Origin of the sequence: Vibrio sp. PID17_43 (assembly GCF_002608565.1) — a bacterium.
GTDB lineage: Bacteria > Pseudomonadota > Gammaproteobacteria > Enterobacterales > Vibrionaceae > Vibrio.
Window position 1 is genome coordinate 1 of sequence record NZ_LIXM01000010.1, and the last position, 57,329, is coordinate 57,329.

Sequence of the window (57,329 nt, forward strand, 5' to 3'; positions counted from 1 at the left end):
TCTTGCCCATTAAACGAGAAGATCGGATATATCCGAGAGCAATAAAAGCAAAGGCAAAGAAATACCCCAATAAAAAGAAAGCCAGTCAGCTTAACTGACTGGCATTAGGCTATCATCGCCTCTTTCTTGGGAGTGTTATTTGTGTTTTCTTGGCAGCCACCAAGCTAACACTAAGCTCAATGCGACCCAAATATACAGTGGCCAAGTGCCAAACATGCGGTAAGGCGTCTGTCCGTCTGTCGGCGTAAGCTCTGCACGCAGAACCGCAGTTTCAAACTGAGGGATCTGCTCAATGATTTTACCTTTGTGATCTGCCACAGCGGTTAAGCCGTTGTTGGTTGAACGAATCAGAGGTTTGCCTAACTCTAATGCGCGCATACGAGCGATTTCCATGTGTTGCAGTGGACCAATTGAGTGTCCAAACCAAGCATCGTTTGAGAGCGTTAGTATGAAGTCCGTTTCGTCAGTGATGTTCTGACGCACTTGTTCATTAAAGATGATTTCATAGCACAATGCAGGAGCCATGTGCATGCCATTCGCGACAATGTTGGGTTGGACGAACGCGCCACGGCTGAACGATGACATTGGCAGGTTGAAGAATGGTGCAAGAGGGCGCAATATCTCTTCAAACGGTACGAATTCACCAAATGGCAATAGGTGATGCTTGTGATAGCGCTCGTTCATATCAAAGCTGTAATCGCCATATGGTGTCACGCCAAGGGATAGAATGCTGTTGTAGAACTGACCGTCTTCACCTTGATTAACCACTCCGGTGATGATGCCGCTCTGGTTGATCTTCGCAGCACTGTCGATGTTTCTTAAAAATGACGGCACTTCGATTTCAAACGCTGGAATTGCCGCTTCTGGCCAGACAATAATATCCGCATCCCAATTTTCACGTGTCAGGTCCGCATATTTCATGATGGTAGGCCAACGCTGGCTTGGTAGCCATTTTAGTTTTTGGTCGACGTTGCCTTGAATAAGCGCCACTTTAGTGGTGTCTTTTACGCGAGGAGTCACCCAGTCGTATTGGCGAATACCAAAGCCAGCACTCAACAACACGGCAGGGATAATGATCATCAGCCATTGCTTGTGCAGCCAAGCGTAAGCTAATGCTCCAGCACAGATAAGAATAAACAGGGTTAAAAGCTCAACACCACCAATAGGCGCAAAGCTTGCCATCGGCGCATCAATTTGGCTGTAGCCAAGCCATAGCCAAGGGAAGCCTGTCATTACCCAGCCACGCAACCAGTCGGTGATCAGCCATAAAGCTGGGGCCGCTAGCAGCGCTTTAGTAAGCGTAAATTGAGGGAAAAGTTTGTTGTTTAGCCAAGCAAACAAGCCTGAATAAATTGCCAAGTAAGCAATCAACAAGCTCATTAAGAATAGGTTCGCAGTCAGCGGCATACCGCCAAAGCCAGCAATACTGACGTAAACCCAGCTAACACCCGTAGAGAATTGACCTAGACCCCAAGCGTAACCGATCCATAGCGCACGCTTGGGCGATTGGTTTGCAAGAAGAATAAGCAAGATAGCTGGACTAAGTATGGCAATCGGCCATAGTTGATAAGGGGCAAAAGCTAGGGTAGTTAAGGCGCCAACAAAAGCGGCCACGAAGGGCCGCTTGAGGCGATGAAAGAGTACATTCATCATTATATTTTTCTGATATTCCCGTTGTTAGGGTATCGCGTTACTCTTGAGTGGTTTCAACCAGTTTTTCTTCGTCTGGAATCGTCACTTGAAGTTGAATGACACGACGGTTGTCGGCTGCAGTCACTTTGAAGTTGTAACCTTCAAGTTCAACAACTTCGCCTCGAGAAGGTAGGTGACCAAAGGCCGTCATTACCATGCCGCCAACGGTATCTACTTCTTCATCGCTGAAGTCAGTACCGAACGTCTCATTAAACTCTTCAATGGTTGTCAGAGCTCGGACAGCAAACGTGTGTTTGCTTAGCTTGCGGATATCGGTTTCTTCATCGTCATCGAACTCATCTTCAATGTCCCCAACGATTTCTTCAAGGATATCTTCGATAGTTACGAGGCCTGAAACGCCACCGAATTCATCGACAACAATCGCCATGTGATAACGTTCTTCACGGAATTCTTTTAGCAGGCGGTCGACACGTTTACTTTCCGGTACAACGACTGCAGGTCGAATCACTTCTTCGATATCAAATGGGTTACTGCCTGAGCCCAAGTATTTGAGTAAGTCCTTCGCTAGTAGGATGCCTTCCACATGGTCTTTATCTTCGCTGATCACAGGGTAGCGAGAATGTTGAGCATCGGTAATTAGCGCGATCAATGTATCCAGATCGTCTGTGCGCTCAACCGTAACCATTTGCGAACGCGGGATCATAATGTCACGCACGCGCATTTCGGAGATTTCCATAACACCTTCAAGCATATCGCGGGTGTCGTGGTCAATCAGGTCGTTGATTTCTGAGTCGCGGATAACATCCACAAGCTCTTGGCGGTCTTTTGGTTCGCCTTGAAATAGTTGACCTAGACGTTCAAAGAAGGACTTTCTACTCGGACCTTCTGCCTTTTCTTTCTTACCTTCGTTAGAAGAGGGAGAATTATCTTCGTTCATTGTTTCTCAATTAAGTAACGCTATCAGATGTGTGATAGCTCACGTAGAAAGGCGAGTACGAGGTATTGCCCTGGGTAGGTTGCCTTTCCCTTTCGAGTAACCTGTGGTTACTCTTTTTCAGCAATGTATGGATCTTCGTAACCCATGCCTTGCATGATTTCTGTTTCGAGGGACTCCATCTCTTCAGCTTCGTCATCCTCGATATGGTCATAACCTAGCAGATGCAAGCTGCCATGTACAACCATATGCGCCCAATGTGCTAGCAGAGGCTTATTCTGCTCAATAGCCTCTTTTTCAACAACTTGACGACAGATAATTAAATCGCCTAGTAGATCCATTTCCATACCAGGTGGTACTTCAAATGGGAACGACAGCACGTTGGTTGGTTTGTCTTTACCACGATATTCATGGTTTAGCTCGTGACTTTCTTTTTCATCAACAATGCGAATGGTCAATTCTGCTTGAGGTTGAAAAAGAGGAATGGTCTTGTCTAACCACAATTGAAAATCTTGCTCTGAAGGTAAGCCTTCTTCATTTTCGACTGCCAGTTGTAAATCAAGTTCAATTGTCATGTTTATTCCTTGCTCGCCGTGACTTGTGCACTTAGCTCTGCCTTTGCTGCTTCTAGCAATTTTGCATCACGTTCTTCACGACGGCGTTTTTCGAATTCTTTACGTTCTTTCTGGTCTTGCGCTTCCCACTTCTCATAGGCATTAACGATGCGAGCAACCACAGGGTGACGCACAACATCGTCTGCTTGGAAGAAGTTAAAGCTGATGTCATCGACTTCACTGAGTACTTCAATCGCATGACGAAGTCCGGATTTGGCGCCACGAGGCAAGTCGATCTGGGTTACGTCACCGGTGATCACTGCACGTGAATTGAAGCCGATACGCGTAAGAAACATCTTCATCTGCTCGACGGTGGTGTTCTGACTTTCATCTAAAATGATGAAGGCGTCGTTGAGCGTACGACCACGCATATAAGCCAGAGGCGCGACTTCAATGACGTTGCGCTCAATCAGCTTTTCAACACGCTCGAAGCCTAGCATTTCGAACAAAGCATCGTAAAGAGGACGCAGATATGGGTCGACTTTCTGACTTAAATCACCGGGTAGGAAACCCAATTTTTCACCTGCTTCGACCGCAGGACGAGTCAATAGAATTCGGCGGACCTCTTGGCGTTCCAGTGCATCAACGGCTGCAGCGACGGCTAAGTACGTTTTACCAGTACCCGCAGGACCAATGCCGAAAGTGATATCGTGCGTCACCATGTTTACCAGGTACTGAGCCTGATTTGGAGTACGCGGCTTGATCACGCCTTTTTTGGTTTTTACGAAGACTTCTTTACCGTGCTCGATGTTCGATTCAGTATTTTGCTCCAGGACACCGGATTCTTTGATCGCTAGGTGGATCTGTTCTGGTTCGATATCTGGCGTTTCGCCACGAACAGGTGCAGTATCAACGTAAAGTGTTTTTAGAATATCTAGCGCAGCGGCGGCAGTATGAGGTTTACCGACGATGGTGAAAAGGTCGCTACGGTGATTAATTTCAACGCCTAAACGACGTTCTAAGTGCTTGATGTTGTCGTCGAATGGACCGCACAGGCTTGCTAAACGGCGGTTATCTGAAGGTTCTAGGTTAATTTCTAGAGTTACGATTTTATTGCTCAAAGTTACCTCTCATTGTAGCCAATCACTAGAGAGCTGATAACGACCAGCTCTCCTTGGCGTTATACGAGCTTATGGCGTAAAAGTCGCTACACCTAGCTCATCTTCGCGACGGGTTTTCGCCATCATTTGCATTGGAGAAATCACGCTACGAAGGTCCATGTCTTTTTCTGTACGTACAAGCTCACCACGCAGTGAGTTGGCAAATACGTCAGTAATCTTAACGTCAACGAACTGACCGATTAGATCCGCGCTACCTTCAAAGTTTACTACACGGTTATTTTCTGTACGAGCGCGTAGCTCCATTAGGTTCTTCTTAGAAGGACCTTCAACCAAAACGCGCTGCTCAGTGCCTAGCATTAGGCGAGAGTAGCGCATTGCCTGTGTATTAATGGTTTGTTGCAGTTCGTATAGACGCTCTTTCTTCACTTCTTCTGAGAGGTCACAAGGGTAATCTGCCGCTGGTGTGCCTGGACGAGGAGAGAAGATAAAGCTAAAACTCATGTCAAAGTCTACGTCTTTGATTAGCTTCATGGTGTCTTGGAAATCTTTGTCTGTTTCACCAGGGAAAGCAACGATAAAGTCAGAACTGATTTGGATATCAGGACGCGCTTTACGCAGTTTACGAATGATTGACTTGTACTCGATTGCCGTGTGAGGACGCTTCATCATGGTCAGGATGCGGTCACTACCACTTTGTACTGGTAGGTGCAGGAAGCTCACAAGCTCCGGCGTGTCTTCGTATACCGCGATAATGTCGTCAGTAAATTCAAGTGGATGACTCGTTGTAAAGCGAATACGGTCGATACCATCTATAGACGCTACTAGGCGAAGCAGCTCGGCGAATGAACAGATCTCACCGTCGTGCATTGGGCCGCGGTAAGCATTGACGTTTTGACCAAGTAGGTTAACTTCACGAACGCCTTGCTCCGCTAATTGAGCGATCTCGTATAGTACGTCATCCATAGGACGACTCACTTCTTCACCACGAGTGTACGGTACAACACAGTAAGTGCAGTACTTAGAACAGCCTTCCATGATAGAAACGAATGCCGTGGCACCTTCTGCACGAGGCTCAGGCAGACGGTCAAACTTTTCGATCTCTGGGAATGAAATATCCATGACTGGTGCTTCATCTGATTGAGACTGTTTGATCATCTCAGGTAAACGGTGAAGCGTTTGTGGGCCAAAGATTACGTCAACGAATGGAGCACGTTGACGAATGTGGTCACCTTCTTGAGTTGCTACACAGCCACCTACGCCGATCACTACGCCAGGTTTTTTATCTTTTAGGGTTTTCCAACGACCAAGCTGGTGGAAAACTTTTTCTTGCGCTTTTTCACGGATTGAACAGGTGTTAAGTAGAAGTACGTCTGCTTCCTCTGGCTCTTCAGTCAGCTCATAGCCGTTTGCAGCATTAAGCAGGTCGGCCATTTTTGATGAATCGTATTCATTCATCTGGCAGCCCCAGGTTTTAATTAGCAGTTTCTTACTCATCTCACTTTCGCTCGTTCAGTTGTACTTAAATCGGAGAGCTATTGCTCAAATTATAGCCGCCATCTCGGCGGTAAGCGGCGTATTGTACTGCTTTAAAAAGCACCTGACTAGTGATCTGATGAATTCTCTGCAAACCCTGATGAAATCTAGTTTTTTGACCTACACGGAGCAAGGTTTTGTGTTAAAGAATTTTGTAAAAAAAGCGGTGGAACGTACAATTAAAAAACGCCAATTAATCAATGTGATGAAGAGCAAGAAATGAACAAGTATGACATCGTCGTAATCGGTGGCGGCATGGTAGGGGCAGCGGTTGCTGTCGGGTTTGCCAAGCAGGGGAGAAGTGTTATGGTCGTGGAGGGCGCTGAACCGAAAGGATTTGAGGCTTGTCAAGCTCTGGATATCCGCGTGTCTGCGATTTCCCATCAGTCGGTAAAGCTACTTGATTCATTAGGCGCATGGTCCGCGATTGAGAGCATGAGAGTTTGCCCTTATCGTCGTTTGGAAACTTGGGAGCACCCAGAGTGTCGTACTCGTTTCCACTCTGATGAGCTGCTATTAGAGCAGTTAGGTTACATCGTTGAAAACCGTCTGATCCAACTTGGGCTTTGGCAAGCTTTCGCCCAATATGATAACTTAGCGGTAATGTGCCCTGAGCGATTGAAAAGCATAGAATTTTCTGATGTGAACCGTGTGACGCTAGAAAGCGGTGAGCAGTTTGAAGCGAATTGGGTGATCGGGGCTGACGGTGCGAATTCTAAAGTTCGTCAATTGGCGGGCATTGGTGTGACCGCATGGGATTACCGTCAACACTGTATGCTGATCAATGTGAAGACCGCATTACCACAGCAAGACATCACTTGGCAGCAATTCACACCGTCAGGTCCGCGTTCATTCTTGCCTCTATGCTCTCTAATTGAAGATGGTCACGAAGTTGGCCAAGGTTCGCTGGTGTGGTATGACTCTCCAAAGCGTATCAGGCAATTGTGTTCAATGACGAAATCTCAACTCAGAGAAGAGATCCTACGTCATTTCCCATCAGAACTCGGTGATATCGAGGTTTTGCAGTTTGGCTCATTCCCACTGACTCGTCGTCATGCTCAAAGCTATTCAAGTAAGAATTGCGTACTAGTCGGTGATTCTGCTCATACGATTAATCCACTAGCTGGACAAGGCGTGAATCTCGGCTTTAAAGATGTTGGTGTACTGCTTGCGGTTACGGATCAGCAGGAGCAACTCAACGATGTGTTGTTAGCCAAGTATGAACGCGCTCGTCGTCCAGATAACTTATTAATGCAAACGGGTATGGATGTATTTTACAAAGGCTTTAGCAATGATCTAGGCCCGTTGAAGTTTGCTCGTAACGCAGCTTTAAAGCTGGCTGAAAACTCAGGACCGTTCAAAGTACAAGTGTTGAAGTACGCGTTGGGGATATAAGCAACTTGAAAACGGCAGATAGAAAAAATAACAGAGACAAAAAAGCGAGCCATGAGCTCGCTTTTTAATTCTGGATATCAAAGAACGCCCGAGTCCAGAATCGAAAAAATAAAAAAAAAACCAGCAAATTAATGCTGGCTTTCTTAATCATGGTGCGGTCGGAGAGACTTGAACTCTCACACCTTGCGGCGCCAGAACCTAAATCTGGTGCGTCTACCAATTCCGCCACGACCGCATCGTATTTTTTTAGTTATCAAGGCAATTGGTATAACCTTAACAACGTTTTGTAATGGCAGGGCTACCTGGATTCGAACCAGGGAATGGCGGCATCAAAAGCCGCTGCCTTACCGCTTGGCGATAGCCCTACAGGTCTTAGTCTTTCAACTAAGTGCTCTCCAATTAAGGAAAGTAATGGTGCGGTCGGAGAGACTTGAACTCTCACACCTTACGGCGCCAGAACCTAAATCTGGTGCGTCTACCAATTCCGCCACGACCGCATTTTTAATTTACGGAATTAATAGTATAAACTATTTCTTCGAATAAATGGTGGCTACGACGGGATTCGAACCTGTGACCCCATCATTATGAGTGATGTGCTCTAACCAGCTGAGCTACGTAGCCAAATTTTAACTCTTCATTAAGATGGTGCGGTCGGAGAGACTTGAACTCTCACACCTTGCGGCGCCAGAACCTAAATCTGGTGCGTCTACCAATTCCGCCACGACCGCATCTTAATGTGTATTGCTGAGAGAATTGGTAAAACCTCAACAACATCCCTTTTTAGGGAGAATAATGGCAGGTCTACCTGGATTCGAACCAGGGAATGGCGGCATCAAAAGCCGCTGCCTTACCGCTTGGCGATAGACCTACAATGCTCTAATAAAAGAGACTTTAATAATGGTGCGGTCGGAGAGACTTGAACTCTCACACCTTACGGCGCCAGAACCTAAATCTGGTGCGTCTACCAATTCCGCCACGACCGCATAATTACTGAGTAGACTCAATAATCAAAATAGTGGCAGGTCTACCTGGATTCGAACCAGGGAATGGCGGCATCAAAAGCCGCTGCCTTACCGCTTGGCGATAGACCTACAGGCGATAGTCAAAAGACATATCAATTTAGAAAAGTATGGTGCGGTCGGAGAGACTTGAACTCTCACACCTTGCGGCGCCAGAACCTAAATCTGGTGCGTCTACCAATTCCGCCACGACCGCGACTTTTCTTTCAACGTTTAGATCAATTGGTGAGATCTAAATGTAGTTGTAAATGGTGGCTACGACGGGATTCGAACCTGTGACCCCATCATTATGAGTGATGTGCTCTAACCAGCTGAGCTACGTAGCCAAATTTTTACTCTTCATTAAGATGGTGCGGTCGGAGAGACTTGAACTCTCACACCTTACGGCGCCAGAACCTAAATCTGGTGCGTCTACCAATTCCGCCACGACCGCATCTTAATATTTATTGTTGAGAGAATTGGTAAAACCTCAACAACATCCCTATTTAGGGAGAATAATGGCAGGTCTACCTGGATTCGAACCAGGGAATGGCGGCATCAAAAGCCGCTGCCTTACCGCTTGGCGATAGACCTGCAGGCAGTAGTATTGCTACTACTTAAAATATGGTGCGGAAGGAGAGACTTGAACTCTCACACCTTGCGGCGCCAGAACCTAAATCTGGTGCGTCTACCAATTTCGCCACTTCCGCATAATTACTGAGCATGCTCAATAATCAAAATAATGGCAGGTCTACCTGGATTCGAACCAGGGAATGGCGGCATCAAAAGCCGCTGCCTTACCGCTTGGCGATAGACCTGCAGGCAATAAATATATGGTGCGGTCGGAGAGACTTGAACTCTCACACCTTGCGGCGCCAGAACCTAAATCTGGTGCGTCTACCAATTCCGCCACGACCGCATATACTTACTTAAACTGTTTCAAGATGGTGCGGTCGGAGAGACTTGAACTCTCACACCTTACGGCGCCAGAACCTAAATCTGGTGCGTCTACCAATTCCGCCACGACCGCATCTTGAATTTTTACAATCATTAGTTAACTGGTAAAAACTAATGATCTTGTATTCTTATAAAAAGAATGGTGGCTACGACGGGATTCGAACCTGTGACCCCATCATTATGAGTGATGTGCTCTAACCAGCTGAGCTACGTAGCCATCTTTTTGAGCGAGACAATATAAACCTTCGCGCCCTAAGTGACAACCCTTTATTTAAGGAATCTCACTTTGAATAGTGGCAGGTCTACCTGGATTCGAACCAGGGAATGGCGGCATCAAAAGCCGCTGCCTTACCGCTTGGCGATAGACCTGCAGGCAGTAGTATTGCTACTACTTAAAACATGGTGCGGTCGGAGAGACTTGAACTCTCACACCTTACGGCGCCAGAACCTAAATCTGGTGCGTCTACCAATTCCGCCACGACCGCATCTATTCCTAACAATTCTTATGAAAGAATTGTTAGGAATGGTGGCTACGACGGGATTCGAACCTGTGACCCCATCATTATGAGTGATGTGCTCTAACCAGCTGAGCTACGTAGCCATAACCATGTATTGTTGTTCTCGTCGCCTTGTTGCCTTGTCGTCGGGAACGGCGCGCATTATGCGAAGTTGAGTGAGTTCCGTCAATAGTTTTTTTTAATAAATCTCGTAAAATCCATCGTTCGCTTTCTTTTTAAACAAAGAGGCGTGTTTATGATCTAAAACTGGAAATAAATTGGCTTGCAGTGCAGAAGTTAATTATTGGTCTATTATGACAGACATAAAAAAAGCCAGCGCGTTGGCTGACTTTTTATTTAAATGAATTGTTTGAAATTCATTCGTTTAATTATACGTTGAAACGGAAGTGTACAACGTCACCATCTTTTACGATGTACTCTTTACCTTCTAGACGCCATTTACCAGCGTCTTTCGCGCCGCTTTCACCGTTGAACTGGATGAAGTCCTCGTAACCTACTACTTCAGCACGGATGAAGCCTTTTTCAAAGTCCGTGTGGATTTTACCAGCAGCTTTTGGCGCAGTTGCACCAACAGGGATAGTCCAAGCACGAACTTCTTTTACGCCAGCAGTGAAGTAAGTGTGAAGGTTTAGCAGCTCGTAGCCCGCACGAATAACACGGTTTAGGCCTGGCTCTTCGATACCTAGGTCTGCTAGGAATTCTTCACGCTCGTCATCTTCTAGTTCCGCCATTTCTGACTCGATTGCAGCACATACAGGAACAACAACGTTGTTTTCTTTTTCTGCGTACTCACGTACAGCGTCTAGGTATGCATTGTCTTCAAAACCATCTTCGTTCACGTTAGCGATGTACATCGTTGGTTTTAGGGTTAGGAAGTTTAGGTAACCTACTGCTGCTAGTTCTTCTTTAGAAAGCTCAACAGTACGCGCCATGCCACCTTCTGTTAGCACAGGTAGTAGCTTTTCTAGAACGGTTAGTTCAAATTTTGCGTCTTTATCGCCGCCTTTTGCTTTTTTAGCGTTACGCTGGATCGCACGCTCACAAGCATCAAGGTCAGCCATTGCTAGCTCAAGGTTGATAACTTCAATATCTTCGATTGGTGATACTTTACCCGCTACGTGAACGATGTTGTCGTTTTCGAAACAACGTACAACGTGGCCGATTGCGTCAGTTTCACGGATGTTCGCTAGGAATTTGTTACCTAGACCTTCACCGCGAGATGCACCTGCAACTAGACCAGCAATGTCTACGAATTCCATTGTAGTAGGCAAAACTCTCTGTGGGTTAACGATCTTCGCTAGTGCATCTAGACGTAGATCTGGCACAGGAACCACACCAGTGTTTGGTTCAATGGTACAGAACGGGAAGTTTGCCGCTTCGATACCCGCTTTAGTTAGTGCGTTAAACAGAGTTGATTTACCAACGTTAGGTAGACCAACGATGCCACATTTAAAACCCATGATAGTAACCTTATTCAGCTTTGAACGTGTGGAGGCGATTTTGTGCTTTTGATAGACCATCCTTAATTAGGATATCTAGACAGCGTACTGATTCATCAGCTGCGGCGTCTAGTAGCTCTTGCTCTTTCGCTGGAGCCTTGCCTAGTACAAAACCTGCCACTTTATCTTTGTGTCCCGGATGGCCGATGCCGATACGAAGACGATAAAAATCTTTGTTATTGCCCAGTTTACTTATCGTGTCACGCAGGCCGTTATGACCACCGTGACCGCCACCTTTTTTAAACTTAGCGACACCTGGCGGTAAGTCTAGCTCGTCATGAGCAACCATGATCTCTTCTGGCTTAATTTGATAAAACTTCGCTAGTGCAGCGACAGCTTTGCCAGATAGGTTCATGAAGGTGGTTGGGATAAGCAAACGGAGATCCTGGCCGTTGACCATTATACGTCCGGTTAGGCCAAAGAACTTTGGTTCGTTCTTCAGGGTAACGTTGTGAACGCGTGCTAATTCTTCTACGACCCAAGCCCCCGCATTGTGGCGAGTTTTGGCGTATTCTGGTCCCGGATTAGCAAGACCAACGAGAAGTTTGATTGGTTGACTCAAGGTTAGGATCTCTCTGGAATCTCAAAAAGCGCAGTATGATAGCACAGAAAACTCACAGTGGGCGACCAAGCGCAATTCTCTCTTTTCATACAAATAAAAAAAACACCCCAAGGAGGGGTGTTTTTGAAATCAGTGTAACTGAAATGTTCGGATTAGTTGAACATTGCAGAGATTGACTCTTCGTTGCTAATACGACGAATCGCTTCAGCGAGCATGCGCGATAGGCTTAGTGTGGTTACTTTGCCTGTTGCAGCCATCTCTTTAGATAGAGAGATAGAGTCAGTGACGATAACTTGGTCAAGAACAGAGTTCTTAATGTTATCTGCAGCGTTACCAGAGAAAACAGCGTGAGTTGCGTAAGCGAACACGCGCTTAGCACCGCGCTCTTTTAGCGCTTCAGCGGCTTTACATAGTGTGCCACCTGTATCGATCATGTCGTCAACGATCACGCAGTCACGACCTTCAACGTCACCGATTAGGTTCATTACTTCAGAAACGTTTGCACGTGGACGACGTTTATCAACGATAGCGATATCGATATCACCTAGCGCTTTAGCTGTCGCACGAGCACGAACAACGCCACCTAGGTCAGGAGAAACCACTACTGGGTTTTCTAGACCACGAGATTGCATGTCTTCTAGAAGTACTGGTGTACCGAAGATGTTATCCACTGGTACATCGAAGAAGCCTTGGATTTGCTCTGCATGTAGGTCGATAGTAAGAACGCGGTCAACACCAACGTTAGATAGGAAATCAGCAACAACTTTTGCAGTGATTGGTACACGCGCAGAACGTACACGACGATCTTGACGAGCGTAACCGAAGTAAGGAATAACTGCAGTGATACGGCCTGCTGAAGCACGGCGCATTGCATCAATCATAACAACCAGTTCCATTAGGTTGTCGTTAGTTGGGGCACAAGTGGATTGAATGATGAAAACATCGCTACCACGAACATTCTCGTTGATTTGAACTGCAACTTCGCCATCAGAAAAGCGAGAAACAGATGCATCACCTAGAGAGATGTAAAGACGATCAGCAATACGTTGGGCTAGTTCAGGTGTTGCATTACCAGCAAATAGCTTCATATCAGGCACGGTGGAAACCTCGGGTTTGCGTCCAGTTTTAAATAGGTCGGTGTTGGGCTGATTGGTATTCAGCCAAAGTCTCTTTTAGTGGCGAAATATTGCGCCCTTGAGCGACAAATGCCGAGACATTATCAGAGAGTTGTGCAAGGAGAGTTTCTGCTTCAGATTTGCTCGAAAATTCAGCAAAAACGCAAGAACCTGTCCCCGTTAATCTTGACGGCGCGTATTGTAGCAGCCAAGAAAGTTGCTTATCAACCTCTGGGTAGAGCAATCGTACAATTTTTTCGCAATCGTTTACGCTTGGCGTGTTTAAAAGCGTATCTAAATCGCGCTTTGGCGTGTTTCGGATCAAATTTGGATGACCGAATATGTCCGCAGTTGCAATGGAAACGTTCGGTCTTACCACCAAATACCATTTCTCGTCAGGATGAGCAGGAGAAAGTTTCTCTCCTACACCTTCGGCAAAAGCAGAAAAACCACGAACAAAGACCGGCACATCAGCACCAAGTACCAAACCGATTTCCGCTAATTCGTCATCACTTAGGTTGGTTTGCCATAGGAAGTTTAGTGCAACTAGTGTGGTGGCTGCGTTTGAGGAACCACCACCAATACCACCACCCATAGGTAAGATCTTATGCAGATCAATCTGGGCACCGTATGAGCAGTTCGCATAGCGTTGTAGCGCCGTCGCTGCTTTCCAAATCAGATTGTCTTTTAATGGGACGTCTTTGAGCTCTGGGGAAATGGTAATCTCACCAGAGTTGTTGGCTTGAATGGTGAGCTCATCGCCGTGATCGACGAACTGGAATAGAGTTTGTAACTCGTGGTAGCCGTTTTCAGTGCGACCATTAATATATAGAAAGAGATTCAATTTCGCTGGTGATGGCCAGCGGGTTGAAAGATCGATCATTGGGTGATGTTCCATTTTGTGATCACTAAATTAATTTTTACGTCAGCGGTACTTAGCTTCAGTCTGTTCGGCAAAGGCAGCGTTTGCTCATGCCATTCCACGTCACCGTAGCGCTGGTAGGCTATGTTCCAATCGTTTACACCGATCTGTTTATCCAGTGCTTGCAATGTATTGGTTGGTGAAAGTTGGAAAGAGTCGGCATCTGTCGGTAAACCGAGTAGCCAATCCGGCATGTGGTCAACAGGCATCATCAAGCCCGTTAATCGGTAAATCAATTGGTTGGCATCACGGGCAGTAAGGACTTGGTCGTCGTAGGTTTCGACGGTTGCGCCTTGCGGGGTAATCGTGAGCTTTAGTGCCGTCTGGCCGAGTAACGTAGTTAAGCGTAGCTGACTCAGTGCGGCGGAGTGTTTCCAGAAGAAGTTTAAACTCTGCCTTTGATTTGGGCCAATGTAACCGAGTTTGCCCGTCGCTTGAAAATCATTGATGGTTTCAAGTCGCTGCTCGTGCGCTTGCCACTCGACGCTAGTGACGCTTTCAGGTACGGAGGTACAACCTGCAAGTACGATGCTCGATAAGAGCAAGATGAGAAAGGAGCGTAAGGTCATGTTTGATGGCTTATTAATCAGTTTCATCGGTAATCGTTCACAACTATAGCATTGAAAAGACGGAGTTAGGAAAACAAATCCGGCTTACCCTTTCAATAAATGCGTGCTTACAGTAAAATTCTGAACCTATTTTATAACCGATCTCAGAGATACCACGTTAGATGTCCTTGCTTGCTATTGGAATCAATCACAATACAGCGTCTGTTGACTTGCGAGAGAAAGTGGCATTTGGACCCGATAAACTGGGCCTAGCACTTGAGCAACTCAGGGACCATGAAGCTGTTAACAGCAGTGTGATTCTTTCAACCTGTAACCGTACCGAGGTGTACTGCGATGTTAAGCAGGAAACACGAGACGAGCTTATCGGCTGGTTAGCTCAGTTCCACCAAGTTAACCAAGAAGATTTGATGCCGAGCCTATATGTACATGAAGAGCAGGCTGCGATTACGCACTTGATGCGCGTTTCTTGTGGTCTGGATTCTCTGGTACTCGGTGAGCCTCAGATTTTGGGGCAGGTTAAACAAGCGTTTTTAGTTTCTCGCGAGTATCAGTCGGTTGACGCCTCGATGGATAAGCTTTTCCAAAAAACCTTTTCTGTCGCGAAGCGTGTTCGTACTGAAACGGATATCGGTGGTAACGCTGTGTCGGTGGCGTATGCCGCTTGCACATTGGCGAAGCATATCTTTGAATCCTTGTCTGAATCAACGGTACTGATGGTTGGCGCAGGTGAAACTATCGAGCTAGTAGCGAAACACTTAGCTGCTAACGGTTGCACCAAAATGATTGTTGCTAACCGAACTAAAGAGCGAGCGCGAGGGCTCGCTGAGCAGTTCGGTGCAGAAGTGATCAGTTTGAATGAAATACCTGATCACCTGCCGAGAGCGGATATTGTGATTAGTTCTACCGCTAGTCCACTGCCAATTATTGGTAAGGGGATGGTGGAAACCGCGCTGAAAAAACGTCGTCACCAGCCTATCTTGTTGGTGGATATTGCCGTTCCGCGTGACGTGGAGGCTCAAGTCGGTGAACTGAGTGATGCTTATTTGTATACTGTGGATGATTTGCAATCAATCATCGACAATAATATTGAGCAGCGCAAGGTGGAAGCGGTTCAAGCGGAAGCGATCGTCAACGAAGAAAGTGGCGTATTTATGACATGGCTACGTTCACTGCAAGCGGTGGACAGTATTCGAGACTATCGTCAGTCGGCGAATGAAATCCGGGAAGAGTTATTAAGCAAAAGTCTGCAATCTTTGGCAACGGGCGCTGACCCTGAGAAAGTATTGCGTGAACTTAGCAACAAACTCACCAACAAATTAATTCATGCCCCAACTCGCGCATTGCAAAGTGCGGCAGAGCAGGGCGAACAAGCAAAATTAACGGTTATCCGCCAAACACTTGGTCTGGATAATCTGTAACTCACGCTTTTTATTAAGAAAACGACACTATGAAAGCCTCTATTCTAACAAAGCTAGAATCACTAGTAGAACGTTACGAAGAAGTACAACACCTATTGGGTGATCCTGGCGTGATCGGCGATCAGGACAAATTCCGTGCATTATCAAAAGAGTATTCTCAACTCGAAGAAGTGACTAAGTGCTTCCAAGCTTATCAGCAAGCTCAAGAAGATCTTGACGCAGCAGAAGAGATGGCAAAAGAAGATGACGCAGAAATGCGTGAAATGGCTCAGGAAGAGATTAAAGAAGCAAAAGAAGCTATCGAGCGCTTAAACGATGAGCTGCAAATTTTGCTTCTGCCGAAAGATCCAAATGATGAGCGCAACTGTTTCCTAGAAATCCGTGCTGGTGCAGGTGGTGATGAAGCGGGCATCTTCGCGGGTAACCTTTTCCGCATGTATTCTAAATTCGCTGAGAAAAAAGGCTGGCGCATCGAAGTGATGAGCTGCAACGAGTCTGAACAAGGCGGTTATAAAGAGATGATCGCAAAAGTCAGTGGCGATGGTGCATATGGTGTGCTGAAGTTCGAGTCTGGCGGTCATCGTGTTCAACGCGTACCTGAAACCGAATCTCAAGGTCGTGTACACACGTCTGCGTGTACGGTTGCTGTGATGCCAGAAATTCCAGAAGCTGATCTACCAGAGATCAAGGCTGCGGATCTAAAAATCGATACATTCCGAGCATCAGGCGCGGGTGGTCAGCATGTTAACACCACGGATTCTGCAATCCGTATTACTCACTTACCAACGGGTACGGTTGTTGAGTGTCAGGACGAACGTTCACAACATAAGAACAAAGCGAAAGCGATGGCAGTGCTTGCTGCGCGTATCGTTCAAGCAGAAGAAGCCCGCCGTGCAGCGGAAGTTTCTGATACACGTCGCAACCTACTTGGTTCTGGTGACCGTAGTGACCGTATCCGAACTTATAACTACCCTCAAGGGCGTGTTTCTGATCACCGTATTAATCTAACGGTTTACCGTTTGAACGAGGTGATGGAAGGTGATTTAGCAAGCTTGATCGAGCCTGTAATTCAAGAGCACCAAGCGGATCAACTGGCTGCGTTGGCAGAGAATCACTAATTCATGAGCCCAGTTCAATCCATTGAGCAAGCGCTGAAAAGTGCGACGGCAATTTTGAGAGAAGGCGGCGATGAGTCGCCTTCTCTCGATGCAGCAGTCCTTCTTTGTCATGCACTCAACAAACCAAGAAGTTACTTACTCACTTGGCCAGAAAAATTGTTGGAAGCGGATCAGCAAGCGCATTTTGATGCATTGCTTGAACGTCGCATCTCGGGGGAGCCTGTCGCGTATATCATTGGCGAGCGTGAGTTTTGGTCATTGCCGCTTAGGGTTTCACCTTCAACGTTGATCCCAAGACCGGACACCGAGCGCTTGGTTGAGGTGGCGTTGGATAAAACCTATGAGCAAACGGGTCCCATCCTAGATTTAGGCACTGGTACCGGTGCGATTGCATTGGCGTTGGCCTCCGAGTTACCGAAACGCCAAGTGATGGGGGTTGATCTAAAGCAAGAGGCGAAAGAACTGGCAGAGTTTAATGCCGAACAATTAAATATTAAAAATGTGACCTTTGACCAAGGTAGCTGGTTCGAGCCTATTGCCTGCGGTACAAAGTTTGCTTTAATTGTCTCCAATCCGCCGTATATCGACGAAAAAGATCCGCACTTATCTCAAGGTGATGTGCGTTTTGAGCCGAAATCGGCGCTCGTCGCGGATGAAAATGGCTTGGCGGATATTCGTCATATCTCTGATCTTGCTCGTCAATATCTGGAAGACGGCGGATGGCTCGCGTTTGAACATGGTTATGACCAAGGCGAAGCCGTTCGAGAGATCATGACGAACTTTGGTTATAAGCAAGTAGTCACGGAAAAAGACTACGGCGAGAATGACCGAGTGACGCTTGGTTGCTACACCGCACAATCATAACGAGCAAGTCAGCAGTAACTTATAAAAGAGAAAGAAAATGTACGTAGCTCTAAAACACATTCACTTAGTAACGATCGCATTGAGCGCGACGCTACTATCGCTCCGATTTGCGTTGCTGATGATGGACTCGCCAAAACGCAATAATCGCTTCCTGAAAGTTTTCCCACACATTGTTGATACCGCGCTGTTGTTGTCTGGTATTGGCTTGATCATGGTGACTGGTTTTGTTCCATTTACGGATTCCGCACCTTGGCTAACCAACAAAATTACTTGTGTGCTCGCGTACATTGCTCTTGGCTTCTTCGCGCTTAAAATGGCGAAAAACAAGTTGCTGCGAATTTTTGCCTTCTTTGGCGCGTTAGGCTGGTTAGTGATGGCTGCCAATATTGCAGTATCTAAAAATCCAAACTTATTTGGGTAATCTTCATGCTTGAGTTTTTTGACGAAGATTTTGATAACATGGCGTTGGTGGAAGGCGCGTTAGAGTTAAATTATTCCATCAGCCCTGACACCAATGTGCATTGGGCGAAACAAGAGTTAGAGCGCCTTTACCAAGAGGCGGAAGCAACATTGGTTCATGAGACTGATGAAGAGCAACGTTTCGATTCGTTCCTGCGTCTATTCTTTCATGAGTGGGGCTTTAAAGGCGACGAGCAAGAGTACTTTATTTCTGACAACAGCTTTATTGATAAAGTGCTAGAACGTAAAAAAGGCATTCCTGTCAGCCTTGGTGCTATCTTACTTTACTTGGGTAACCGTCTTGGCTTCCCAATGAAGGGGGTAACGTTCCCGACCCAATTTCTGATCAAAGTGGATTGGATGCACAAAACACCGGACTATATTAACCCGTTCAACGGTGAGTATGTCGGTGAGAAAATTCTTCAAGCTTGGTTAATTGGTCAAGAAGGCCCATTTGCGACACTTAAGCCTGAACATTTTGAAGAAGCAGACAACCCAACAGTGATTGGTCGATGGTTAGCACTCATAAAAAGCGCCATGCTGCGTGAAGAAAAATATACACTCGCGCTGCGTTGCACCAATCTTGCTTTAACGTTTGTACCTGATGACCCGTATGAAATTCGTGACCGTGGATTTATCTTCCAGCAGCTAGAATGTCATCAGGTGGCGGTGTCTGATTTTGAGTACTTTATTGACCAATGCCCGGACGATCCGGCATCAGAGCTACTAAAATCACAAGTTAACGTGATGAGCGAAAAGCACGTTACGCTTCACTAATTTTGTCGATACGCCAAATTGAGGCGTGTCGAAAACAGACATAAGAGAATCAAAATGGAACAGAAAATCGTTAATATTGGCGACATTCAGGTTGCGAACGACATGCCATTCACCCTATTTGCAGGAATGAACGTTCTTGAGTCTCGTGATCTTGCAATGCAGATCTGTGAGCACTACGTAAAAGTGACCGACAAGCTAGGCATTCCATACGTATTTAAAGCATCGTTCGATAAGGCAAACCGCAGTTCTGTTCATTCTTACCGTGGCCCAGGCCTTGAAGAAGGCATGAAAATCTTCCAAGAACTGAAAGATACATTCGGTGTGAAGATCATCACTGATGTTCATACAGAAGCGCAAGCTCAACCTGTGGCCGATGTGGTTGATGTCATTCAGCTTCCTGCATTCCTTGCGCGTCAAACTGATCTTGTTGAAGCAATGGCAAAAACAGGTGCAGTGATCAACGTGAAGAAACCTCAATTCATGAGCCCAGGTCAAGTTGGTAACATCGTTGAGAAATTCGCAGAATGCGGCAACGAAAACATCATCCTTTGTGAGCGTGGTTCTTGCCATGGTTACGACAACCTAGTGGTGGATATGCTTGGCTTTGGTGTGATGAAAAACGCATCAAAAGGTAGCCCAATCATCTTTGACGTAACGCACTCATTGCAAATGCGTGATCCATCAGGCGCAGCATCTGGCGGCCGTCGTGAGCAAACAGTAGAGCTTGCAAAAGCAGGTCTAGCAACAGGTATTGCGGGTCTATTTATCGAAGCGCACCCGAACCCAGATCAAGCACGTTGTGATGGTCCTTCTGCCCTACCTCTAGACAAACTAGAGCCATTCCTAGCACAAATGAAATCGCTTGATGATTTGATTAAAAGCTTTACGAATATCGACATCAAATAATCATTCTTATTTGAATGTTTCAATAAAGTGGTCAGCATTATGCTGGCCATTTTTGTTTTTACAACAGCACTCTGGTCTACTATAGCTTCTTGTTTTGTAACTATTATCTATAATCTTTCGAAACAACTGTTGCAAACTTCACCACCTAAAGCACTTATTAGTGATCTGCGTATCACAATAATGACATAACAATGCTATTAGCATAGCGTTCTTTTAAACTGCACCCGTTTATAGCGCCTCACTAGCTGGAATTTGATTCCTTTAGTTTCTATACAGCGCAATCTAGTGGACCTCAGAAGAGAATAAGGTAAAACAATGAAGCAACGTCTGATTGTAAAAACCGCTTTAAGCGCCGCGATTTTAGCGACTCTTGCTGGATGTGCAACGCAACCCGCGCACGAATGGAATGAAGATACAACATATAAATTGACGGTATTGCACACCAATGATCACCACGGTCGTTTTTGGCAAAATAAGTACGGTGAATATGGTATGGCCGCACGTAAAACGCTGATTGATGAACTCCGCACTGAGATTCAAGCGGAAGGTGGTAGTGTATTACTTCTATCGGGTGGGGATATCAATACTGGTGTACCTGAGTCCGACTTGCAAGATGCGGAGCCTGACTTTAAAGGTATGAGTAAAATTGGTTATGACGCGATGGCGCTGGGTAATCATGAATTCGACAACCCACTAGAAGTGCTGTTCAAGCAGCAAGAGTGGGCAAACTTCCCGATGTTGTCAGCCAACATTTACGACAAAGAAACAGGCGAGCGCTTGTTCCAACCTTACGCGATGTTCAACAAGCAAGGCATCAAGATTGCCGTTATCGGTCTCACCACTGAGGACACCGCGAAACTGGGTAACCCAGAGTACATTGGTCAGGTAGACTTCCGCGATCCGAAAGAAGAAGCGAAAAAACTGATTGATGAGCTGAAAGAGACGGAAAAGCCAGACCTTATTTTTGCAGTAACGCACATGGGCCACTACGAAAACGGTAATCGCGGTGTGAATGCGCCGGGTGACGTTGCACTAGCGCGTTATTTGAATGAGGGTGATTTGGACATGATAGTGGGTGGTCACTCACAAGAGCCGGTTTGTATAGAAGGTCCAAACGTTATCAAGAAGAACTTCACACCAGGTGATGAGTGTAAACCAGATCAACAAAACGGTACTTACATCGTACAAGCGCACGAGTGGGGTAAGTTTGTTGGTCGTGCGGATTATGAGTTCCGTAACGGTGAACTATCCATGGTGAGCTATGATTTGATCCCGGTGAACCTGAAGAAGAAGATTAAGCTTGATGGTAAGTCTCAACGTGTATTTATCGAAGACGAAATTAAGCAAGATCAAGCATTATTAGAATTCTTGCGCCCATATCAAGAGCAAGGTCAAGACAAGCTTAACGTAAAGATTGCCGAATCTAATGGTAAATTGGAAGGTGATCGTAATGTGGTTCGTTTCCAACAAACTAACCTAGGTCGTCTCATTGCTACCGCACATATGGAACGAGCAAAAGCGGATTTCGCAGTCATGAATTCTGGTGGTGTTCGCAATTCGATAGAAGCGGGTGATATTACTTACAAAGACGTACTTATCGTTCAACCATTTGGTAATATGGTGTCCTACGTAGACATGTCGGGTAAGGAAGTATTGGACTACTTAAATGTCGTTGCGACAAAGCCGATTGATTCCGGTGCTTATGCTCAGTTTGCAGGCATTTCGATGACAGTGGAGAACGGTAAGGTTTCGGATGTCTTTATCGGTGAAAAACAACTTCGTTTAGATACTCAATACCGCTTTACTGTACCAAGCTACAATGCATCAGGCGGTGATGGTTACCCAAAAGTGGACACGCACTCAGGCTATGTAAACACGGGTTTTACGGATGCTGAAGTATTGAAAGAGTACCTTGAGTCACATAGCCCAATTGACGTAAATGCCTATGCACCGTCAGGTGAGATGATATACAAATAACCTGAGTGAGATGGCGTAAAAAGCGATTGACTCAAACTCACTGATATCATTAACTTAAAGCGCTGTTCCCAATCATGGGATCAGCGTTTTTTTGTTTTATAGGAGAATCTTGATGACTCCGGCCATTAATCTTGCGAAAAAGAAAAAAGTTCCACACATCATTCACCAGTACGAGCACGATCCTAGAGCGGATAGCTATGGATTAGAAGCGGCAGAAGTTCTGGGGCAAGACCCAAAGAAAGTATTTAAAACGCTGCTGTTCTGTTTGAACGGCGAACCGAAAAACCTTGCGGTTGCGATTATTCCTGTTGATCAAAAGCTGAATCTAAAACTGGCAGCGAAAGCCGCGAAGGGTAAGAAAGCGGATATGGCTGATCCAGAGATTGCACAAAAGGCCACAGGTTATGTTGTAGGTGGGATTAGCCCGTTGGGACAGAAGAAGGCATTGCCGACGTTTCTGCATGAGAGTGCGATGGCGCAAGACACTATTTGTGTCAGTGCGGGAAAGCGCGGCCTAGAAATAGAGTTGGCGCCAAAAGATTTACTGGGTCTAACGCGAGGTCAGTTTGCCCCTTTGTGTTTGTGAGTAGAGGACAAATAAGAAGGACGCTCATAAGCGTCCTTTTTTGATCTCGTCATCTAGTGAAGCGTTACTTCTTCAGACTCAATGTACCACCGGTATGTTTTGCTGGTTTGCTCGGCTTAGCGGTATTTGGGTTCATGTAATGCTGCTTAGGCTTTGATTGCGGTTTGTTTGATGAATGCGGCTTGTTCGCAGCATCTGGTTTATTCCGGTGCGATTTATCATACTCGCTTTGCGAATTACTGCGCTCACCTTGTGGCCTCACTTTGTAATGCTCTTTTGCTGGGCGTCCGTTTTCATCATTACGTTGACGACGTTGTTGGCCTTTGTTCGAGTTCGGTGCATGACGGAACTCATCAGCATTGTTACCACGGAAGGTACGCACTTTTTGGTTGCGTCGGGCGGTAGAAGCTTGGTTTTCTTCACGACTGTCAAATAGCTTAGCGTCGGTCGCTTTGCGAATGTTGCGGCCTTTCGCATCCAGTTTTGACGCTTCTTCTGTGCCGACAGAACCTTCGCACATGGCTAAGATTTCAGCCACTTCCGCATCACTGAGATAGCGCCATTTTCCGTTTGGGATGCCATCTAGAGAGATGTTCATAATACGGACGCGGCGTAGTTTAAATACTTCGTAACCTAGTGCTTCACACATACGACGGATTTGACGGTTTAAACCTTGAGTCAATACGATACGGAACGAGAACTTGGTCTCTTGGGTCACCTTGCAAGGTAGCGTAACCGTATCGAGAATATTGACGCCGCTCGACATCTGTTTGATGAACTCTTTGGTGATTGGCTTATCAACGCGTACAACGTACTCTTTCTCGTGGTTGTTGCCAGCTCGAAGGATCTTGTTCACGATGTCGCCATCGTTGGTTAAAAAGATCAAACCGTCAGATGGTTTATCCAAACGACCGATAGGGAAGATACGCTTTTTGTGACCGATGAAATCAACGATGTTGCCCGGGATATCACGCTCTGTCGTACAGGTAATGCCGGTTGGTTTATTCAACGCAATATAGACCGGTTTTTCTTTTGCTGCGACAGGGTTACCATCGACACAAACATCATCACCTGGGAGAACTTTCGTCCCCATTTCTGGCTGTTTGCCATTGATCGTGACACGACCTTGTTCGATTAGACGGTCTGCTTCGCGGCGCGAGCAAAACCCCGTTTCACTGATGAATTTATTTAAGCGTTTTGCGTTATCTTGTGACATGTTGCTCTCCTAACGTTTCACAACGGCGGTTAATAAAAGTTGCCTTCCCAATATTTTATAGGAAGGCGAGATAAGGTCGGGCATTCTAGCACCGAGCATCCGGTTAGCCTAAACGTTTTTGATGACGTTCACGCGTCTCCATTTTCTTTTCAGCACTCTTTCTCAGCAGTACGTACACTGCACCACTTCCTCCATGGAAGCGTTGTGCCGTATGGACGCATTGCACTTCACGTATTTGTTGCAGCCAACTACTGACAAAGCTCTTCATTAAGGCTGGCGGGTTAGAACGTTCGCCACGACCGTGCACGATCATCACGGTACGGATATCCATTTCAATGCATCGCTTGAGGAAAGTTACTATTTCGTCACGCGCTTCTTTTAGCGTCTTACGGTGTAAATCAAGGCGAGCTTGAATGGGGTACTTCCCAAGACGCAGCTTGCGGTACACGCCATCTTGTACACCATCACGTTTGAACTCGATGAAGTCGTCCGGCTTTAGCATTTCCGCGTGGTCGATAGATAAGTATTCGGGGTCGTCTTCTGTTAACCAGATCGCAGCCTCTTGTTTGGCAAGGTGTGCATCGGTCACCTGGTGGACTTTTTTATGTTCAGCTGTGTCGTGGGTAATTGGCTTAACGTCGCCCATCATCTGTTGGAACAGGTCAAAATCGTCGTCGTGAGACATAACGGCAATCTCATAAAGAACAGGATAAGTAGAGACAATTATATTAAGGAGGTGCTAAAAAAGATCAATAAAAAACCGGAGCAGGCAAATAACCAACTCCGGTGCGAAGCGTTTCTAGAGCTAAGCGAGATCTAGTGAGGAGATTTGTCGTTCATAATCTTGTACATGAAGAAACCGCCGTAAAACAACATCAGACCAATTGCCCCAAAGATTACAATCATTGATGATAGACCCACTGCATTACCAAATAGGAGATCAAGCCAAAAGTCCATATGTTTCCTCCAAGATATTTCCGACAAGGTTTAAACTAATGGCTGGTGTTTTTTGCACACTGATCTGGATCAATGATGTTGCACGAGTTAATAGGTTGTATTTTATTGTGAGTTATTAATCACAATTTACGTGCTAGTGCTCAGTAATTCAGCAATCAAATTAGAGCGTCATCTTTTTTTGAAAAAAGCGCTTGCGTCTCTTCGGATTATCCGTAATATACGCATCCGTTGACGGGGAAAAGTCCTTAGTTAAACATCTCGGTGAATAGCGCAGCTTGGTAGCGCATCTGGTTTGGGACCAGAGGGTCGGGGGTTCGAATCCCTCTTCACCGACCACTTTCAGAAAGCCTGCTCAATGAGCAGGCTTTCGTCGTTTGGCGCGAGCAAATTTTGACTTTGATAGTATCGAACCAAATGGGGTTCGCCTGAAGTTAGAATATGGCTCTTCACCGACCATTTTCAGAAAGCCTGCTCAATGAGCAGGCTTTCGTCGTTTTGGCGCGAGCAAATTTTGACTTTGATAGTATCGAACCAAATGGGGTTCGCCTGAAGTTAGAATATGGCTCTTCACCGACCACTTTTAGAAAGCCTGCCTTTAAATATCACATTTCGCATTTCTGGTGTTTGCTAATGGTTTGATCGCAAAACCGCGCTTTTCTAGTAATTCGATAAGACTGCCCTTACCAACTAAGTGTAAGCTGCCGACCACAACGGTGTAACGGCCTCCTTTCTTTGGTAATACGTTGCCAGAGTCTAATTTTTGTGCCCAATCTCGGTTACGAGAGTATAGAAAGGCTTCATTGAACTGTTCACTGGATTTTTCACTTAGCGATGCTTTTTCTAGCTGACTTCCGGCGCCACTTTTCCAGCTCTCGATTAAGCATTCGACAAGAGCTTCTCCACCATCATATTCTTCGATTGAAGAAAGCAGTAGCTCTTTGCCCCCCTCGGGTTGGCCTGTAATTAAATCGATTTGAAATTGCACCGATTCTAAAGAGAGGATGGGGACGTGTTTTTCTTCTGCCATATTAATTAAATGCATATCGACGCCATGACCTGCCACGTACCCCAATTTGTTAACGAGAGACAACTGAATCGTTAAGGCTGCTGCCCAAGGAGGTGCATTGAGTAATTGCGTTTGTTGCACACCAAGATCTTTGGCAATCTCAGCAAGATGTTGATGCTGCGTTTTATCCAAGACATCTTTGGCGAGAAACGCGGTTTTTGGGTAGGTCACGCCTTCAGTATTTCGAACATCGGTTTCGATGATTAATCCATCACTGTTTTTTAGGAATTGAGTAACGGCTTTAGGCAGCGGGTACATACTTGTATCCCCCACATGAATCGAACCAATAATCATGTATTCGGTATTGCCTTTCTTTGCCAACCAGTGCTGCGGTTCTGCTTGGGTAGAGTAAGAAGTAAAAAAGACAATGAGAGATGACATGACAGACAAGAGTCGAAACATATTTTGTTCCTCGAATTCGATATGCATCTTATCTATATCATGGTTCGACAAAAACGTCATTTTTAAAAATATTGACGTGTTTTGACGGTGATGAAATGAGAGCTAATTCACGAAAGTGTTTTAATTGAGTTTGTTGTTAATGGTAAGTCAAATGCTCTCTCGTGATCAAAATCCTATAAAATCATGCAAAACGCACCAGTTTTTGTGATTGAGATCGCAACAATCTCGTCAAAAAAAGTTGCTCGTTTTTGACAAGTTAAATAAGCAATTGAATTTCATGTATTTATATTTTTAATCTCAAGACCAAATTTGAGCTGGATCACTTCTTACTTTTATTTATTTTACGTATTAAAATAACTGCTTGTATGTTGAATACAACTGTTAAGCGCCTCGCATTTAGGTGCTCACCATTTTTGATAAATGTCGTTTTGAACCACTGACTTTTTGGGGAAAGTAAGATGTTGAAACATAGTCTGATTGCTGCTTCTGTAATCGCTACATTGGCAGGCTGCTCTTCACTGCAGAACTCTGAGCAACAAGTTGTAAACTCACTGGCTGACAACCTTAATATTCAATATGAAGTACTTACAAACCACGGCGCAAATGAAGGTCTTGCATGTCAAGACATGGGCGCTGAGTGGGCGTCTTGTAATAAGGTTAACATGACGTTAATTAACCAAGGTGAAGCGGTTGACTCTAAAGATTGGGCTATCTACTTCCACAGCATTCGTCTGATTTTGGATGTAGACAACGAGCAGTTCAAAATCTCTCGTGTAACGGGTGACCTACACAAATTAGAACCAACAGATAAGTTTGACGGTTTCGCGGCAGGTGAAGAAGTCGTTCTGCCGCTGATTGGCGAATACTGGACATTGTTTGAAACTGATTTCATGCCAGGTGCATTTGTAACTGCGCCAAACGCAGAGCCTAAGATGATTGCGTCTCTAAATACAGAAGACGTTGCTTCTTTCGTTACTGGCCTTGAAGGCAACAACCTAAAACGTACGCCTGATGACAACAACATCATGGCAAATGCTGTCTCTCGTTTCGAAAAGAATGAAGATCTAGCAAAACAAGATGTATCAACTACGTTACTACCAACGCCAATGCACGTGAAAGCGGGCCAAGGCACAGTAGACATCGCAGGTGGTATTGCGCTGCCGAAAGACGCATTTGATGCGGCTCAATACGCAGCAATTCAAGATCGCGCAGAAGTGGTAGGTGTGGATGTTCGTGGTGATGTTCCTGTTAGCATCACGCTAGTTCCTGCAAACTTCACCGGTGAATTAGCAAAATCGGGTGCTTATGATTTGAGCATCAATGGCGACGGCATTGTGATTGAAGCATTCGACCAAGCAGGTGCTTTCTACGCAGTACAATCTATCTTTGGCCTGATAGATAGCCAAAATGCTGATTCTCTACCACAACTGTCTATTCAAGATGCACCGCGCTTTGATTACCGTGGTGTGATGGTCGATGTGGCTCGTAACTTCCACTCTAAAGACGCAATCCTTGCAACGCTTGAGCAAATGGCGGCGTACAAGATGAACAAACTGCACCTTCACCTGACGGATGATGAAGGCTGGCGTTTGGAAATTCCGGGTCTGCCTGAGCTGACCGAAGTGGGTGCAAACCGTTGTTTCGATTTGGAAGAGAAAAGCTGTTTACTGCCTCAGCTTGGTTCAGGTGCAACGACAGATAACTTTGGCTCCGGTTACTTCAGCAAAGCAGACTATGTGGAAATCCTAAAGTACGCGAAAGCACGTAACATCGAAGTGATTCCAGAAATCGATATGCCAGCGCACGCTCGTGCAGCAGTGGTATCAATGGAAGCGCGTTACGATCGTCTAATGGAAGAAGGTAAAGAAGCAGAAGCGAACGAGTACCGCCTGATGGATCCTCAAGATACATCGAACGTAACGACGGTTCAGTTCTACAACAAGCAAAGCTTCATCAACCCATGTATGGAATCTTCAACTCGCTTTGTTGATAAAGTGATTTCAGAAGTAGCAGCAATGCACCAAGAAGCGGGCACGCCGCTAACAACATGGCACTTTGGTGGTGACGAAGCGAAGAACATCAAGCTAGGCGCTGGTTTCCAAGACGTTAACGCAGAAGATAAAGTAAGCTGGAAAGGCACCATTGACCTGTCTAAGCAAGACAAGCCATTCGCGCAGTCTCCACAATGTCAGACATTGATCGATAATGGCACTGTAAGTGATTATGGTCACTTACCAAGCTTCTTTGCGGAAGAAGTGTCTAAGATTGTGGCGGAAAAAGGTATCCCTGGTTTCCAAGCATGGCAAGATGGTCTGAAATACAGTGAAGGCGCAGAGGCGTTCGCGACAGAAAACAAACGTGTGAACTTCTGGGACGTACTTTACTGGGGTGGTACTTCATCAGTGTACGAGTGGTCTAAGAAAGGTTACGACGTGATCGTTTCTAACCCAGACTACGTGTACATGGACATGCCATACGAAGTGGATCCGAAAGAGCGTGGTTACTACTGGGCAACGCGTGCAACAGATACGCGTAAGATGTTCGGTTTTGCACCAGAGAACATGCCTCAAAACGCAGAAACATCGCTAGATCGTGACGGTAACGGCTTCACAGGTAAAGGTGAGATCGAAGCGAAGCCATTTTACGGTCTATCAGCACAGCTTTGGTCTGAGACTGTACGTAACGATGAACAATACGAGTACATGGTATTCCCTCGCGTACTAGCCGCTGCTGAGCGTGCGTGGCACCGTGCGGATTGGGAAAACGACTACAAAGTGGGTGTTGAGTATTCGCAAAACTCTAATTTAGTAGACAAAGCTGCGCTAAACCAAGACTACAACCGCTTTGCGAACGTTCTTGGTCAACGTGAACTGGCTAAGCTAGAAAAATCAGGCATCGACTACCGCCTACCAGTACCTGGCGCGAAAGTTGAAGATGGTAAACTAGCAATGAACGTTCAGTTCCCAGGCGTGAAGCTTCAATACTCTCTAGATGGCAAAAACTGGCTAACTTACGCAGACAGTGCGCGTCCAAATGTGAAAGGTGAAGTGTTTATCCGCTCTGTGTCGGCAACGGGTGAGAAAGCAAGCCGTGTGACTAGCGTGAAATAAATTCACTAAGTTTCACTTAAATCACTATTTATAGCCAAAGCCCTCAACTCATGTTGAGGGCTTTGTTTATTTTTCTATGGGAAATAAGTGTGAACAATGTCTGATTATTATTTACTGATATATAAAATCGTCATTTAGAACGAAAAGAAGAATGTGATCTCGATGCTTGTTTTTTTGCTTGAATTAAGAGTGTAGCTAACCTGACTTCACACTTTATCTTTTTACGAATTTTTATTTTTCATGGCAAGATATTGTATTTAATGGTTTTTTTAATTTTTACAATGCCAGTTTGAATTGGGTCACTGTTTTAAATGATTTATTTTCCAATGCGAATTAAATTGCGCAGTATTGCCTTAGCCAGGGAGGCTCATCCCAATAATGTTGGCGATGAAGGGCAAGTGATAGCCGCACATCTCATCGCATAACGTGAATAAATATAGGCAGTAATTATGAAAAACGTTTTAGCACTAAGTGCATTTTCTCTTGTTTTCGCTTCTAGCGCTTTCGCGGGTTCTTCTTACGTAACAGGTAACGTTCAGTTTCACTCAGACTTTCAACCTAACGTGACTTCAACACTTGAAGCGGGTCATACGTTTGATACTGGCACAACGTTGCTAACTGAGTTTGATGGTATCTCTCTTGGTAAGTACGACGATAATGCTCTTCAAGATACTCGTCTTGGTTACTCACCATACATCACTCTAGGTATCGAGCAGAGCTACTCTTTTAATGACAATCTATGGGTTGCTGCTGGTTACCATCACCTACTAAACAATGGCGAGACTGTACAATACCGTCCGCTTGTTAAAATCGGTTACTACTTTGATAACGGTATTGCTATCAGTAACCGTACTCGTTACCACGACGTAAAAGATGGCAACGATCAATTGCGCTTTGATAACCGTATCGGTTACGTAGTAAATGAAGAGTTAGCGCTAAGCTACAACAACGTTTACGTACGTACAGACAATGCTGACAACACGATGGATCATGAGCTTCGTGCTACATGGATACGCAATGGCGTTCAACCATATTTCGAATACCGTAACCAAGCTGATAATGCAAACAATGCGTTTGTGTTCGGTGCGTCTTATGGTTTCTAATAAGTCCTAGCTGTTCATGATTAATGAACACATTCAAAGCTTAGCAATATTCAGATGCTGTTAGCTTTGCGAGCGACCTTGATATTTTTGAGGTCGCTTTTTTTGTATCTAAGAGACTGAATTCATGCAGCAAGTGACGCTTTAAGATAGCAGAGGTTACTACTAAGTATTGAAGAGATGGGGGAAAATAAGCACTGGGAAAAATGGCCCGCAGAGGGGAATCGCGAGCCATATTCTAACTGATGAGGTTTAACGCATCGGTGTCTCAAGCAATTGAAGAGCTCGGTCAACGGCGTTATTGATCACTTCATGACTGTCTAGCTTTCCAGCCCCCGCAGGTCCAAGAGCACAAGCAAATAACGCTAACTGTTTGCCAAAAGGCAGGTTCAGTTGATCGTACAAATCTTGCCGTATCTTTGCGTGTTGTTCTGGTTCCTGGTTAGCAAGGCTAACAAGCGTGTCATAAATAAGTGCTTTCTTAAATTTTCCTTTTTATTGCACGGGGTACATATCCATTTATGGTGCTACGCACAATAAATCAGGAAAGTCAGTCACACAACGAAGCCTTGCAGTAAGAAACTTTCACAATAATCGTGATCGTACCATGGATCACTGGTCGTTCCCTTTGTGGTAGCGATATTCGTACACTTGACCTTTTTCGTTGTACGCGTAAACGGCGTAACTGTCTTTCTTGTCACCATATTCCATGCCGGGAGAGCCCATTGGCATACCTGGAACCGCAAGGCCTTTCGCATTTTTAGGTGGGTTTTCTAAGAAAGCTTTGATGTCCTCGGCTGGGATGTGTCCTTCAAAAACGTAGCCATCAATTTCTGCCGTATGGCAGGAGTATAACTGTTCGTTTTTAATGCCTAAGTCGCGTTTGATGGCGTTCATGTCATCATGCAGCTTCTCTTCAACAGTAAAACCGTTCTCTTCCATGTGTTTAGTCCACTCACCACAACAGCCACAATATGGCGATTTGTGGTTGATGACATCAGCGGCCAATACGTTAGCCGATGTGGCAGCAAGCATGGTAAAGGTCAATAATTTCAACTTCATAATATCCTCGAAAAGAAGGTTCGCTTACTTAATGGTAAACAGCCGTAGTCGATTTGCGTTACTCACGACTGTGATTGAAGACAGCGCCATTGCTGCGCCAGCAACAACAGGACTGAGCAAAAATCCAAACGCTGGGTAAAGCACGCCTGCGGCGATAGGAATACCCAACGAGTTATAAATAAAGGCACCGAACAAATTTTGTTTCATGTTTTTCAGTGTCGCGCGTGATAGCTCAATCGCATGTACTACGGCCAATGGCGACGTATTCAAAATGGTCATTTGTGAGCTTTCGATGGCGACATCACTGCCACTGCCCATAGCCACCCCAAGATTGGCAAGGGCCAAAGCTGGTGCGTCGTTGATACCATCGCCAATCATAGCAACAGTACAGCCTTGCGATTGAAGTAATTTAATATGCTGAGCTTTTTCGTCAGGCATGACTTGGGCAATGATTTCATCAATGCCGAGCTCTTTGCCGATAGCGTTGGCAACGTGTTGGTTGTCGCCCGTTAGCATGACGGTTTTTATGCCCTGCGATTTTAATGCAGACACGGCTTGTTTAGCATCAGATTTAATCGGATCAGCGATGGCAATTAAGCCAATCAGTTCATTGTTTAATGCTACGGCTACCGGCGTCCAAGCATTATTGGCGCAATCTTGAATCGCTTGTTCCATTAGGCTGGTATCAATCTGCTCGGCTTGCATAAATTGCAGTGAGCCTATCAGTAATGGTTGAGCTTGGTAGGTCGCAACAATACCGCGACCACGGATGTTCTCAAAGGCTTCTAACTCAAGATCTTCGGTACTGTGCTGTTTTGCATAATCACACACCGCTTTCGCTAATGGGTGCTCTGATTGACGCTCTGCTGCGTACGCCAATGCCAATAGTTCTTCTTGGCTGGTGGTTTGAGTAAACACTTGCTGCACACTCGGTTTGCCCTGTGTCAGTGTGCCGGTTTTATCGAATACAACCGTATTTACTTTGCTGGCGAGTTGCAGTGCGTCGGCGTCTTTAATCAGGATACCCAGCTCTGCGGCTTTACCTACACCAACTGTCACCGACAGAGGTGTTGCCAAGCCAAGGGCACAAGGGCAGGCGATAATCAGCACTGTGGTAGTGACCACGAGCATATAGCTAGCTTTTGGCTCCGGACCTACGGCAAACCAGACCAATGCTGCTAACACTGCAATGCCTATCACCACGGGAACAAATACCGCTGAAATCTGATCAGCCAGTTTAGCAATGGCAGGCTTACTGCTTTGCGCGGTACGTACCATACGAATGATGCGCGCTAGCATGGTGTTTGCGCCAATGCCCGTAGCTTCGATGATCAGTGCGCCATCAGTATTTAATGTTCCTGCAGAAATGTGCGCATTTTGCGTTTTTAATACTGGTACAGGCTCACCAGTGAGCATGGATTCATCGATGTAGGATTCACCTTGAATGACAACCCCATCAACCGGCACTTTTTCACCCGGCTTTATACGCAGTTTCATGCCTAGCGTGATTTGCTCAACCGCGAGCTGTTGATCGCCTTGTTCAGAAATGACGGTTGCTTGCTGAGGCTGAAGGTTAATCAGTGCTTGCAATGAGCGCGTGGTGTTGGCCTTGGCTTTGGCCTCGATATAGTGACCAAGCGAAATCAGACCGATGATCATTGCGCTCGCTTCAAAGTACACATGGCGCGAAGCAAGTGGGAACCACGCAGGGAATATTACCACGAGCATCGAATAGAACCATGCAGCACCAGTACCCAACGCGACTAAGGTATCCATCGTCGCGCGTTTGTGAGTCGCTGCTAACCAAGCATTGGTAAAGAAGTGCTTACCTGCGGTTGCCAATAGTAATAGACACAATACTCCTATCGCCCCCCAAGCGAGCTGATCATTCGCATTACGAATCATCATGTTGCCGCCAAATACACCCCATAGCATTAACGGTGCACCAACAACTAACCCAGCAATAGCATCAAGCTTGAAGCGTTTTTGTTGGGCTCGTTGTTGAGCCGCTTGCTTTTCTTGTTGGGTTGCTGCGTCTTGAAGGATTTCTGCTTGGTAACCTGCTTGTTTTACCAATTCAACAATCGCTTGTTGGAGTGCTTCAGAATCTTGAGTGGCGAACACCAATGCACTTTGCTCAGCAAAGTTTACTTGTGCTTTTTCAATGCCTTCTACGCTAGTGAGCGCTTTCTCTACTGAAGAAACGCAACTCGCACAGGTCATGCCTTGAATCAGGATTTGCAACTGAATACTCGCTGGTGGCGATTGAGCGTGTTCAATGTTGCTCTGCTTTTCTACTTGCTCAGTTGCCGGCGAGCTTTCCTCTTCGGCTTCAATTGGCTCAAGGCTGGCGGTGTAGCCAAGTGTTGCCACAAGCTCGATCACGTGCTGCTCAGAGAGTAGGGTTGTGATATCGAGTTGTGTCGTAGATACGTGAAAAGCAATGACGTCTTGATTCGACTCTAATAAAGAAGAGAGTTTCTTCACGCATCCGCCACAGCTTAACCCGCTAAGGTTGAACTGATATTGATGGCCTGCGTGATAACCCAGTGCCTCGATGGATGCAACAATAGAAGAAAGGGGAGATTCGGTTTTCAATTCCACCATTGTCGGGGACAAATTAATGATCTCAACACTGTGATTTGTGTGTAAAGCTTTCTCAACCTTCCTCGCACAGCTCATGCAGTTGAGCCCAGTCATAGGTATAACGAACTGATACATAATATGTCCTCGATAATCGTAATAGGCTGAGCATAAACCTTCCTGTTAGGGGAAGGTCAAGCATTACTTCTATTGGGCAGTGTCATTTGATTTATACGTATTCACCACGATCACATGACACTTTACTATTATAAGTAGCAGAGCAGAGCCGTTATGCCTGCAGCCCTGTTTGATTTATAACGCCAATCTCCACTGAATGATTGTAGAATTGACTTACGGTGGTAAAATGTCGCCACTTTTATCCTTGATATTACAACGAGAGCGTTCTTGTTGCTCATTACTCCTAAGGAACTCAAATGACGGTTAAAACTCGTTTTGCTCCTAGCCCAACTGGCTACCTTCACGTTGGCGGTGCACGTACAGCACTTTACTCTTGGCTACTTGCTAAACACAATGGCGGTGAATTTGTTCTACGTATTGAAGACACTGACCTTGAGCGTAACTCTCAAGAAGCAGTTGACGCGATCATGGAGGGTATGGAATGGCTTGGTCTTGAGTGGAACGAAGGTCCTTACTTCCAGACTCAACGTTTTGATCGTTACAACGAGATGGTTGATCAGCTACTTGCTGAAGACAAAGCTTACAAATGTTACGCATCAAAAGAGCTGCTAGACGAAGTTCGTGCAGAACAAGAGCTAAACAAAGAGATGCCACGTTACGACGCAGACCATCCAAAGATTAAAGCGGCAAACGATGCGGCAAAAGATGGCGATCCATGCGTAATCCGTTTCCGTAACCCGAAAGATGGCAGTGTGGTATTTGATGACCAAATCCGTGGTCGTATCGAAATCAGCAACACGCAAATGGATGATCTGATCATCCGTCGTACCGATGGTTCTCCAACGTACAACTTCTGTGTAGTGGTTGACGATTGGGATATGGGCATCACTCACGTTGTGCGCGGTGAAGACCACATTAATAATACGCCTCGTCAGATCAATATCTACAAAGCGCTAGGAGCGAAAGTACCAACATTCGCTCACTGTGCAATGATTCTTGGTGATGACGGTGCAAAACTGTCTAAACGTCACGGCGCGGTATCAGTAATGCAATACCGCGATATGGGTTACCTACCAACTGCACTAAACAACTACTTAGTGCGCCTAGGTTGGTCTCACGGTGATCAAGAAATCTTCTCTCAAGAAGAGATGATCAACCTGTTCAGCCTAAATGCAGTCTCTAAGTCAGCGTCGGCATTCAATACTGACAAGCTACTATGGTTGAATAACCACTACATTAAGAACTCAGATCCAGCGTACGTTGCAGAGCATCTACAATGGCACCTAGATCAGCAAAAACTGGATGTAACTAACGGCCCTGCTATCACTGAAGTGATCAAGCTTGTGGGTGAGCGTTGTAACACACTAGTAGAACTTGCCGAGCAAATCCGTTACTTCTACGAAGACTTCTCTGAGTTTGAAGCGGGTGCAGCGAAGAAACACTTACGTGGTGTCGCAAAAGAGCCTCTAGAAACAGCCCTTGCTAAAGTTGAGGCCATGACTGAATGGACAACTGAAAACTTACATCAAATGATCGCAGACGTATGTGCGGAGCTTGAAATTGGTATGGGTAAAATTGGTATGCCGCTACGCGTTGCGGTAACGGGTGGCGGTCAGTCTCCTTCCGTTGACGCAGTAATGGCGCTGATTGGCAAAGAGCGTTGTATTGCCCGTATTAAGATGGCGCTTGAATTTATTGCTGAGCGTGAAGCTAACGCATAGTTATTTTGAATAAGTTGTTATAAAAGCCGCGATATTTTTCGCGGTTTTTTTGTATCTAATGAACAAGGAAAGCGTATTTCTAGCTACAGGTTGGTTGAATTTTTCACAGGCATGGCATTATTTAGCGCCATTAAAGATAAGTTTCATTTATTAAAATATAGCAACCATGAATGTCATAATCGCAATTTAATTCATGCTATGTCTATGATTTATATCCATATCCATATCCATTAAAGTTCCCCAATTGTTGTCATCATTGATGAGAAATTAGTTTTCCTTACTTTTTCCATGTTAACTTTTCACGTAAACGTTGACGTAATTGGTTACACAGCAGCGTACAACCAACAAGTATCGAGAAACGTGCAGAGTCAGTTGCACATGCGCTAGTAGAAAAAGGTATTGATGCTTCACGCATCCACGCTCGTGGTGAAGGTGAAAATAACCCAATCGCTTCAAATGACATTCGTGAAGGTCGTGAGCAAAACCGCCGCGTTGAAATCGTTGTTCCTGAGTTTGATTACCAAGTTCAACAATAAGCGTCTGCCTGACGCTTAGAAGCCTAACTGTACAATGCCCCAAAGAATCTGCTCTTTGGGGCATTTTTGTATTGGGTCTTACGTCAGGAGCATACTGACTGTTATTTGAGGTCGATACTATTAAGTCGCCCCATGAAGGTTAGGATCTCTAAATTATCTTTATGCGCATCTAATAGGGCTTTTTTAGTCTGCATGTAAGCCGCCAGCTTGCCATATTTGTTTATCGAGCGAACCACGGTTTTATACTTATACTCACCTTCATCATTAAATTCACGCCACTTTGCGATGTAGCAAGTATCGCGGTTGTTTGGGTCTTCAAGGGTAGGATTGGGTTTGTGCACTATCTTGGGTTCGACACTGTGCGGTAGCCTTGTCATCAGATAAGGGTCTTTCAAAAGGCGACGCCAAAACTTGCCCCACATTTCAAGTCCTAATTCATTTCGCAACTTAATGGCTTTCTTTAACGCTTTTTCCTCACCAAGACGAACAAAGCCTACAGAGCGATGCAATACTGTATCGTCAGGGGTATGAATGTGGATCTTAAAGGCCGTTTTGCCTTTAGAAATAAATCGGTGTCCGGTGTTAGTTATTAAATTGCTTTTAGACATAGCGATAATTAATAATCTTATTAATAGGCAAAGGGTAAGCAAATCTTACCGATAATTAAAGTAATAAAATTCAAAATTGTAAATGTGCACAATCGAACTTGATTTTCGTGAGAAGGACCTATACCCAAGTAACCTCGCCCTGCGGGAACGTGCCACTGAGGCACTTTCTTTTTCAAAAAAATAGCTGCGACAAACAACTTGGAAAGAGCTAGCTATTACACTGCGTTGTTTTCCTTGAATTTGAATCAGTGACTACGCTCTGAATTCCGCATCTTGAAGTCTCTTGGGTACATGATGGTATTTTGCCATCAATGACGTTCGATACACCGTGAAAAAAGCAAAGGTGTCGTGACGACCTTCCCGATGAATCGTGTCAGAAGCGAATGAAAGATGACAGCGGCCGAAAGTGGTTAACATTGAAATAATTACTGAAGATTTTTATCAAAATGCCGATTCCCCACCTAAAATTGATAGGGAAAAACCAATGACCGGTATCTGAAATGGCAAACTCAGGTAAGACAACCAATAAAGGCATAAGCATCTTTGCATTAGCGATGCTCAATATCGTGGCAGTGGTGAGCTTAAGGGAGCTGCCTGCAGAAGCGGAATACGGACGGAGTTCAATTTTTTACTACATTTTTGCTGCCATCGTATTCTTAGTGCCCGTTTCACTCGTCGCGGCAGAATTGGCGAAAGTTCCATCAGATTTGACTGGGCTGTGCTTTGTATCGGTATCTGGTCATATGCATGCCATTGACGATACAGAATATAAATTTGCCATAGAGTCGATTTCCCAAGTGATGACGTTGGCATTAGCGCTTAATCAGCATGGCAGTAAAGTGTTGCATGAAAAAATTGGCGCTGATGCGACTGGACTACCATTTAATTCGGTGATGGCGTTAGAGCTTCATAACGGAAAACCGTTAAGCCCGTTAGTGAATGCAGGGGCAATGGCCACAGTAAGTTTGGTGAAAGCAACGGGCGCAGAAGAACGATGGAGCAAGATACTGGAGATGCAATCGGCTATGGCGGGGAGCAAGATCAAATTATCTGCACAAGTTAACAAATCAGAGCAGAGCACGAACACGCATAACAAAGCGATTGCTCTGCTTCTTGGGGCCTCAAAATGCATGTACTCTGATCCTTTTGAAGCGTGTGATGTGTATACCAGGCAATGCTCTACGCTTTTTAATTGTGTTGATCTTGCCACAATGGGGGCGTGTCTTGCCAACGGCGGCGTTAATCCTGTTACTTCAGAAACGGTTTTAAAGAATTCATTGGTTCCTTCCTTGTTGGCAGAAATGACAACAGAGGGATTGTACGAACGCAGTGGGGACTGGGCATTTGAGGTGGGGTTACCTAGTAAAAGTGGCGTAGGGGGCGGCTTGGTTGCCGTTATTCCCAATGTTGGGGCGCTGGCAGCGTTTTCCCCGCCTTTGGATGAAGCCGGAAACAGTGTTCGAGGTCAGTTGATGATCAAGTCTGTTGCAAACAAAATGGGATGGAATATTTTTAATGCACGCGTAAATGAATAACATTTACGAGTGCATGAGTAATGTCAATGATGGGTGAATAATATGTGGGAAAAGTACGGATATATTATAGCATCATTGATGGTGTTACTTAATAGTATATTAATATTTGACGTCGCTTTTGGTGCAAATCAATCTTTTGATATTATTTTTTTAATTGATGATATTTCAAAGCTTAACTTTGAAACGATAAAGAACTTGCCTTGGCTATTGCTTGGCGTCTTTCAATTGTTAAATTGCATTGGACTATTTTTCAAAGCAAGAGCTGCATGGGCGATGAGCTGTATTTTGCTGATCGTTTATCTCATATTTACTGCGCAGTACTTTCCTAATCTCACTGTTAACTTTTCATTAGGTGTATTGACGCTGTTTGTCATGGTTTTTTTACGAAAGCATTTTCATCATAGCAGTACAGCAGCAGGTAGTATCGTTGCTTTTATCAGTATTATCATTCTTATTATCTACTCTACTTATGGCAGCTTGTACTTTGGAGACGGGTTTAAGCCAGAAATTGATTCGCTGACAACGGCGTTCTATTTCTCTCTGGTTACGATGACAACGGTGGGGTATGGTGACATTTTGCCAGTGAGTGATTCTGCGAGACTTTTTTCTGCCTCCATGATTACTGCTGGGATTGCCATTTTTGCAACATCATTGAGCACCGTGCTTGGTCCATTACTCAATAAAAGTTTTGGTAAGTTAATTCAGGGAGATAGAAAAGTGATGGAAAGGAAAGATCATTTTATTATTTGCGGTACCTCTACAATGGCCATGAATACGGTGCTTCGATTAAGAGAGCGCGGTTTGGCAATTACGATTATTACTATTCGACCAACCGATGAATTTCAGCAAATTGAACAAAGTCTGGAAGGAAAGTATGACATTATATCCGGAGACAGCTGCGATACATCAGTGTTAAAGAGTGCGGGATTAGAAAACTGCAAAGCGATTCTTGCTCTCACTGACACCGATGCAGACAACGCATTTATTGTTCTGTCTGCAAAGGATCTTAATCCAAATGCAAAAACGGTGGTAATTGTCAATGATAGTAAAAACATGAACAAAATAAAAAGAGTTCAGCCTGATGTTTTATTATCGCCACAATTACTTGGCAGTGAGGTGCTCGCTCGGTTATTAAATGGAGAGAGCATGGATAACAACGATTTAATTTCTATGTTTCTTGACTCTGGAAAGTAATACTAACGAGCTGAAAAAAGATGGCGCCCCCAGTAGGATTCGAACCTACGACCTGTCCCTTAGGAGGGGACTGCGCTATCCAGCTGTGCCATGGGGGCGTTAATTCAGATACGTGGTGTATGATATAAAAAAACAGTCACATAACAAGACTCTGTTCATGTTTTTAAAGCACTTTGTTCATTACGTCACCAATCTGTACGCTTGATGCCAGATTTGGCTGGTCAATGGTCAGCTCTGCTTCGTGCTCGTAGAGTCGTGAAACCGTTAACGTGATAGCGCTCTGCGAGACTTTATTACGTGGCAGACCCTTTTGGTCGATGAAAGAGGCGGTATGCCACAATTGCAGCTTGTCGCCTTCTTTCACGCCGTGCATGCGACCGAGATCCATGGTGACTGTATTACCAAACACGGCTACTACTTCTGGTAAAGTGATTTTGCAAGACAGCTCTGATTCTAAGTCGAGCATAATATTACGGCTTACACGCAGCATCATTTCACCGTAAGTGGATGCCCAAAAACGTGCGCTGCTTGTATCGACTTGACTGGTTTTGGCAAATGGCCAACGCGCGACTTCACGGTAGTTTTTTTGGTAAACCTCGTGACCGGTTTTTCCATCGTAAACCTTTATTTCCAATGCAAACTGTCGATTGATGATATCATCTTTAAGCACTTTAGCATCAACCGTCGCCGTCAGGTCGGTGACTTCTCCGCCAATGATGTACTGTGCACCGTTGTCCTGGGCGATCATTTGGGTTCGCTCTGGATAGTGGCTATGGATTGAATAATCGGTTGTGCCAACCGAGACAAAGCTACGAGAAGTTTGGTCCAATTGGCGGTTTACTACATCACTGAAATCATCACCCACACGGTAAATTTGTCCCATCACTGCTTGCTGCGGTGACACGACGTCGATGTTGCCGACCAACACGGTTTTCTTATATTGATTCACGTGGCAACCCGTTGCCGATGGATAGATGTCCACACGGATCTTCATTTCCATTTTGCCACGGCGTTTGCGCTCTGATTCCACCAAGATGTAGCGTACTTCATGATTAGTGAATAGGTACTCTTTGCGGTTTTCTTCTAGCAGTGGCATCAAATTGCTAATGCTGCCAATATCTGCGCCCGAAAAATTGACGGCTTTGAAGAGTGCATCCTCTAATGCGTGCAACCTTGCCGCTTCATCTGAAGAAACGATCGTGGCAATGCCTGTCACTTCATACCATGACGCTGCCGTACGAAATGGCAGAAATAATATAAAAGTAATTGAAATTACGCTAAAAAATATTTTTTTCATTGTTTCTTGCCGTTTGGGTATAGATATTGCTTTATCAATTGCAATGAAGTTTGGTGGCTTTTTGTAAGTTTGACAACAGAAGAAAGCAAGGACTGTTCCAATATTGCATTTCTCGGCAGAGAAGTAATCAAAAAAACAGTGACACCTAAGATTATCTGGAGAATCAAACCATGAAAAGATGGCTTGTTGCCGCATCGATGATGACGCTTTTGACATCGTGCGCGTACTCACCAATTTACAATGGTAAAGAACCGTATTCCGGCAGCCAGTTCATGCTCATGGACAGCCCACGCCACACAATGGACTTCTTTATTGAAAGCATGACGGAAGAGTTGATGGTTTCAAACGTAGCGGTGTCATCACGTACACCTGTTGCGATTACATCATTTGTTGATTTGCAAAATATGGATGCGACTAACTGGTTGGGTAACTCGATATCGGAAGGGTTTATTCACCAATTCCAACGTCGTGGTTTTAAGGTCGTGGACTTTAAAACGACAGGGTCTATTCAGGTGACTCAACAAGGTGACTTTGCTCTAAGTCGTGATTGGCAAGATTTGGCGCATGAACAACAAATTCAATACGTACTGACTGGAACGATGTTACGTCAGGAAGGTGGCGTTTTAGTGAATGCACGTATTGTCGGTATGCAAAGCCGTATTGTTGTGGCTTCAGCACAAGCATTTTTGCCAGCAGATCGTATTGGCCGTGATTTAGATACACTGAATAGTATCCGTACTCAAGACGGGGTATTGATTCGTTCTGATCCTACCATTCGACAACCATACACTGTGATTCTCCGCCCGTAGGAAACAAGCATGAAAAAGTTATTATTTATTCTAGTGACATTGGTGCTGGTGGGCTGTCAGCCATTACAACAGATGCGCCAAGATGATATTTTAGTTGCGGTGGGCTACGCGAGCGTGAGTGAGCAAACTGGCCGCACGGTAGAAGAGAAGCGTGTTCGTGCTATGCGTGCGTCGAAGATTGATGCTTACCGAGAGTTAGCTGAGCAAGTGTATGGTATGCGAGTAAGCGGCCGTGCTGAGCTAGAAGATCAGCGTCTTGGTATTGAAACGACAACGGGTGCCGTTGATGGTGTGATCCGTGGGGCGGAGGTTGTGCGTAGCTATCTAGTTGAAGACAGTTACGTTACTGAGCTTCGTTTAGACATCCGTAAGATGGATAAACTGCGTGATTACGGTGAAGTACAACAGGTACCTGAGAAGCGTCAGCAGACCTTGTTTTAACCCATTTCTACGAATCAGGTAATTTTTTCTAGCGACTGATTGGCAACAATTGGTTGCTTTTTTATGTGCGACATTCAGTGCTAACAGGGATGGGCAGGAGAGCAAGGCGCGTTTTTAGGCTTTGATGTTCGTGCCGAGCGTTGAGATGGTATGAGTTTTACCGCCGGCATTGTAGGTCATGCCGATCTTACCGTGGGTATGCTGAAGCATATTGTTGAGCTTGTTGAAGCTCAATTGAGCACGGTTGAGCGATTCCCCATTTATTTGATTGGTGTGTTGGCAATCGAGGATGATGGATTGGATCTGTGCGACAACCTGACTTAGGTTTGCGTCATCAGTAAGTTGATTGACGTGCGGGTGAGAGGCAATTCGTTGATCGGTGGTTCTCAGTTGATCAATGAGTGTCATTTTTTCTTTGGCAAATTTCTCGATCTCAGAAGAGACACGAGCGGTGATCGCTTGTGTTTCTTGGCGTAACACACCAGAAAGTGCTTTTGCATTTTCCAGCTGGAAGTTAACAAGATCGACTAATGCTGCCATCAATACTTACCTTGGGCCTAAGTCAGTTAGCTTTTGCCTTGCAATTCGTTTTCAAACTTAATCATATTGTCGGCCAGTTTTTCTGGATCAACTTTGTATGAGCCGTTTGCGATTGCTTCTTTAATTGCCGCTACTTTTGCACTGTCATAAGCTGGAGATGCAGCCATATCCTTTTGCAGCTTGCTGACGGCCTTACCTTGCTGGCTCAATGAGACGGCGTCTTGTTGTGCTAGCGCTTTTTTTGATTCCGTGGTGCTTGTCGCCGTAGAATCATTACGGGCAGGTGAGCGACTTGTCGTCGTCATCTGGCCTGAGCGTATATTATCTATACTTACCATATTTCAACCTTAAATTCGTATCGTAATACTGGTATCCAGACTATCGACCATTAGCAAAATAACTTTAGGGAATTTTTGCATTTTTATTGTACATTTTTCCATCACCGCCAGTAAGTTATCAAACAGGACTAAAAGGTGATGGTGATTTCCGCAATGCCAGTCACAATGCCTTCTATTATACGTTGGGACTTGTCATTTTTCACTCTTACTTGATCACCAGTGGAACCATCCTGTAATGCCGTACCTTTAGTGGTAATGGTCATGCCTGATTTCACCGCTTTGATCGTCACTTTTTCATTGCGGCAAACCACACACACATCATTGCGCTCGACCACATCACCCAAGCGTACATTGCGTTTTAGTTTTGCCCCAATCACTTGTTCCTCGCGAGTAAAGCCATCTTTACGAAAGCGCTGTAATTCGATCATCGATGTAGTGATATCCGAAGCACTGATGATTTCGCCACGCCCCAGTTGACGAGTCGCAACGATCATTGGTACAGATGCAGAAATCCGAACCGGAACATACACCTTCCAGTTATCGATCGGACACTCAACTAATACATTGATATTACTGCGTGTGCTACTGGTTGAAGATGCAGACGTAGTAAGGGGCTCAGGGCAATCAGTGGCTCTAATACGTGGATCAATATTTGCCGCGCCCACTGACAATTCTCCTCCGACTGGTTGCTCGACCGTGGTAAGAATATGTTGCTCGGCAGCGGTTCTAATTTGTTCGAGTTGGTTTTCTGTTGCTGACTGCACAAAAAAGCTAAACATACTGAGCATAATGCCGATAGACTTAGCGTACTTTGTGATGACTGCTCTACCTATAGTCATAGTCAATGGTGTCGCTATTATATTATGGTGCGCCATACTGTTTCCCTGGTATTATGCCTGCCAGTCGTAGAGTATCATTTAAAAACAAAAAGTTTGAGATGGAGATGAGCATATGACGGGGATTCTTGATTCGGTGAATCAGCGTACGCAACTCGTCGGCCAAAACCGATTGGAGCTACTGACTTTTCGGTTGATGGGACGACAGCGCTACGGTATTAACGTATTCAAAGTAAAAGAAGTACTGCAGTGTCCTAAATTGACGTTATTGCCAAATCTACACCCTCTAGTAAAAGGTGTTGCTCATATCCGTGGCCATACCGTGTCAGTGATTGACTTGAGTTTGGCGATCGGTGGTCGCCCAACGACAGATATCGATAAATGTTTTGTTGTGATCGCGGAATTTAACCGAACTATTCAAGCGTTCTTAGTCTCTTCAGTTGAGCGCATTATTAACATGCTCTGGGAAGCGATTTTGCCGCCGCCTGACGGCGCAGGTAAAGCACATTATCTAACCGCAGTAACCAACATCGACAACGAGCTAGTAGAAATCCTGGACGTTGAGAAAATCTTGGCAGAGATTGCACCGGTAGACGAAACCATGGATTCGACCATTGGTGAAGAAATCGCTCAAGCAGAGCAGGCGAAGCCGATAGTACGCCGCATTTTAATCGCGGATGACTCAACGGTCGCTCGTAAGCAAGTGGAACGAGCGATTAGCGCCATCGGATTTGAAGTGATCTCGGTGAAAGATGGTAAAGAAGCATACAATAAGCTGCTAGAAATGGCGCAAGAAGGTAGCATCTACGATCAGATTTCTTTGGTCATTTCTGATATCGAAATGCCAGAAATGGATGGCTATACGTTAACCGCTGAAATTCGCAGAAATGCAGATTTGAAGAACCTTTATGTTATTCTTCACTCTTCATTGAGTGGTGTCTTCAACCAAGCGATGGTCGAGCGAGTAGGGGCAAACTCCTTCATTGCGAAATTTAACCCAGGTGAGTTGGGGAACGCAGTTAAATCTGCATTAATACAATAAAAGAGACATTAATGACTGCTATTACAATCAGTGATCAAGAGTATCGTGACTTTAGCCGTTTTCTAGAATCACAATGTGGCATCGTATTAGGTGACAGTAAGCAATACCTCGTACGCAGCCGATTGAGCCCACTGGTGACTAAGTTTAAGCTCGCATCGTTGTCTGATTTGCTGCGTGATGTCGTAACAGGGCGCAATCGTGAACTGCGTATTGCTGCAGTGGATGCAATGACGACGAACGAAACATTGTGGTTTCGAGATACTTATCCGTTCACGGTATTAGCTGACAAACTCTTGCCGGAGATGGCGGCAAATAAACGACCAATTAAGATTTGGTCAGCGGCTAGCTCTTCTGGTCAGGAGCCGTACTCAATGGCGATGACGGTGCTAGAGACACAGCAGCGTAAGCCTGGATTGCTGCCTAGCGTATCGATCACGGCAACCGATATCTCTTCAAATATGTTGGATATGTGCCGTGCGGGTGTTTACGACAACCTTGCTTTGGGGCGTGGTCTTTCACCAGAACGTCGCCGTACGTTCTTTGAAGACGCAGGTGATGGACGCATGAAAGTAAAAGATAACGTAAAACGTATGGTGAATTTCCGTCCTCAGAACTTGATGGACAGTTACGCCCTTTTAGGGAAATTCGACATTATTTTTTGTCGTAATGTCTTGATCTACTTCTCACCAGAGATGAAATCGAAAGTGCTGAACCAAATGGCAAACAGCTTAAACCCTGGTGGTTACCTGCTGTTGGGTGCTTCGGAATCGCTCACTGGTTTGACCGACAAATTTGAAATGGTGCGCTGTAATCCAGGTATTATTTACAAGTTAAAGTAGCGATAAGCTAAAATAGCGGACTCTTTTTAAAACAATGAAGCCTGACCTTGTTTCAGGCTTTTCTTTTTGTTCCTTTCCATCCCACCATTTCGTTACTCATTTCTGCGTTTCTCCTCGTTAAAGATCTGGCCATTTTTGCCTTCAATGCATCAAAGGGTGTATATTTTTTAGTGAGTCAGATTGATTAACTGACTTGATATGACATTCAATCACCTACTTTGGCTTGCTTATTGCGATCCATTACGTTGATAACCAAACGGCAAAACGGTACATCGCTTTTTGGCATGCTAATTGCTTTTGGTTACTAATGACGGTCAGTTCTTAATGTAGAGGCAAACATGGCTATTTCTTTTGACAATGCACTAGGTATTCACCAACACACGGTGGGTGTACGCGAGCGCAACGCGGAGGTGATTTCCACCAACATCGCGCAAGCAAACACGCCTGGCTACAAATCAAGAGGTTTAGACTTTGCTAAGGAATTACAGGCGGCAAGTTCAGGGGCAAGCATCGGTCTTAGCCGAACGGATGGTCGGCACATTCCTGCCACTACTACGTTGACGGGGGATAAACTGTATCGTCTTCCTACTCAACCAGATACAGGCGATGGCAATACAGTTGATTTGGATTTAGAGCGTAACTTGTTTATGCAAAACCAAATTAGACACCAAGCCTCGCTAGACTTTCTAGGCGGCAAATTCAAGAACTTAACCAAAGCAATCAAAGGGCAATAATTTAGATGAGCTTATTTAACGTTTTTAATGTGACAGGTTCTGCAATGAGCGCTGAGTCTGTTCGTCTGAATACTACCTCGAGCAACTTGGCCAACGCCGACAGTGTCAGCAGCTCTGCGAAAGACACTTACAAGGCGCGTCATGCTGTGTTTGGTGCTGAGTTAAGTAATGCCATGCGTGGCGGTGATACGGTGCCGGTGAAAGTTCTGGGTATTGTAGAAAGCGATAAACCGCTGAATGCGGAGTACAACCCTGATCATCCCCTTGCAAACGAAGAAGGCTACATCTACAAGCCAAACGTGAATGTAATGGAAGAAATGGCAAATATGATTTCAGCTTCTCGCGCTTACCAAACCAATGTGCAAGTGGCTGATTCTAGTAAACAGATGCTGCTGCGTACGCTGCAGATGGGTCAATAGGGTAAGGGGGTAGCGTATGGCCGGAATTAATAACATTGGTCAAAGCGGCTTGTCCTACATCGACCAGCTTAAAAGCCTACAAGAGAACAAAAAAGCCAACGAGAGCACAGGTAAGCAGGACCTGAAACAGGAAGACTTCCTATCTTTGCTCACTAAGCAATTGTCTCAGCAGGATCCTTTTAAGCCGGTAGGTAATGACCAGATGATTGCGCAAATGGCGTCATTTGCGACCGTAGATGGTATCGGCAAGATGAACTCTCAGTTTGAGAGCTTAAACTCGTCAATGACGTCAAACCAAGCATTGCAGGCTTCCTCTTTGGTTGGTCGTGACGTTTTGGTCCCAGGTGCGGCGGGTGTGAAGCAAGACAATGCGAGCATGGCGGCAATGGTGAAGCTTACACAGCCACTCGATAACCTATTTGTTCGAGTGGAAAACGAAGCTGGCCAACTGGTGCGTACTTTTGAGGTAGGTGCGAAACCAGCCGGTGACACTCGTGTGCTTTGGGACGGTAATGATGAAAACGGAAATCCATTACCTGCTGGCAAATACAATGTGAAAGCGTCTGGCTTGGTCGAAGGGACATCGCAAGAGTTTCCAGTATCGACTTATGCGAACGTGAATAGTGTGTTGCTAGGTAAGGGCGACGGAAACGTATTACTCAATCTGGCAGGCTTTGAATCGCCAGTTCGACTTGCAGAAGTGTTGGAAGTCGGCAAAGCGTAATCAATAGCATGTTAGATTAGGAGATTTTGGAATGTCATATGTATCTTTAAGCGGTCTGTCCTCCGCTCAACTGGATTTGAACACCACAAGTAATAACATTGCGAACGCCAACACCTACGGCTTTAAAGAGTCTCGTGCGGAGTTCAGCGATGTGTATTCAAATTCTTTATTCACTAACGCAAAGACCACACCGGGTGGTGGTGCGCAAGCAAATCAAGTGGCGCAGCAGTTTCACGAAGGTTCAAGCATTTATACCAACAACCCAATGGATTTACGTGTAGCGGGCTCTGGCTTCTTTGCGGTGGCAAAAGAACGCATGGTGCCACAACAGAATGAATTGACCCGTAATGGTGCCTTTCATTTGAACAAAGATAACTACATGGTAACGGCCAACGATGAGTTTTTGCTTGGTTACGAAGTGAATAAAGACACAGGTGACGTTCTCTCTTATGAGCCTCAACCACTCAAAATTCCTGCTGAATTTGGTAAGCCAAAGCAGACAGCAAATATTGAAGTGGGCGTGAACTTGCCGGCAAATGGTGATTTGAAAGATCCAACCCAATTCGATTTTTCAAATCCAGAGACCTATAACCGTTCTACGTCTTCAACGATTTATGACTCGATGGGTCAATCTTACAAGTTAACGACCTACTACTTGAAAGATCAAACCCAGCCGAACACGTGGCAAACCTACTATACCGTAACAGACAAAGCAGGTGAGAAACCGCTAAACGTTGCTAATGGTGATGCTGCAACGCAGACGGGACACATTGGCCACACAATGAAGTTCAACAACGATGGTACGTTGGCAAGCTTGAACAATGGTCAGCCAATCACTTCTGTTGCACTGGGTGACCCAGCAACAAATGGCAGTCCGGTGGATCTAAATGGTGCCGATCCAGCACAGACGCTTAACTTCGGTCTAAATTCAGCGACTCAGTTTGCCGCGCCGTTTGAGCTAACCAAGTTTGATGAAGACGGTGCAACCACGGGCTTCTTAACAAAGATCGATTTTGATGAGTACGGTAGCGTATTGGGTACTTACTCAAACGGTGAAAACGTGACATTGGGGCGAGTGGCATTAGTACGAGTTCCTAACGAACAAGGCCTAGATAAGAAAGGCGGCACTCAATGGGATTCAACTCAGTTTTCTGGTGACAAGATCTGGGGTGAGTCAAACAAAGGCTCTTTTGGCACGATCAACAACGGTACGCTGGAACAGTCAAACATTGATATGACTCAGGAGTTGGTGGATCTGATTTCTGCTCAACGCAACTTCCAAGCAAACTCACGTGCGCTAGAAGTACACAACCAACTGCAACAAAATATCCTGCAGATTCGCTAGACCGATAGTTCGATAATCTGTTTCATCCAACGCTGCGTGCACTTGCCGCTTCGTTTGATAATAGTATGACATTCATCTAATGCTCAACCGGAACACACCTCAGTTCAGGTTGAGCTTGTTTTGATCTCCTGTTTGCCGCTGTTGCCGCTCGGTGGTTAAAAACTTGCCTCTCCTTCGGTATATTCATCTTAAATTACTTCCGATAATCCGCGCATTTCAACTCAATTCTCTGATTAATAGAGACATTTTAATATTGGCATAGCTTTTGCTGTTTACTCCATGGTACAGAGAATTTTTGGAGTAATTTATGGATCGCGCACTGTTTCTCGCAATGAGTGGCGCCAAGCAAAATATGCAGGCCCTGCAATTGCGTGCCAACAACCTGGCAAACGTAAGTACGACTGGCTTTCGTGCTGATTTAGCTCAAGCTCGTTCTATGCAAGCTTATGGTGAAGGTCACCCTTCGCGTGTATTCAGTATGACAGAACGTCCTGGGCATAACTTTGCTCAAGGCAGTGTGATTACGACAGGCCGCGATCTCGATATTACCGTTGAAGGCAGTGGTTGGATCTCTGTTATGGATCACACCGGTAAAGAAGGTTTGACGCGTAACGGTAATCTAAAAGTGGATCAAAACGGTTTACTGACTAACGCAAGTGGTCACGTGGTGCTTGGTGAAAACAACGCACCGATTACCTTACCTGTTCCTGTCTCAAAAATTGAAATCGGTCGTGATGGCACTATCTCTGTACTGCCTCAAGGTGCGCCGGCTGAAGAATTAGCCGTGGTTGATCGTATTAAGCTTGTACGTACAGACGATCAAAGTTTGTTTAAAGATACCAATGGCTTATTTCGCCACAAAACTCCAAATCAGCCTTACGAAGCAGATGGAACCATCAGCATCCAAACTGGTGCAATTGAAGGTAGTAACGTCAACGCCGTAGGTGAAATGACCGCACTGATTGATCTACAGCGTCAGTTTGAAATGCAGGTCAAAATGATGAGCACCGCTGAAGAGATGGATAAATCTTCAGATTCATTGCTTCGTATGAGTTAACAGAGTTAGAGGTTCACAATGCATCCAGCACTATGGGTAAGTAAAACGGGTCTAGACGCTCAGCAGACCAATATCGCAACGATTTCGAACAACTTGGCGAACGCTTCAACCGTGGGCTACAAAAAGAGCCGTGCAGTATTCGAAGATTTGTTTTACCAAAACATCAACCAACCAGGTGGTCAGTCATCTCAAAATACAGAGCTTCCAAGTGGCTTAATGCTGGGGGCGGGTTCTAAAGTCGTGGCAACGCAAAAGGTGCACACCCACGGTAACGCGCAAACCACGACCAACGCATTAGATATGATGGTGGAAGGCGATGGCTTCTTCCAAGTCACGATGCCTGACGGCAATATCGGTTACACCCGTAATGGTCAATTCACGTTAAATGGTGAAGGTACACTGGTGACCTCTGGTTCTGGCTACCCGGTAGAACCAGAAATTGTCATTCCTGAAGACGCGATTTCTATCACTGTTGGTACCGATGGTGAAGTGTCGGTGCGAGTACGAGGCCAGCAAGACAATCAGGTTGTTGGACAGTTGACGATTACGGATTTTGTTAACCCAGGCGGCTTAGAGCCAATTGGTCAAAACCTTTACTTACCAACAGGCGCAAGTGGTGACCCACAAGAAGGTGTCCCTGGTCTCGATGGTTTGGGTGAGATCCGTCAGTCGATGTTGGAAGCATCCAACGTGAATGTGACTGAAGAGCTGGTCAACATGATTGAAGCGCAGCGCGTGTATGAAATGAACTCAAAAGTGATCTCATCGGTTGATAAGATGATGAGCTTTGTGAATCAGCAGTTGTGATAACTAGGACGAATAATTAAGGAGCCAATGATGAAACGTATTTGTCTACTTGCACTTATCGCCACGATGTCTGGTTGCACAATGCTCGACCCCATCGAGACGGTTGAAGTGACGCAAACGACCACCGTTGTGGATGCGGTTGAAGGTGATAAATCGCAAGAAGAGAGTAGCGGCATCATTGACACTTTACGTGGCAGAACGGATCCGGTCGCTGGCGATCCTGCGTGGGCACCGATTCACCCTAAACAGAAGCCAGAGCATTACGCTGCGGCAACAGGTTCATTGTTCAGCGCTGAGCACATTACCGATCTTTATGATGACTCTAAGCCACGTGGTATCGGTGACATCATTACTGTAACGCTAGATGAAACCACACGTGCGACTAAGAGCGCGAACGCGGACTTATCGAAAACCAACGATGCAACGATGGAACCTCTGTCTGTCGGTGGTCAAGAGCTGCAAATTGGCGGCAAATACAACTTCTCGTACGAACTAAACAACACCAACACCTTCGTCGGTGACTCTTCTGCTAAGCAAAGCAACAGCATTAGCGGTTACATCACGGTGGAAGTGATTGAAGTGCTGGCAAACGGTAACCTTGTGATCCGTGGTGAGAAATGGATGACGTTAAATACTGGCGATGAGTACATTCGTTTGAGCGGTACAATTCGTCCTGATGATATCAACTTCGACAATACGATTGCGTCAAACCGTGTATCTAACGCAAGAATTCAATACTCAGGCACAGGCCTAGCACAAGATATGCAAGAGCCGGGCTTCTTGGCACGATTCTTTAATGTCGCTTTGTAAGACGCCGCAAATGACGGCAAATTGACGGCAAGAGATTAAGTAAGCATGAAAAGAATCTTATTAGCACTGCTGAGCGTTTCACTGTTTGCAACCTCAGCCCAAGCTGCACGTATCAAAGACGTCGCGCAAGTGGCAGGTGTGCGTAGCAACCAACTTGTGGGTTACGGTTTGGTCTCAGGCTTACCCGGTACTGGGGAATCTAACCCGTTTACAGAGCAAAGTTTTGCGGCCATGCTGCAAAACTTCGGCATTCAAATGCCGCCAGGTACCAAGCCAAAAATTAAAAACGTTGCCGCTGTCATGGTAACGGCAGAGCTTCCTCCATTTTCAAAGCCGGGTCAGCAAGTTGATGTGACCGTTTCTTCTATCGGCAGTGCGAAAAGCCTACGTGGCGGTACATTACTACAAACGTTTTTGAAAGGTCTTGATGGACAAGTTTACGCGGTTGCACAAGGTAACTTGGTGGTAAGCGGATTCAGTGCTGAGGGCGCGGACGGTTCAAAGATTGTCGGTAACAATCCAACAGTAGGCCTTATCTCTAGTGGTGCAATGGTCGAGCGCGAGATACCAAGCCCATTTGGCCGTGGCGATTACATCACCTTTAACCTACTTGAATCAGACTTTACTACAGCGCAGCGCATGGCTGATGCAGTGAACAGTTTCCTTGGCCCGCAAATGGCGAGTGCCGTCGATGCCACATCGGTCCGCGTGCGTGCACCACGCGATGTAAGCCAACGAGTCGCATTCTTGTCAGCCATCGAAAACTTAGAGTTCGACCCGGCTGATGGCGCGGCGAAGATCATAGTGAACTCTCGTACGGGTACTATCGTTGTTGGCAAGCATGTTCGTCTTAAGCCTGCGGCAGTGACGCACGGTGGTATGACGGTAGCGATTAAAGAAAGCTTTAATGTGAGCCAACCAAACGGCTTCTCGGGCGGTCAAACGGTGGTTGTGCCAGACTCTGATATCGAAGTGAACGAAGAGAAAGGCAAAATGTTTAAGTTCGAACCAGGCTTGACGCTTGATGATCTGGTTCGCGCAGTCAATGAAGTAGGCGCTGCACCTTCTGACTTAATGGCCATTCTACAAGCATTGAAACAAGCTGGCGCTATTGAAGGCCAGCTGATCATCATCTAATCGATTAGGAGGTGAACGGTGGTAAACAATCCTAACGATATCGGCTTTATTCATGACATCAGCTCGCTAGATTCACTGCGTCAAAAGGCAGTAAAAGAAGGCAAAGAGGGTGAACAAGAAGCGCTGCGCGCTGCGGCTCGTCAGTTTGAATCTATCTTTACTTCGATGATGCTAAAATCGATGCGCGAAGCCAATGAAGGCTTCGAATCAAATTTCATGAACAGTCAAAATGAAAAGTTTTATCGTCAAATGCTGGATGAGCAGATGGCCAGTGAGTTGAGTGCGTCTGGTTCAATGGGCTTGGCTGACATGATTGTTCAGCAGTTGACGGTTGGTCAGAGCAACGACAAGAGTGAAACGGCAATGCGCGATGCGGTAAACAATGCGGTGGAATACCGTCGTGTGGATCCGAAGAAAGCGCGTGAAATTGAACAACGCTTGATCGAATCCGGTCAACTGTCTCGCTCTGGGTTAGACATTGCGCGCCCGGAGTCAGAACCATCTCGTTTTGATACACCTGAATCTTTCGTTAATTCGATGAAGCCATACGCAGATCGTGCGGCAAAAGCATTAGGTGTTGAGCCTTCATTATTGCTTGCTCAAGCCGCTCTAGAAACGGGTTGGGGACAAAAGGTGGTGCAAAACGCACGTGGCAGCAGTAACAACCTGTTCAACATCAAAGCGGATCGTAGTTGGCAGGGTGACAAAGTTACCACCCAGACACTGGAGTTTCATGATAATACCCCAGTGAAAGAGACTGCGGCCTTTCGCGCTTACTCTAGCTACCAAGACAGCTTTAATGATTATGTCCGTTTTTTGAGTGATAATCCTCGTTACGAGACCGCACTTCAGCAAGGTGGTGGCTCTGAAGCATTTATTCGTGGCATACATAACGCAGGTTACGCAACGGACCCTAACTACGCGGACAAAGTTCTGCAAGTGAAGAAAAAAATCGAAAGCATGTAACTCACGTTTTTAACGGCGATATATCTTCGATATTGTCACATTCAATTTCCCTAAGGCTTGCCCAATCGCAAGCCTTTCTTTTTAGCTGTTGAACCTCCTATATAAATTGGCACACCTTTTGCTAATTTCTAATTAGGTGATCGGTTAATACCGATTTTATTTCGTTTTTGGGGGCATGTATGGCGTCAGATCTTCTGAATGTAGGTACTCAAAGTGTGCTTACTGCTCAGAGACAGTTAAATACGACTGGTCATAACATTTCTAATGCTAATACAGAAGGTTACAGCCGTCAGTCTGTCATACAAGGCACCAACGATCCGCGTCAATTTGGTGGTTCTACCTACGGCATGGGCGTGCATGTGGAAAATGTTCGCCGCTCTTGGGATGAGTTTGCCGTGAAAGAGCTTAACCTCTCCACCACTAACTATGCGAATAAGCTCGACAACGAAAAAAATCTTGATTTGCTTTCAAGCATGTTGTCATCGGTGGCATCGAAGAAAATCCCAGAGAACCTCAATGAATGGTTTGATGCGGTGAAAACCATGGCGGATACCCCAAATGATATGGGCGCACGTAAAGTCGTATTGGAAAAAGCCAAGCTACTGAGTGATACCCTAAACGAATTTCATGAGACTGTGCGCCAGCAATCAGATGTGACGAACAAATCGCTGGATATGGGGATTGAGCGCGTGAACCAACTGGCGGTTGAAATCCGTGATATGCACCGCTTAATGATGCGCACTCCAGGCCCTCACAATGATTTGATGGACCAACACGAAAAATTGGTCAAAGAGCTTTCCGAATACACCAAAGTAACGGTCACACCGCGCAAAAACTCGGAAGGCTTCAACGTCCATATTGGCAATGGTCATACGCTCGTTTCAGGCACAGAAGCCAGCCAACTTAAGATGATTGATGGCTCTCCAGATGTACACCAACGTCGCCTTGCGATGGTAGAAGGCGGTGGCATCAAAGCGATCAAAGCGGATGATATTGACGGAAAAATTGGCGCGATGTTAAAGATGCGCGACGAGCACATTCCACAAGTGATGGATGAGCTTGGTCGTCTTGCTACAGGACTCTCTAGTGAAATCAACCATCTTCAATCGCAGGGTTTGGATCATAACGGCAATGTCGGCGACCCGTTGTTTACCGATGTGAACTCAGAAGAACTGGCTCAATCACGAGTTATTACGGGCCCCCAATCCACAGCGGATATGGCCGTCTATATCGACAACATTAGTGCGTTGAAGGGCGGTGAATATTCACTGCGCTATGATGGCGACCGCTACAGCGTGACCAAGCCAAATGGCGAAACCGTGAAAGTTGACGCAAATTCCTCGGGCAATGCTTTTTATCTTGATGGTATGCGGGTGGAAGTGCGTAACGAACCAAAAGTGGGTGAACAGGTTCTACTGCGCCCAACTCGCAGCAGCGCTGCACAAATGAAAGTTGAGACGACGGATCCAAAAGCGATTGCGGCACAAAGTTATGAAGCCTCGACGACGTTTGCTCAAGGTCATGCAACATTCGAAATCATCAATGCCGGAGATCTGCGTGAGTTTGAAGTTGTGGTATCCCCAACTGGCGATCAATTTGCGGTTACGGATACCCAAGGCAATGTCGTCATGGCACCGCAGCCATATCCACCAACGGGACCAGTATCGATCTCTCTACCGAGTAATCACCCAAGTTACAAAAACGGCGCTGAGACGGTATTTGAATTGAGTCTTGGCGCGTTGGCGAATGATAAATTTACTGCGAACTTAGTGCCTTCTGAAGGTGACAACGGCAACTTACGTAAGATGCAAAACATTCAGACAGACAAAAAGATGAATGGTAACGAGTCGACGATTCTGAGCGTGTACTTTAACTTGAATACGGACGTAGGATTGAAAACGTCAACGGCGTCGCGTTTAAGTGATGTCACAAGGTTGGAGAGCGAAGCTGCGCAGGAGCGTGTAGCCTCGATATCAGGGGTAAACCTGGATGAAGAAGCCGCGAATATGATGAAGTTTCAGCAGGCGTATATGGCGTCTTCACGAGTCATGCAAGCGGCGAATGATACCTTTAACACCATCCTGCAACTGCGCTAGAGGAGGCCGTAGATGTTAACCCGTATTTCTAGCTTCCATAATTACCAATCGGTGCAAAATGATTTGCGTCGTCAGGAAAACAAAGTGCACCACAACCAGGCGCAACTCGCGTCGGGTAAGCAGCTTATGAAACCGAGCGATGATCCTCTAGCAACCCACTATATTCAAAGTATTGGACAACAAGAAGAGCAGCTAAAACAGTATCTTGATGCGATAGTGCTCGTACGTAACCGTTTAGAAAACCAAGAAGTTGTGATTGCGAGTGCCGAGGAATTTACCGATGAATCGAAACGTATTGCGATGGAAATGATCAACGGCTCCTTCTCTACGGAAGATCGTGCGGCGAAAAAGCGTGAGCTAGAAGAAATTGCCGATAACTTTTTGGCCTTAACCAACACTCAAGATGAGTCGGGCAACTATGTGTTTGCTGGCACGAAACCAAAGAACCAACCATTCTTCCGTGATTATGATGGCAGTGTGTTGTACACCGGCGATGATTACCAACGTAAGATGAAGATCGCCAACAACATTGAGTTGGGGGTTAACTATCCAGGCAATCATTTGTTCACACAGGTGCCCAATCCGTTTGGTGATTTTGAACCTCAGTATGACTTAAAAGATGGCTCTGAACTGCTGCTTTCCCAGGCATTGACCCGCTCACGCGACGAATCTAACTACAAGATCACGTTTGTTGATATGAGTAATGGCAAGTTTGGCTACCAGTTGGAAAAAAACGGCAGTGTCGTGCAAGTGGACGATTACTCTCCGGTTGATGGCATTTTATATGAGGGTGTCAACATTCAGCTTAAAGGGCAGGTCACTGCGGGCGACAGTCTGACTCTTGAGCCAAGAAAAACCTTTAGTATCTTTGACTCGTTTAAAAAAACCATGCAATGGTCAGAGAGTTCGGTATCAGATGCATCTGCAACGGCAAAACTGCATCAAATGACAGAAGAGTTTCGCGCTGCGTTTGTTCATATGAACAAGGTTAGAACGGATGTTGGTGCCAAGCTAAGTACGCTCGATATTCAAGAGCAAAACCACGAAGACTTTAATTTGTCTTTGGCAAAAGCAAAGAGCAACTTTGAGGACTTAGACTACTCCAAAGCGGTGATTGAATTCAGTGAGAATTCACGAGCGTTGCAAGCGTCTCAACAGGCTTTTGGAAAAACCAAAGACTTGACGTTGTTTAACTACATCTAGCTTTGACTGCCGCATATTCAGTTACTTAACCTCAAGCCTTATGTGCAACGCCTTAAGCGCAAGAGTTACGATTGAGCGGTAGTTGATGATGTACCTGCGGCATATTTTTACCGAAGGCGGCAATGACCTAAGTGGGCAAATCATGCGGCAACGATGAAACTGTGATCCTAGGGTTGCGCATTTGTGGTGTGTGGATGTATTTAAGTCATTACCTAATGATTAAGCT

At 45.5% G+C, this 57,329-nt stretch carries 51 protein-coding genes, 22 tRNA genes and 1 pseudogene; 31 read left to right on the forward strand and 43 right to left on the reverse strand.

Annotated features, from left to right (window positions below):
- Positions 1-135 precede the first annotated feature (135 nt).
- From lnt to miaB, 5 genes are all read right to left on the reverse strand, one after another.
- Entirely contained in the window at positions 136-1,653 is a 1,518-nt protein-coding gene (gene lnt / locus AK965_RS08665; protein WP_099079237.1) for an apolipoprotein N-acyltransferase, read from the reverse strand.
- Positions 1,654-1,690: 37 nt separating this feature from the next.
- A complete protein-coding gene (corC, locus tag AK965_RS08670) occupies positions 1,691-2,590 on the reverse strand; it encodes a CNNM family magnesium/cobalt transport protein CorC (protein WP_099079238.1) in 900 nt (299 codons plus the stop codon).
- 107 nt (positions 2,591-2,697) lie between these two features.
- Positions 2,698-3,162 (reverse strand): rRNA maturation RNase YbeY, encoded by a 465-nt coding sequence (gene ybeY, locus AK965_RS08675; protein WP_099079239.1) that lies wholly within the window; start codon positions 3,160-3,162, stop codon positions 2,698-2,700.
- A 2-nt stretch (positions 3,163-3,164) separates the two neighbouring features.
- Entirely contained in the window at positions 3,165-4,262 is a 1,098-nt protein-coding gene (locus AK965_RS08680) for a PhoH family protein (RefSeq protein ID WP_099079240.1), read from the reverse strand.
- A gap of 69 nt (positions 4,263-4,331) precedes the next feature.
- On the reverse strand, positions 4,332-5,756 hold the full coding sequence (gene miaB / locus AK965_RS08685) for a tRNA (N6-isopentenyl adenosine(37)-C2)-methylthiotransferase MiaB (RefSeq protein WP_099079241.1): 1,425 nt from the start codon (positions 5,754-5,756) through the stop codon (positions 4,332-4,334).
- A gap of 258 nt (positions 5,757-6,014) precedes the next feature.
- Here miaB and AK965_RS08690 point away from each other — a divergent pair, with 258 nt between their 5' ends.
- Positions 6,015-7,190 (forward strand): 2-octaprenyl-3-methyl-6-methoxy-1,4-benzoquinol hydroxylase, encoded by a 1,176-nt coding sequence (locus AK965_RS08690; RefSeq protein WP_099079242.1) that lies wholly within the window; start codon positions 6,015-6,017, stop codon positions 7,188-7,190.
- 150 nt (positions 7,191-7,340) lie between these two features.
- On the opposite strand, the gene AK965_RS08695 is transcribed toward AK965_RS08690, so the two are convergent.
- The 25 genes from AK965_RS08695 to lolB all read right to left on the reverse strand — a co-directional run bounded on the left by AK965_RS08695 (position 7,341) and on the right by lolB (position 14,357).
- A tRNA-Leu gene (locus tag AK965_RS08695) sits at positions 7,341-7,425 on the reverse strand.
- Positions 7,426-7,480: 55 nt separating this feature from the next.
- Positions 7,481-7,555: transfer RNA gene (locus AK965_RS08700), tRNA-Gln, on the reverse strand.
- A gap of 47 nt (positions 7,556-7,602) precedes the next feature.
- Positions 7,603-7,687, reverse strand: a tRNA-Leu gene (locus tag AK965_RS08705).
- Between the two features lie 47 nt (positions 7,688-7,734).
- Positions 7,735-7,811: transfer RNA gene (locus AK965_RS08710), tRNA-Met, on the reverse strand.
- Positions 7,812-7,833: 22 nt separating this feature from the next.
- Positions 7,834-7,918 (reverse strand) — tRNA-Leu (locus AK965_RS08715).
- Between the two features lie 65 nt (positions 7,919-7,983).
- Positions 7,984-8,058: transfer RNA gene (locus AK965_RS08720), tRNA-Gln, on the reverse strand.
- A gap of 30 nt (positions 8,059-8,088) precedes the next feature.
- Positions 8,089-8,173 (reverse strand) — tRNA-Leu (locus AK965_RS08725).
- A gap of 33 nt (positions 8,174-8,206) precedes the next feature.
- A tRNA-Gln gene (locus AK965_RS08730) sits at positions 8,207-8,281 on the reverse strand.
- Positions 8,282-8,320: 39 nt separating this feature from the next.
- Positions 8,321-8,405, reverse strand: a tRNA-Leu gene (locus tag AK965_RS08735).
- Positions 8,406-8,458: 53 nt separating this feature from the next.
- A tRNA-Met gene (locus tag AK965_RS08740) sits at positions 8,459-8,535 on the reverse strand.
- Between the two features lie 22 nt (positions 8,536-8,557).
- Positions 8,558-8,642, reverse strand: a tRNA-Leu gene (locus tag AK965_RS08745).
- A 65-nt stretch (positions 8,643-8,707) separates the two neighbouring features.
- Positions 8,708-8,782, reverse strand: a tRNA-Gln gene (locus AK965_RS08750).
- A 31-nt stretch (positions 8,783-8,813) separates the two neighbouring features.
- Positions 8,814-8,898: transfer RNA gene (locus AK965_RS08755), tRNA-Leu, on the reverse strand.
- Positions 8,899-8,931: 33 nt separating this feature from the next.
- Positions 8,932-9,006 (reverse strand) — tRNA-Gln (locus AK965_RS08760).
- 16 nt (positions 9,007-9,022) lie between these two features.
- Positions 9,023-9,107: transfer RNA gene (locus AK965_RS08765), tRNA-Leu, on the reverse strand.
- Between the two features lie 26 nt (positions 9,108-9,133).
- Positions 9,134-9,218, reverse strand: a tRNA-Leu gene (locus AK965_RS08770).
- 67 nt (positions 9,219-9,285) lie between these two features.
- Positions 9,286-9,362: transfer RNA gene (locus AK965_RS08775), tRNA-Met, on the reverse strand.
- 77 nt (positions 9,363-9,439) lie between these two features.
- Positions 9,440-9,514: transfer RNA gene (locus AK965_RS08780), tRNA-Gln, on the reverse strand.
- A 31-nt stretch (positions 9,515-9,545) separates the two neighbouring features.
- A tRNA-Leu gene (locus tag AK965_RS08785) sits at positions 9,546-9,630 on the reverse strand.
- A 39-nt stretch (positions 9,631-9,669) separates the two neighbouring features.
- A tRNA-Met gene (locus AK965_RS08790) sits at positions 9,670-9,746 on the reverse strand.
- 285 nt (positions 9,747-10,031) lie between these two features.
- Entirely contained in the window at positions 10,032-11,123 is a 1,092-nt protein-coding gene (gene ychF, locus AK965_RS08800; protein ID WP_099079243.1) for a redox-regulated ATPase YchF, read from the reverse strand.
- A gap of 10 nt (positions 11,124-11,133) precedes the next feature.
- On the reverse strand, positions 11,134-11,724 hold the full coding sequence (gene pth, locus AK965_RS08805; protein WP_099079244.1) for an aminoacyl-tRNA hydrolase: 591 nt from the start codon (positions 11,722-11,724) through the stop codon (positions 11,134-11,136).
- 152 nt (positions 11,725-11,876) lie between these two features.
- Positions 11,877-12,821: a ribose-phosphate pyrophosphokinase gene (locus AK965_RS08810; protein WP_005449254.1), complete on the reverse strand. Its 945-nt coding sequence runs from the start codon at positions 12,819-12,821 to the stop codon at positions 11,877-11,879.
- Positions 12,822-12,849: 28 nt separating this feature from the next.
- Positions 12,850-13,722, reverse strand: a complete 873-nt coding sequence (gene ispE, locus AK965_RS08815) for a 4-(cytidine 5'-diphospho)-2-C-methyl-D-erythritol kinase (protein ID WP_172438113.1) — start codon at positions 13,720-13,722, stop codon at positions 12,850-12,852.
- Complete coding sequence (gene lolB / locus AK965_RS08820; protein WP_099079246.1) at positions 13,719-14,357, reverse strand: lipoprotein insertase outer membrane protein LolB; 639 nt, start codon at positions 14,355-14,357, stop codon at positions 13,719-13,721. Before lolB ends, ispE begins: the two co-directional genes overlap by 4 nt.
- Before the next feature lie 134 nt (positions 14,358-14,491).
- On the opposite strand from lolB, the gene hemA reads away from it, so the two are divergent.
- From hemA to ybaK, 8 genes are all read left to right on the forward strand, one after another.
- A complete protein-coding gene (gene hemA / locus AK965_RS08825; RefSeq protein ID WP_099079247.1) occupies positions 14,492-15,748 on the forward strand; it encodes a glutamyl-tRNA reductase in 1,257 nt (418 codons plus the stop codon).
- 29 nt (positions 15,749-15,777) lie between these two features.
- Positions 15,778-16,866: a peptide chain release factor 1 gene (prfA, locus tag AK965_RS08830; RefSeq protein ID WP_099079248.1), complete on the forward strand. Its 1,089-nt coding sequence runs from the start codon at positions 15,778-15,780 to the stop codon at positions 16,864-16,866.
- Between the two features lie 3 nt (positions 16,867-16,869).
- The gene (gene prmC / locus AK965_RS08835) at positions 16,870-17,730 is read left to right on the forward strand and encodes a peptide chain release factor N(5)-glutamine methyltransferase (RefSeq protein ID WP_099079249.1); all 861 of its coding nucleotides are present in this window, start codon (positions 16,870-16,872) and stop codon (positions 17,728-17,730) included.
- 37 nt (positions 17,731-17,767) lie between these two features.
- Entirely contained in the window at positions 17,768-18,151 is a 384-nt protein-coding gene (locus AK965_RS08840) for a SirB2 family protein (RefSeq protein ID WP_099079250.1), read from the forward strand.
- Between the two features lie 5 nt (positions 18,152-18,156).
- A complete protein-coding gene (locus AK965_RS08845; RefSeq protein WP_099079251.1) occupies positions 18,157-18,966 on the forward strand; it encodes a SirB1 family protein in 810 nt (269 codons plus the stop codon).
- Between the two features lie 54 nt (positions 18,967-19,020).
- Positions 19,021-19,872 carry a 3-deoxy-8-phosphooctulonate synthase gene (gene kdsA / locus AK965_RS08850; protein WP_099079252.1) on the forward strand — a complete coding sequence of 284 codons (852 nt, stop codon included), beginning with the start codon at positions 19,021-19,023 and terminating at the stop codon, positions 19,870-19,872.
- Positions 19,873-20,187: 315 nt separating this feature from the next.
- Positions 20,188-21,849 carry a bifunctional UDP-sugar hydrolase/5'-nucleotidase UshA gene (gene ushA, locus AK965_RS08855; protein WP_099079253.1) on the forward strand — a complete coding sequence of 554 codons (1,662 nt, stop codon included), beginning with the start codon at positions 20,188-20,190 and terminating at the stop codon, positions 21,847-21,849.
- A gap of 112 nt (positions 21,850-21,961) precedes the next feature.
- Positions 21,962-22,435, forward strand: coding sequence for a Cys-tRNA(Pro) deacylase (gene ybaK / locus AK965_RS08860; protein WP_099079254.1), 474 nt, complete (start codon positions 21,962-21,964; stop codon positions 22,433-22,435).
- A gap of 64 nt (positions 22,436-22,499) precedes the next feature.
- Here the strand turns inward: ybaK and rluF are convergent, their stop codons facing one another.
- The 3 genes from rluF to AK965_RS08875 all read right to left on the reverse strand — a co-directional run bounded on the left by rluF (position 22,500) and on the right by AK965_RS08875 (position 24,608).
- The gene (rluF, locus tag AK965_RS08865) at positions 22,500-23,651 is read right to left on the reverse strand and encodes a 23S rRNA pseudouridine(2604) synthase RluF (RefSeq protein ID WP_099079255.1); all 1,152 of its coding nucleotides are present in this window, start codon (positions 23,649-23,651) and stop codon (positions 22,500-22,502) included.
- Between the two features lie 103 nt (positions 23,652-23,754).
- Complete coding sequence (gene smrA, locus AK965_RS08870) at positions 23,755-24,336, reverse strand: DNA endonuclease SmrA (RefSeq protein WP_099079256.1); 582 nt, start codon at positions 24,334-24,336, stop codon at positions 23,755-23,757.
- Positions 24,337-24,467: 131 nt separating this feature from the next.
- Complete coding sequence (locus AK965_RS08875) at positions 24,468-24,608, reverse strand: DUF3149 domain-containing protein (RefSeq protein ID WP_014231074.1); 141 nt, start codon at positions 24,606-24,608, stop codon at positions 24,468-24,470.
- 259 nt (positions 24,609-24,867) lie between these two features.
- On the opposite strand from AK965_RS08875, the gene AK965_RS08880 reads away from it, so the two are divergent.
- Positions 24,868-24,944, forward strand: a tRNA-Pro gene (locus tag AK965_RS08880).
- Between the two features lie 259 nt (positions 24,945-25,203).
- On the opposite strand, the gene AK965_RS08885 is transcribed toward AK965_RS08880, so the two are convergent.
- Complete coding sequence (locus tag AK965_RS08885) at positions 25,204-26,076, reverse strand: TraB/GumN family protein (RefSeq protein WP_099079257.1); 873 nt, start codon at positions 26,074-26,076, stop codon at positions 25,204-25,206.
- A 458-nt stretch (positions 26,077-26,534) separates the two neighbouring features.
- Between AK965_RS08885 and AK965_RS08890 the strand changes: the two genes are divergently transcribed.
- Both AK965_RS08890 and AK965_RS08895 read left to right on the forward strand, forming a co-directional pair.
- A complete protein-coding gene (locus AK965_RS08890) occupies positions 26,535-29,186 on the forward strand; it encodes a beta-N-acetylhexosaminidase (protein WP_099079258.1) in 2,652 nt (883 codons plus the stop codon).
- 449 nt (positions 29,187-29,635) lie between these two features.
- Positions 29,636-30,289 carry an oligogalacturonate-specific porin KdgM family protein gene (locus tag AK965_RS08895; RefSeq protein WP_099079259.1) on the forward strand — a complete coding sequence of 218 codons (654 nt, stop codon included), beginning with the start codon at positions 29,636-29,638 and terminating at the stop codon, positions 30,287-30,289.
- Positions 30,290-30,538: 249 nt separating this feature from the next.
- Here AK965_RS08895 and AK965_RS08900 read toward each other — a convergent pair whose 3' ends face one another.
- The 3 genes from AK965_RS08900 to AK965_RS08910 all read right to left on the reverse strand — a co-directional run bounded on the left by AK965_RS08900 (position 30,539) and on the right by AK965_RS08910 (position 34,069).
- A complete protein-coding gene (locus tag AK965_RS08900; protein ID WP_099079260.1) occupies positions 30,539-30,757 on the reverse strand; it encodes a PAS factor family protein in 219 nt (72 codons plus the stop codon).
- 141 nt (positions 30,758-30,898) lie between these two features.
- Positions 30,899-31,348, reverse strand: a complete 450-nt coding sequence (locus AK965_RS08905; RefSeq protein ID WP_099079261.1) for a DUF411 domain-containing protein — start codon at positions 31,346-31,348, stop codon at positions 30,899-30,901.
- Positions 31,349-31,372: 24 nt separating this feature from the next.
- Entirely contained in the window at positions 31,373-34,069 is a 2,697-nt protein-coding gene (locus AK965_RS08910; RefSeq protein WP_099079262.1) for a copper-translocating P-type ATPase, read from the reverse strand.
- Between the two features lie 296 nt (positions 34,070-34,365).
- Here AK965_RS08910 and gltX point away from each other — a divergent pair, with 296 nt between their 5' ends.
- The gene (gene gltX / locus AK965_RS08915; RefSeq protein WP_099079263.1) at positions 34,366-35,790 is read left to right on the forward strand and encodes a glutamate--tRNA ligase; all 1,425 of its coding nucleotides are present in this window, start codon (positions 34,366-34,368) and stop codon (positions 35,788-35,790) included.
- A gap of 306 nt (positions 35,791-36,096) precedes the next feature.
- Positions 36,097-36,326: pseudogene (locus tag AK965_RS08920) on the forward strand (OmpA family protein); the annotation flags it as partial.
- 101 nt (positions 36,327-36,427) lie between these two features.
- On the opposite strand, the gene AK965_RS08925 reads toward AK965_RS08920, so the two are convergent.
- The gene (locus AK965_RS08925) at positions 36,428-36,934 is read right to left on the reverse strand and encodes a Fe3+-citrate ABC transporter substrate-binding protein (RefSeq protein WP_099079264.1); all 507 of its coding nucleotides are present in this window, start codon (positions 36,932-36,934) and stop codon (positions 36,428-36,430) included.
- A 500-nt stretch (positions 36,935-37,434) separates the two neighbouring features.
- Between AK965_RS08925 and glsA the strand changes: the two genes are divergently transcribed.
- On the forward strand, positions 37,435-38,469 hold the full coding sequence (gene glsA / locus AK965_RS08930) for a glutaminase A (protein WP_253252680.1): 1,035 nt from the start codon (positions 37,435-37,437) through the stop codon (positions 38,467-38,469).
- A gap of 42 nt (positions 38,470-38,511) precedes the next feature.
- The gene (kch, locus tag AK965_RS08935; RefSeq protein WP_172438114.1) at positions 38,512-39,663 is read left to right on the forward strand and encodes a voltage-gated potassium channel protein; all 1,152 of its coding nucleotides are present in this window, start codon (positions 38,512-38,514) and stop codon (positions 39,661-39,663) included.
- 21 nt (positions 39,664-39,684) lie between these two features.
- On the opposite strand, the gene AK965_RS08940 is transcribed toward kch, so the two are convergent.
- Together AK965_RS08940 and AK965_RS08945 are read right to left on the reverse strand one after the other, a co-directional pair.
- Positions 39,685-39,761 (reverse strand) — tRNA-Arg (locus tag AK965_RS08940).
- A gap of 65 nt (positions 39,762-39,826) precedes the next feature.
- Positions 39,827-40,960 (reverse strand): flagellar assembly protein FlgT, encoded by a 1,134-nt coding sequence (locus AK965_RS08945; protein ID WP_099079265.1) that lies wholly within the window; start codon positions 40,958-40,960, stop codon positions 39,827-39,829.
- Positions 40,961-41,130: 170 nt separating this feature from the next.
- Between AK965_RS08945 and AK965_RS08950 the strand changes: the two genes are divergently transcribed.
- Together AK965_RS08950 and flgP are read left to right on the forward strand one after the other, a co-directional pair.
- A complete protein-coding gene (locus AK965_RS08950; protein WP_099079266.1) occupies positions 41,131-41,769 on the forward strand; it encodes a FlgO family outer membrane protein in 639 nt (212 codons plus the stop codon).
- Positions 41,770-41,778: 9 nt separating this feature from the next.
- Entirely contained in the window at positions 41,779-42,210 is a 432-nt protein-coding gene (gene flgP / locus AK965_RS08955) for a flagellar assembly lipoprotein FlgP (RefSeq protein WP_099079267.1), read from the forward strand.
- A 114-nt stretch (positions 42,211-42,324) separates the two neighbouring features.
- On the opposite strand, the gene AK965_RS08960 is transcribed toward flgP, so the two are convergent.
- The 3 genes from AK965_RS08960 to flgA all read right to left on the reverse strand — a co-directional run bounded on the left by AK965_RS08960 (position 42,325) and on the right by flgA (position 43,963).
- A complete protein-coding gene (locus AK965_RS08960) occupies positions 42,325-42,750 on the reverse strand; it encodes a flagella synthesis protein FlgN (RefSeq protein ID WP_099079268.1) in 426 nt (141 codons plus the stop codon).
- Between the two features lie 26 nt (positions 42,751-42,776).
- Entirely contained in the window at positions 42,777-43,088 is a 312-nt protein-coding gene (flgM, locus tag AK965_RS08965) for a flagellar biosynthesis anti-sigma factor FlgM (RefSeq protein WP_099079269.1), read from the reverse strand.
- 128 nt (positions 43,089-43,216) lie between these two features.
- Complete coding sequence (gene flgA, locus AK965_RS08970) at positions 43,217-43,963, reverse strand: flagellar basal body P-ring formation chaperone FlgA (RefSeq protein WP_099079270.1); 747 nt, start codon at positions 43,961-43,963, stop codon at positions 43,217-43,219.
- 76 nt (positions 43,964-44,039) lie between these two features.
- On the opposite strand from flgA, the gene AK965_RS08975 reads away from it, so the two are divergent.
- From AK965_RS08975 to flgL, 13 genes are all read left to right on the forward strand, one after another.
- On the forward strand, positions 44,040-44,966 hold the full coding sequence (locus tag AK965_RS08975; protein ID WP_099079271.1) for a chemotaxis protein CheV: 927 nt from the start codon (positions 44,040-44,042) through the stop codon (positions 44,964-44,966).
- Between the two features lie 11 nt (positions 44,967-44,977).
- Positions 44,978-45,805 (forward strand): protein-glutamate O-methyltransferase, encoded by an 828-nt coding sequence (locus tag AK965_RS08980; protein WP_099079272.1) that lies wholly within the window; start codon positions 44,978-44,980, stop codon positions 45,803-45,805.
- Between the two features lie 338 nt (positions 45,806-46,143).
- Positions 46,144-46,539 carry a flagellar basal body rod protein FlgB gene (gene flgB, locus AK965_RS08985; RefSeq protein ID WP_099079273.1) on the forward strand — a complete coding sequence of 132 codons (396 nt, stop codon included), beginning with the start codon at positions 46,144-46,146 and terminating at the stop codon, positions 46,537-46,539.
- 5 nt (positions 46,540-46,544) lie between these two features.
- On the forward strand, positions 46,545-46,958 hold the full coding sequence (flgC, locus tag AK965_RS08990) for a flagellar basal body rod protein FlgC (protein ID WP_099079274.1): 414 nt from the start codon (positions 46,545-46,547) through the stop codon (positions 46,956-46,958).
- A 16-nt stretch (positions 46,959-46,974) separates the two neighbouring features.
- A complete protein-coding gene (flgD, locus tag AK965_RS08995) occupies positions 46,975-47,682 on the forward strand; it encodes a flagellar hook assembly protein FlgD (protein WP_099079275.1) in 708 nt (235 codons plus the stop codon).
- 31 nt (positions 47,683-47,713) lie between these two features.
- Complete coding sequence (flgE, locus tag AK965_RS09000) at positions 47,714-49,027, forward strand: flagellar hook protein FlgE (RefSeq protein ID WP_099079276.1); 1,314 nt, start codon at positions 47,714-47,716, stop codon at positions 49,025-49,027.
- 307 nt (positions 49,028-49,334) lie between these two features.
- A complete protein-coding gene (locus tag AK965_RS09005; protein ID WP_099079277.1) occupies positions 49,335-50,084 on the forward strand; it encodes a flagellar basal body rod protein FlgF in 750 nt (249 codons plus the stop codon).
- An 18-nt stretch (positions 50,085-50,102) separates the two neighbouring features.
- Positions 50,103-50,891 (forward strand): flagellar basal-body rod protein FlgG, encoded by a 789-nt coding sequence (flgG, locus tag AK965_RS09010; RefSeq protein ID WP_099079278.1) that lies wholly within the window; start codon positions 50,103-50,105, stop codon positions 50,889-50,891.
- 30 nt (positions 50,892-50,921) lie between these two features.
- Entirely contained in the window at positions 50,922-51,701 is a 780-nt protein-coding gene (gene flgH / locus AK965_RS09015; protein ID WP_099079279.1) for a flagellar basal body L-ring protein FlgH, read from the forward strand.
- Positions 51,702-51,746: 45 nt separating this feature from the next.
- Positions 51,747-52,838, forward strand: coding sequence for a flagellar basal body P-ring protein FlgI (locus tag AK965_RS09020; protein ID WP_099079280.1), 1,092 nt, complete (start codon positions 51,747-51,749; stop codon positions 52,836-52,838).
- Positions 52,839-52,856: 18 nt separating this feature from the next.
- On the forward strand, positions 52,857-53,804 hold the full coding sequence (gene flgJ, locus AK965_RS09025; RefSeq protein ID WP_099079281.1) for a flagellar assembly peptidoglycan hydrolase FlgJ: 948 nt from the start codon (positions 52,857-52,859) through the stop codon (positions 53,802-53,804).
- A 179-nt stretch (positions 53,805-53,983) separates the two neighbouring features.
- Positions 53,984-55,900 carry a flagellar hook-associated protein FlgK gene (flgK, locus tag AK965_RS09030; RefSeq protein ID WP_099079282.1) on the forward strand — a complete coding sequence of 639 codons (1,917 nt, stop codon included), beginning with the start codon at positions 53,984-53,986 and terminating at the stop codon, positions 55,898-55,900.
- Between the two features lie 12 nt (positions 55,901-55,912).
- Complete coding sequence (flgL, locus tag AK965_RS09035; protein WP_099079283.1) at positions 55,913-57,103, forward strand: flagellar hook-associated protein FlgL; 1,191 nt, start codon at positions 55,913-55,915, stop codon at positions 57,101-57,103.
- Positions 57,104-57,329: the final 226 nt, after the last annotated feature.

Excerpts from the sequence above, each read along its gene's own strand:
- lnt (WP_099079237.1), bottom strand. The coding sequence starts at position 1,653 with ATGATGAATGTACTCTTTCATCGCCTCAAGCGGCCCTTCGTGGCCGCT.
- corC (WP_099079238.1), bottom strand. The coding sequence starts at position 2,590 with ATGAACGAAGATAATTCTCCCTCTTCTAACGAAGGTAAGAAAGAAAAG.
- ybeY (WP_099079239.1), bottom strand. The coding sequence starts at position 3,162 with ATGACAATTGAACTTGATTTACAACTGGCAGTCGAAAATGAAGAAGGC.
- miaB (WP_099079241.1), bottom strand. The coding sequence starts at position 5,756 with ATGAGTAAGAAACTGCTAATTAAAACCTGGGGCTGCCAGATGAATGAA.
- AK965_RS08690 (WP_099079242.1), top strand. The coding sequence starts at position 6,015 with ATGAACAAGTATGACATCGTCGTAATCGGTGGCGGCATGGTAGGGGCA.
- ychF (WP_099079243.1), bottom strand. The coding sequence starts at position 11,123 with ATGGGTTTTAAATGTGGCATCGTTGGTCTACCTAACGTTGGTAAATCA.
- ispE (WP_172438113.1), bottom strand. The coding sequence starts at position 13,722 with ATGATCGATCTTTCAACCCGCTGGCCATCACCAGCGAAATTGAATCTC.
- lolB (WP_099079246.1), bottom strand. The coding sequence starts at position 14,357 with ATGAAACTGATTAATAAGCCATCAAACATGACCTTACGCTCCTTTCTC.
- hemA (WP_099079247.1), top strand. The coding sequence starts at position 14,492 with ATGTCCTTGCTTGCTATTGGAATCAATCACAATACAGCGTCTGTTGAC.
- prfA (WP_099079248.1), top strand. The coding sequence starts at position 15,778 with ATGAAAGCCTCTATTCTAACAAAGCTAGAATCACTAGTAGAACGTTAC.
- prmC (WP_099079249.1), top strand. The coding sequence starts at position 16,870 with ATGAGCCCAGTTCAATCCATTGAGCAAGCGCTGAAAAGTGCGACGGCA.
- AK965_RS08840 (WP_099079250.1), top strand. The coding sequence starts at position 17,768 with ATGTACGTAGCTCTAAAACACATTCACTTAGTAACGATCGCATTGAGC.
- AK965_RS08845 (WP_099079251.1), top strand. The coding sequence starts at position 18,157 with ATGCTTGAGTTTTTTGACGAAGATTTTGATAACATGGCGTTGGTGGAA.
- kdsA (WP_099079252.1), top strand. The coding sequence starts at position 19,021 with ATGGAACAGAAAATCGTTAATATTGGCGACATTCAGGTTGCGAACGAC.
- ushA (WP_099079253.1), top strand. The coding sequence starts at position 20,188 with ATGAAGCAACGTCTGATTGTAAAAACCGCTTTAAGCGCCGCGATTTTA.
- ybaK (WP_099079254.1), top strand. The coding sequence starts at position 21,962 with ATGACTCCGGCCATTAATCTTGCGAAAAAGAAAAAAGTTCCACACATC.
- rluF (WP_099079255.1), bottom strand. The coding sequence starts at position 23,651 with ATGTCACAAGATAACGCAAAACGCTTAAATAAATTCATCAGTGAAACG.
- smrA (WP_099079256.1), bottom strand. The coding sequence starts at position 24,336 with ATGTCTCACGACGACGATTTTGACCTGTTCCAACAGATGATGGGCGAC.
- AK965_RS08875 (WP_014231074.1), bottom strand. The coding sequence starts at position 24,608 with ATGGACTTTTGGCTTGATCTCCTATTTGGTAATGCAGTGGGTCTATCA.
- AK965_RS08885 (WP_099079257.1), bottom strand. The coding sequence starts at position 26,076 with ATGTTTCGACTCTTGTCTGTCATGTCATCTCTCATTGTCTTTTTTACT.
- AK965_RS08890 (WP_099079258.1), top strand. The coding sequence starts at position 26,535 with ATGTTGAAACATAGTCTGATTGCTGCTTCTGTAATCGCTACATTGGCA.
- AK965_RS08895 (WP_099079259.1), top strand. The coding sequence starts at position 29,636 with ATGAAAAACGTTTTAGCACTAAGTGCATTTTCTCTTGTTTTCGCTTCT.
- AK965_RS08905 (WP_099079261.1), bottom strand. The coding sequence starts at position 31,348 with ATGAAGTTGAAATTATTGACCTTTACCATGCTTGCTGCCACATCGGCT.
- AK965_RS08910 (WP_099079262.1), bottom strand. The coding sequence starts at position 34,069 with ATGTATCAGTTCGTTATACCTATGACTGGGCTCAACTGCATGAGCTGT.
- gltX (WP_099079263.1), top strand. The coding sequence starts at position 34,366 with ATGACGGTTAAAACTCGTTTTGCTCCTAGCCCAACTGGCTACCTTCAC.
- AK965_RS08925 (WP_099079264.1), bottom strand. The coding sequence starts at position 36,934 with ATGTCTAAAAGCAATTTAATAACTAACACCGGACACCGATTTATTTCT.
- glsA (WP_253252680.1), top strand. The coding sequence starts at position 37,435 with ATGGCAAACTCAGGTAAGACAACCAATAAAGGCATAAGCATCTTTGCA.
- kch (WP_172438114.1), top strand. The coding sequence starts at position 38,512 with ATGTGGGAAAAGTACGGATATATTATAGCATCATTGATGGTGTTACTT.
- AK965_RS08945 (WP_099079265.1), bottom strand. The coding sequence starts at position 40,960 with ATGAAAAAAATATTTTTTAGCGTAATTTCAATTACTTTTATATTATTT.
- AK965_RS08950 (WP_099079266.1), top strand. The coding sequence starts at position 41,131 with ATGAAAAGATGGCTTGTTGCCGCATCGATGATGACGCTTTTGACATCG.
- flgP (WP_099079267.1), top strand. The coding sequence starts at position 41,779 with ATGAAAAAGTTATTATTTATTCTAGTGACATTGGTGCTGGTGGGCTGT.
- AK965_RS08960 (WP_099079268.1), bottom strand. The coding sequence starts at position 42,750 with ATGGCAGCATTAGTCGATCTTGTTAACTTCCAGCTGGAAAATGCAAAA.
- flgM (WP_099079269.1), bottom strand. The coding sequence starts at position 43,088 with ATGGTAAGTATAGATAATATACGCTCAGGCCAGATGACGACGACAAGT.
- flgA (WP_099079270.1), bottom strand. The coding sequence starts at position 43,963 with ATGGCGCACCATAATATAATAGCGACACCATTGACTATGACTATAGGT.
- AK965_RS08975 (WP_099079271.1), top strand. The coding sequence starts at position 44,040 with ATGACGGGGATTCTTGATTCGGTGAATCAGCGTACGCAACTCGTCGGC.
- AK965_RS08980 (WP_099079272.1), top strand. The coding sequence starts at position 44,978 with ATGACTGCTATTACAATCAGTGATCAAGAGTATCGTGACTTTAGCCGT.
- flgB (WP_099079273.1), top strand. The coding sequence starts at position 46,144 with ATGGCTATTTCTTTTGACAATGCACTAGGTATTCACCAACACACGGTG.
- flgC (WP_099079274.1), top strand. The coding sequence starts at position 46,545 with ATGAGCTTATTTAACGTTTTTAATGTGACAGGTTCTGCAATGAGCGCT.
- flgD (WP_099079275.1), top strand. The coding sequence starts at position 46,975 with ATGGCCGGAATTAATAACATTGGTCAAAGCGGCTTGTCCTACATCGAC.
- flgE (WP_099079276.1), top strand. The coding sequence starts at position 47,714 with ATGTCATATGTATCTTTAAGCGGTCTGTCCTCCGCTCAACTGGATTTG.
- AK965_RS09005 (WP_099079277.1), top strand. The coding sequence starts at position 49,335 with ATGGATCGCGCACTGTTTCTCGCAATGAGTGGCGCCAAGCAAAATATG.
- flgG (WP_099079278.1), top strand. The coding sequence starts at position 50,103 with ATGCATCCAGCACTATGGGTAAGTAAAACGGGTCTAGACGCTCAGCAG.
- flgH (WP_099079279.1), top strand. The coding sequence starts at position 50,922 with ATGAAACGTATTTGTCTACTTGCACTTATCGCCACGATGTCTGGTTGC.
- AK965_RS09020 (WP_099079280.1), top strand. The coding sequence starts at position 51,747 with ATGAAAAGAATCTTATTAGCACTGCTGAGCGTTTCACTGTTTGCAACC.
- flgK (WP_099079282.1), top strand. The coding sequence starts at position 53,984 with ATGGCGTCAGATCTTCTGAATGTAGGTACTCAAAGTGTGCTTACTGCT.
- flgL (WP_099079283.1), top strand. The coding sequence starts at position 55,913 with ATGTTAACCCGTATTTCTAGCTTCCATAATTACCAATCGGTGCAAAAT.